37 protein-coding genes and 3 pseudogenes (1 of these 40 running past the window's edge) are annotated in these 49,477 nt (G+C 70.6%); 23 read left to right on the forward strand and 17 right to left on the reverse strand.

Annotated features, from left to right (window positions below; translation table 11 throughout):
* On the forward strand, positions 1–303 hold the 3' portion of the coding sequence (gene groL / locus BMG523DRAFT_RS00860; protein ID WP_011435086.1) for a chaperonin GroEL. Its footprint begins 1,338 nt before the window's first position; 303 of the gene's 1,641 nt are visible here — the last part of the coding sequence; its start codon lies beyond the left edge, outside the window; the stop codon is at positions 301–303.
* A 216-nt stretch (positions 304–519) separates the two neighbouring features.
* Here the strand turns inward: groL and BMG523DRAFT_RS00865 are convergent, their stop codons facing one another.
* Both BMG523DRAFT_RS00865 and BMG523DRAFT_RS00870 read right to left on the reverse strand, forming a co-directional pair.
* Positions 520–852, reverse strand: a complete 333-nt coding sequence (locus BMG523DRAFT_RS00865) for a WhiB family transcriptional regulator (RefSeq protein WP_011435087.1) — start codon at positions 850–852, stop codon at positions 520–522.
* A 442-nt stretch (positions 853–1,294) separates the two neighbouring features.
* Complete coding sequence (locus BMG523DRAFT_RS00870; RefSeq protein WP_023839779.1) at positions 1,295–1,711, reverse strand: DUF5319 domain-containing protein; 417 nt, start codon at positions 1,709–1,711, stop codon at positions 1,295–1,297.
* A gap of 508 nt (positions 1,712–2,219) precedes the next feature.
* Between BMG523DRAFT_RS00870 and guaB the strand changes: the two genes are divergently transcribed.
* From guaB to BMG523DRAFT_RS00900, 5 genes are all read left to right on the forward strand, one after another.
* On the forward strand, positions 2,220–3,707 hold the full coding sequence (gene guaB / locus BMG523DRAFT_RS00875; protein ID WP_200875358.1) for an IMP dehydrogenase: 1,488 nt from the start codon (positions 2,220–2,222) through the stop codon (positions 3,705–3,707).
* A gap of 212 nt (positions 3,708–3,919) precedes the next feature.
* Positions 3,920–5,050, forward strand: a complete 1,131-nt coding sequence (locus BMG523DRAFT_RS00880) for a GuaB3 family IMP dehydrogenase-related protein (protein ID WP_011435090.1) — start codon at positions 3,920–3,922, stop codon at positions 5,048–5,050.
* A gap of 193 nt (positions 5,051–5,243) precedes the next feature.
* Complete coding sequence (locus BMG523DRAFT_RS00885; protein ID WP_043590093.1) at positions 5,244–6,479, forward strand: hypothetical protein; 1,236 nt, start codon at positions 5,244–5,246, stop codon at positions 6,477–6,479.
* Between the two features lie 1,688 nt (positions 6,480–8,167).
* A complete protein-coding gene (locus BMG523DRAFT_RS25100) occupies positions 8,168–9,820 on the forward strand; it encodes a hypothetical protein (protein ID WP_157858555.1) in 1,653 nt (550 codons plus the stop codon).
* A 134-nt stretch (positions 9,821–9,954) separates the two neighbouring features.
* Positions 9,955–11,376 carry an ABC transporter substrate-binding protein gene (locus tag BMG523DRAFT_RS00900; protein WP_043590095.1) on the forward strand — a complete coding sequence of 474 codons (1,422 nt, stop codon included), beginning with the start codon at positions 9,955–9,957 and terminating at the stop codon, positions 11,374–11,376.
* A 59-nt stretch (positions 11,377–11,435) separates the two neighbouring features.
* On the opposite strand, the gene BMG523DRAFT_RS00905 is transcribed toward BMG523DRAFT_RS00900, so the two are convergent.
* From BMG523DRAFT_RS00905 to BMG523DRAFT_RS00920, 4 genes are read right to left on the reverse strand one after another with little or no spacing between them, the layout of a single operon-like run.
* Positions 11,436–12,032 (reverse strand): ATP/GTP-binding protein, encoded by a 597-nt coding sequence (locus BMG523DRAFT_RS00905; RefSeq protein WP_011435094.1) that lies wholly within the window; start codon positions 12,030–12,032, stop codon positions 11,436–11,438.
* Complete coding sequence (locus tag BMG523DRAFT_RS00910) at positions 12,013–12,372, reverse strand: DUF742 domain-containing protein (protein WP_011435095.1); 360 nt, start codon at positions 12,370–12,372, stop codon at positions 12,013–12,015. Before BMG523DRAFT_RS00910 ends, BMG523DRAFT_RS00905 begins: the two co-directional genes overlap by 20 nt.
* Before the next feature lie 25 nt (positions 12,373–12,397).
* Complete coding sequence (locus BMG523DRAFT_RS00915; protein ID WP_011435096.1) at positions 12,398–12,820, reverse strand: roadblock/LC7 domain-containing protein; 423 nt, start codon at positions 12,818–12,820, stop codon at positions 12,398–12,400.
* Positions 12,817–16,728: a sensor histidine kinase gene (locus tag BMG523DRAFT_RS00920; protein ID WP_043590097.1), complete on the reverse strand. Its 3,912-nt coding sequence runs from the start codon at positions 16,726–16,728 to the stop codon at positions 12,817–12,819. Before BMG523DRAFT_RS00920 ends, BMG523DRAFT_RS00915 begins: the two co-directional genes overlap by 4 nt.
* Positions 16,729–17,267: 539 nt before the next feature.
* Between BMG523DRAFT_RS00920 and guaA the strand changes: the two genes are divergently transcribed.
* The 3 genes from guaA to pcrA all read left to right on the forward strand — a co-directional run bounded on the left by guaA (position 17,268) and on the right by pcrA (position 23,099).
* On the forward strand, positions 17,268–18,836 hold the full coding sequence (guaA, locus tag BMG523DRAFT_RS00925; RefSeq protein WP_173645780.1) for a glutamine-hydrolyzing GMP synthase: 1,569 nt from the start codon (positions 17,268–17,270) through the stop codon (positions 18,834–18,836).
* 232 nt (positions 18,837–19,068) lie between these two features.
* Positions 19,069–20,223, forward strand: a complete 1,155-nt coding sequence (locus tag BMG523DRAFT_RS00930) for a threonine/serine dehydratase (RefSeq protein WP_011435099.1) — start codon at positions 19,069–19,071, stop codon at positions 20,221–20,223.
* A gap of 359 nt (positions 20,224–20,582) precedes the next feature.
* The gene (gene pcrA, locus BMG523DRAFT_RS00935; protein ID WP_011435100.1) at positions 20,583–23,099 is read left to right on the forward strand and encodes a DNA helicase PcrA; all 2,517 of its coding nucleotides are present in this window, start codon (positions 20,583–20,585) and stop codon (positions 23,097–23,099) included.
* Between the two features lie 288 nt (positions 23,100–23,387).
* Here the strand turns inward: pcrA and BMG523DRAFT_RS26955 are convergent.
* Positions 23,388–23,954, reverse strand: a pseudogene (locus tag BMG523DRAFT_RS26955) (esterase/lipase family protein); the annotation flags it as partial.
* 162 nt (positions 23,955–24,116) lie between these two features.
* Positions 24,117–25,781, reverse strand: coding sequence for a carboxyl transferase domain-containing protein (locus BMG523DRAFT_RS00945; protein ID WP_023839770.1), 1,665 nt, complete (start codon positions 25,779–25,781; stop codon positions 24,117–24,119).
* 236 nt (positions 25,782–26,017) lie between these two features.
* Here BMG523DRAFT_RS00945 and BMG523DRAFT_RS00950 point away from each other — a divergent pair, with 236 nt between their 5' ends.
* The 8 genes from BMG523DRAFT_RS00950 to purH all read left to right on the forward strand — a co-directional run bounded on the left by BMG523DRAFT_RS00950 (position 26,018) and on the right by purH (position 36,001).
* Complete coding sequence (locus BMG523DRAFT_RS00950; protein WP_043590099.1) at positions 26,018–27,634, forward strand: serine/threonine-protein kinase; 1,617 nt, start codon at positions 26,018–26,020, stop codon at positions 27,632–27,634.
* A gap of 419 nt (positions 27,635–28,053) precedes the next feature.
* A complete protein-coding gene (gene sucC, locus BMG523DRAFT_RS00955; protein ID WP_011435104.1) occupies positions 28,054–29,220 on the forward strand; it encodes an ADP-forming succinate--CoA ligase subunit beta in 1,167 nt (388 codons plus the stop codon).
* A gap of 25 nt (positions 29,221–29,245) precedes the next feature.
* On the forward strand, positions 29,246–30,118 hold the full coding sequence (sucD, locus tag BMG523DRAFT_RS00960) for a succinate--CoA ligase subunit alpha (RefSeq protein WP_011435105.1): 873 nt from the start codon (positions 29,246–29,248) through the stop codon (positions 30,116–30,118).
* Positions 30,119–30,303: 185 nt separating this feature from the next.
* Positions 30,304–31,113, forward strand: coding sequence for a hypothetical protein (locus BMG523DRAFT_RS00965; protein WP_043590101.1), 810 nt, complete (start codon positions 30,304–30,306; stop codon positions 31,111–31,113).
* Positions 31,114–31,285: 172 nt separating this feature from the next.
* On the forward strand, positions 31,286–32,785 hold the full coding sequence (locus BMG523DRAFT_RS00970; protein WP_023839768.1) for a DUF6350 family protein: 1,500 nt from the start codon (positions 31,286–31,288) through the stop codon (positions 32,783–32,785).
* Between the two features lie 180 nt (positions 32,786–32,965).
* Positions 32,966–33,511, forward strand: a complete 546-nt coding sequence (locus BMG523DRAFT_RS00975) for a helix-turn-helix domain-containing protein (protein WP_011435108.1) — start codon at positions 32,966–32,968, stop codon at positions 33,509–33,511.
* A 196-nt stretch (positions 33,512–33,707) separates the two neighbouring features.
* Positions 33,708–34,358: a phosphoribosylglycinamide formyltransferase gene (purN, locus tag BMG523DRAFT_RS00980; protein ID WP_011435109.1), complete on the forward strand. Its 651-nt coding sequence runs from the start codon at positions 33,708–33,710 to the stop codon at positions 34,356–34,358.
* Positions 34,355–36,001: a bifunctional phosphoribosylaminoimidazolecarboxamide formyltransferase/IMP cyclohydrolase gene (purH, locus tag BMG523DRAFT_RS00985; protein WP_011435110.1), complete on the forward strand. Its 1,647-nt coding sequence runs from the start codon at positions 34,355–34,357 to the stop codon at positions 35,999–36,001. Before purN ends, purH begins: the two co-directional genes overlap by 4 nt.
* A 574-nt stretch (positions 36,002–36,575) precedes the next feature.
* Here purH and BMG523DRAFT_RS00990 read toward each other — a convergent pair.
* Entirely contained in the window at positions 36,576–36,899 is a 324-nt protein-coding gene (locus BMG523DRAFT_RS00990; protein ID WP_011435111.1) for a hypothetical protein, read from the reverse strand.
* A gap of 461 nt (positions 36,900–37,360) precedes the next feature.
* On the opposite strand from BMG523DRAFT_RS00990, the gene BMG523DRAFT_RS24045 reads away from it, so the two are divergent.
* A complete protein-coding gene (locus BMG523DRAFT_RS24045) occupies positions 37,361–38,221 on the forward strand; it encodes a DUF3017 domain-containing protein (RefSeq protein ID WP_235462776.1) in 861 nt (286 codons plus the stop codon).
* A 74-nt stretch (positions 38,222–38,295) separates the two neighbouring features.
* On the opposite strand, the gene BMG523DRAFT_RS01000 is transcribed toward BMG523DRAFT_RS24045, so the two are convergent.
* Positions 38,296–39,576, reverse strand: coding sequence for a geranylgeranyl reductase family protein (locus tag BMG523DRAFT_RS01000; RefSeq protein ID WP_235462777.1), 1,281 nt, complete (start codon positions 39,574–39,576; stop codon positions 38,296–38,298).
* A 310-nt stretch (positions 39,577–39,886) separates the two neighbouring features.
* Between BMG523DRAFT_RS01000 and BMG523DRAFT_RS01005 the strand changes: the two genes are divergently transcribed.
* From BMG523DRAFT_RS01005 to BMG523DRAFT_RS01015, 3 genes are all read left to right on the forward strand, one after another.
* Positions 39,887–40,783 carry a serine hydrolase gene (locus BMG523DRAFT_RS01005; RefSeq protein ID WP_035729730.1) on the forward strand — a complete coding sequence of 299 codons (897 nt, stop codon included), beginning with the start codon at positions 39,887–39,889 and terminating at the stop codon, positions 40,781–40,783.
* A 274-nt stretch (positions 40,784–41,057) separates the two neighbouring features.
* Positions 41,058–41,720: a 2'-5' RNA ligase family protein gene (locus BMG523DRAFT_RS01010; protein ID WP_023839762.1), complete on the forward strand. Its 663-nt coding sequence runs from the start codon at positions 41,058–41,060 to the stop codon at positions 41,718–41,720.
* A 29-nt stretch (positions 41,721–41,749) separates the two neighbouring features.
* Positions 41,750–43,000, forward strand: a complete 1,251-nt coding sequence (locus BMG523DRAFT_RS01015; RefSeq protein WP_043590102.1) for a YihY/virulence factor BrkB family protein — start codon at positions 41,750–41,752, stop codon at positions 42,998–43,000.
* A 476-nt stretch (positions 43,001–43,476) separates the two neighbouring features.
* On the opposite strand, the pseudogene BMG523DRAFT_RS26100 reads toward BMG523DRAFT_RS01015, so the two are convergent.
* From BMG523DRAFT_RS26100 to BMG523DRAFT_RS01035, 3 genes and pseudogenes are all read right to left on the reverse strand, one after another.
* Positions 43,477–44,415: pseudogene (locus BMG523DRAFT_RS26100) on the reverse strand (D-alanyl-D-alanine carboxypeptidase family protein); the annotation flags it as partial.
* A gap of 42 nt (positions 44,416–44,457) precedes the next feature.
* Positions 44,458–45,504 (reverse strand): DUF1003 domain-containing protein, encoded by a 1,047-nt coding sequence (locus BMG523DRAFT_RS22425; RefSeq protein WP_011435118.1) that lies wholly within the window; start codon positions 45,502–45,504, stop codon positions 44,458–44,460.
* 587 nt (positions 45,505–46,091) lie between these two features.
* Positions 46,092–46,649, reverse strand: a complete 558-nt coding sequence (locus tag BMG523DRAFT_RS01035; RefSeq protein ID WP_235462778.1) for a GNAT family N-acetyltransferase — start codon at positions 46,647–46,649, stop codon at positions 46,092–46,094.
* 261 nt (positions 46,650–46,910) lie between these two features.
* Between BMG523DRAFT_RS01035 and BMG523DRAFT_RS01040 the strand changes: the two genes are divergently transcribed.
* Positions 46,911–47,486 carry a hypothetical protein gene (locus BMG523DRAFT_RS01040; RefSeq protein WP_023839759.1) on the forward strand — a complete coding sequence of 192 codons (576 nt, stop codon included), beginning with the start codon at positions 46,911–46,913 and terminating at the stop codon, positions 47,484–47,486.
* A gap of 131 nt (positions 47,487–47,617) precedes the next feature.
* On the opposite strand, the pseudogene BMG523DRAFT_RS22430 reads toward BMG523DRAFT_RS01040, so the two are convergent.
* The 3 genes and pseudogenes from BMG523DRAFT_RS22430 to BMG523DRAFT_RS01050 form a co-directional block, all read right to left on the reverse strand.
* Positions 47,618–47,843 (reverse strand): annotated as a pseudogene (locus BMG523DRAFT_RS22430) (transposase domain-containing protein); the annotation flags it as partial.
* 499 nt (positions 47,844–48,342) lie between these two features.
* Complete coding sequence (locus BMG523DRAFT_RS01045) at positions 48,343–48,570, reverse strand: type II toxin-antitoxin system HicA family toxin (RefSeq protein ID WP_011435122.1); 228 nt, start codon at positions 48,568–48,570, stop codon at positions 48,343–48,345.
* Positions 48,567–48,833, reverse strand: coding sequence for a type II toxin-antitoxin system HicB family antitoxin (locus BMG523DRAFT_RS01050; RefSeq protein WP_011435123.1), 267 nt, complete (start codon positions 48,831–48,833; stop codon positions 48,567–48,569). The genes BMG523DRAFT_RS01045 and BMG523DRAFT_RS01050 overlap by 4 nt, the downstream gene beginning before the upstream one ends.
* Positions 48,834–49,046: 213 nt before the next feature.
* Between BMG523DRAFT_RS01050 and BMG523DRAFT_RS22440 the strand changes: the two genes are divergently transcribed.
* A complete protein-coding gene (locus BMG523DRAFT_RS22440) occupies positions 49,047–49,358 on the forward strand; it encodes a recombinase family protein (RefSeq protein WP_235462782.1) in 312 nt (103 codons plus the stop codon).
* Here the strand turns inward: BMG523DRAFT_RS22440 and BMG523DRAFT_RS01055 are convergent.
* Positions 49,289–49,477 (reverse strand): transposase (locus BMG523DRAFT_RS01055; RefSeq protein WP_083494696.1); only part of this gene is annotated, 189 nt, incomplete at its 5' end. The two genes, BMG523DRAFT_RS22440 and BMG523DRAFT_RS01055, sit on opposite strands and share 70 nt — an antisense overlap.

A 49,477-nucleotide genomic window follows, 5' to 3' on the forward strand; every position in this document is an offset into this window, starting at 1 on the left:
GCCCCGCTGTCGTGGATCGCGCGCAACGCTGGTCTGGAGGGCGCGGTCATCGTCTCCAAGGTCAAGGAGCTCGAGCCGGGTCGTGGGTACAACGCGGCCACCGGCGAGTACACCGATCTGATCGCGGCCGGCGTCATCGACCCGGTCAAGGTCACCCGGTCGGCGGTGGCGAACGCCGCCTCGATCGCGGCTCTGCTCATCACCACCGAGGGCCTGGTCGTCGAGAAGCCGGCGGAGCCCGCTCCCCAGGACGGCCACGGCCACGGCCACGGGCACAGCCACCCGCAGGGCCCGGGTTTCTGACCGGATTGGCGTCGTGGGGCCCCGCCGGGTGCGGCCCGGCCCCCGGGCCCCGGTACGTCCGGAGCCCGGTCGGTCCCAGAGGATCGACCGGGCTCCGGCGCGTTGGGCCGTCGGCGCGTTGGGTCGCTGCCGGGTCACTCACCCGTCGTGGGTGATCCAGGAGACCAGGACCGGATATCCCGACCCGTCCGCCTATCGGCACCCGGCGGCCCTCCTTCAGCAGGCCGGTGCGAGTCCGGGGCGGGCCGGGGTGCGTCTCGCGGCCCCCCGCCGGGAGCGGCCGGTGAGGATCGCATCCCGTTCGGACTCGCTCAGCCCGCCCCATACGCCATAGGGCTCCCGGGCGGTCAGCGCGTACTCACCGCAGTCGCGGATGACCGGGCAGCGGGCGCAGACCGCCTTGGCCGCGGCCTCACGGGCGGCTCTGGCCGGCCCCCGTTCGCCCTCCGGGTGGAAGAAGAGCTCCGTGCTCTCACCACGGCACGCCCCGTGCAGCTGCCATTCCCACTTTTCCGCGCCGGGGCCTGGAAGTCGTCGGACGTCGGTCATCGGTCTGAGCCCCCTTTCGACCTGAGCGGCAAGCGCCGCCGCTTCACCGTAGTACTGGGCCACCCTTTGGATGATCTTGAAATTTCACCCGGGTGAGCCTGCGTCACGGGTCGTTCCGCCCGGCCGTTACACGGTCGGGAAGTCCCTGGATGTCCAGGGATCTCAGGCGGATCAGGGTCCGAGTCGGCCGCGGGACTCCCGGCCGGCGCCGTGTTCCGTCATGGCCGACCGACCGCGCCGGATCCGCAGGTCCGGCGGAACTTCTGTTGACGGTCGAACGCCTACCCCGGTGGTCGGCCGGTCACACGGCCTGAGCGGGAATTAGCGTGGCCACCGCCGGCCGCGCTCTGCCGGCGCGCGGCATCCACCCCGGCCGGGGTCATCCCCGGCACGCGGGATCTACCCGGCCGGGTGTCCGGCCAGGCGGCGACGCGGGGCCGCCTCAGCGCGAGTCCGCCTCCGAGGCGGCGGACGCCTCGTAGATCCCGTCGGCGAAGCCGCGAGCGTACTCCCAGCTGACGTAGCACGACGGGTTCGGCGCGAACGCCGGCTCGTGGACTCTCGTCCGCCCCTCGTTGAGAAGGTTGCGCAGGTTGCCGACCAGCAGGTCCCAGTCGAAGAAGTGGGGCTCGGCGCAGCCCTCGCAGTCGACGACAAGGCCGCGGTAGCCGCGCGGCTCGAGCAGCGTGCGGAAGACGTCGAGGTCCCCCAGCTCGGCGAGGACTTCCTCCCGCTCGTGCAAGGACAGCGGTTCGAGCAGGTCGAGGTCGTCAACGGAGTCGAGGCGCGCGAGCTCGGCAGCCGGATCCTCGGGGTCGCCCGCGAAGGGGTCGACAGGCTCGTCGCTCACGACGACCACGCTACGCTTGCCCGGACTGCTTAGTGGTCCCGATCCGGAGTCTCGGCACCGATGTGCGGCCCTCCGGACATGGTCCGTCGTGGTCGGTCCGCTGTTCTGCCGGGCGCGTGGGTCCGGATCAGGCACGTTGGACGGCGCTGTGGTATAGGAAGATGTCATCCATGGCGATGTCGGTCACGCTGGAACCGCCGATAGGTGCCGGTGACCTCTACGATGGAGTCCGTGCCGCCGCTCGGTGCCCGATTCTGGTAGCCCAGTTCTGGTAACCCGGTTCTGGTAGTAGGTAGACTTTTTCGCCGTTGCGCGCGGCCCGTCACTCCAGGACGGCGGGCGGGCTCGTGCCGCGGCGTCGGTCTGGGTCCGCGGCCTCGGTCAACGCGGAATGGAAGGTGCCATGAACGGTCCCCTCGCCACCGATTTCACGTTGCCGGCCGGGGTGGGCACCCACGTCGGCGCGCGTCCCGACCTGCTGGGGGCCGAGGCCGCCGCGGTACCGCCGAAGCTGGCGATGCTCGGGCTGACCTTCGACGACGTGCTGCTGCTTCCGGCCGCCTCCGATCTGGTACCGGCGGAGGCGGACACGACGACTCGCCTGTCGCGGAGCATCGATCTCGCCGTGCCGTTGGTGTCGTCGGCCATGGACACGGTGACCGAGGCCCGCATGGCCATCGCGATGGCGCGCCAGGGCGGGGTCGGGGTGCTGCACCGCAACCTCTCGATCGACGAACAGGCGCAGCAGGTCGACATGGTGAAGCGTTCCGAGTCCGGGATGATCACCGCGCCGGTGACCTGCGGACCCGGCGCCACCCTGGAGGACGCGAACGTCCTCATGGCGCGGTACCGGATCTCGGGTGTCCCGGTGACGGAATCCGACGGCAGGCTGGTCGGCATCGTGACGAACCGGGACATCCGCTTCGAGCGGGACTACTCGCGTCGAGTGCAGGACGTCATGACTCCGATGCCGCTGATCACCGCACCGGTGGGCGTCTCGCCGGAGGACGCGCTCGCCCTGCTCCGCCGCCACAAGGTCGAGAAGCTGCCGATCGTGGACGAGCGTGACCGGTTGCGCGGTCTGATCACCGTCAAGGACTTCACCAAGCGGGAGCAGTACCCGCATGCCACCAAGGACACCGACGGCCGGCTGATGGTCGGCGCCGCCGTCGGCGTGGGGGAGGATGCCTACAAGCGCGCCCAGGTCCTCGTCGCCGCCGGGGTCGACTTCCTCGTCGTGGACACCGCGCACGGGCATCATCGAGCCGTGCCCGACGTGGTGCGCCGGATCAAGACCGACATGCCGACCGGGGTGGACGGTCGGCCGCTCGACGTGATCGGTGGCAACGTGGCGACCGGAGCCGGCGCGGCGGCGCTGATCGCGGCCGGGGCGGACGCCATCAAGGTCGGGGTCGGGCCCGGCTCGATCTGTACCACCCGGGTGGTGAGCGGCGTCGGCGTCCCCCAGGTCACGGCCATCTACGAGGCATCGCGCATCGCCCGGGAGCACGGTGTGCCGGTGATCGGCGACGGCGGCCTGCAGTACTCGGGTGACATCGCGAAGGCCATCGCCGTCGGCGCCGACACGGTCATGCTGGGCAGCCTGCTGGCCGGTGTCGACGAGAGCCCGGGAGAGTTGATCTTCATCAACGGCAAGCAGTACAAGGCTTACCGGGGTATGGGCTCACTCGGCGCCATGCGTAGCCGCGGCGGCGCGCGGTCGTACTCGAAGGATCGGTACTTCCAGGACGATGTGCTCTCCGATGACAAGCTGGTTCCCGAGGGCGTCGAGGGCCAGGTGCCCTACCGGGGTCCGCTGGCGGCCGTGGCCCATCAGCTGGTCGGCGGTCTGCGGGCGGCGATGGGCTACACCGGCTCGCCCACCATCCGGCGGATGCAGGACGAGGCGCAGCTGATCCGTATTACCTCGGCGGGGCTGATCGAGAGCCACCCCCATGACATCCAGATGACCGTCGAGGCGCCAAACTACAACTCCGCGCGCTGACGCCATCGCGTCGCGCGACCGACCAGGCCGTCGCCGGGCCGTCCCCAGGCCGGTGACGGCCGTCGTGTCTCGGGCGCGGTCACCTCGGCAGGGTGGGACGAGCCGGTGGCCACCCGATCGGATGGTCACCGGGATGTTCGGTCAGTCGTGGAGCAGATACGTCAGTTTTCCGGTCGGCACGAGCCCGCCGGCCCAATCAGGAGGCGCCAGCAGTGGCAGAGGTCGAGATCGGCATCGGCAAGAGCGCGCGGATCGCGTATGGTCTCGACGCCGTCGGCATCATTCCGTCCCGTCGGACCCGTGACCCGGCGGACGTCTCGCTCGCCTGGGAGATCGACGCCTACCGGTTCGACCTGCCGCTCGTGGCCGCTCCGGCCGACGCGGTGACCTCACCCGCGTCGGTGATCGCGCTCGGCCGGCTCGGTGGTCTCGGTGTTCTGCACATCGAGGGGCTGTGGACCCGGTACGAGGAGCCGGAGAACCACATCGCCGAGCTCAGCAAGATCGGGGCCGCCCAGGGCCCGGACGCGGCGACCGAGCGGCTGCGCGCGTTGTACTCCGCGCCGGTCCAGCCGGGGCTGATCGCGCAGCGTCTCACCGAGCTTCGGGACGCGGGGGTGGTCGTGGCCGCGGCGCTGCGTCCGCAGAAGGTCAAGGCCCTGTGCCCGCACGTGCTGGCCGCCGGGATCGATCTGCTCGTCATCCACGGTACGGCGGTCTCGGCGGAGCATCAGTCCCGCCGCAGCGAGCCGCTCAACCTCAAACGGTTCATCGGCCAGCTGGACATCCCGGTGCTGGTCGGCGGGTGCGCGTCGTTCTCCACCGCACTGCACCTCATGCGCACCGGGGCGGCCGGTGTCATCGTGGGCGTCGGGTCCGGCTTCGGTGACCGCACCCGGGACGAGCTCGGGGTCGGCGTGCCGCTTGCCACCGCGATCGCGGATGCGGCCGGTGCGCGCATGCGTTATCTCGACGAGTCGGGCGGCCGCTACGTCCACGTCGTCGTGCATGGTGATCTTCGGACTGGCGGCGACGTCGCGAAGGCGGTGGCCTGCGGCGCGGACGCGGTCATGGTGGACGCGGCGCTCGCGGCCGCACGGGAGGCCCCGGGCCAGGGCGGGGCCTGGCCGATGGACGTGCTGCACTCCGACCTGCCGCGGGGACGCTGGTCGCCGGTGACCCCGACCGGGACGCTCGCGCAGATCGTGACCGGTCCGGGCACGGCGACCAGAACCGGTGTCCTCAACCTGGCCGGCGGTCTGCGCACGGCAATGGCGACGACGGGATACGCAACTTTGAAGGAGTTCCAGAAGGCGGAGATCATGGTGACCGCCGGTCCGTGACCGACGACGCACGTCATGCGTGGTCGTCGGGCGTCCCGCGAGGCGGTAGCCGTCGCGTGAGGTGTCGCTCGCTGATGCGCGAGCTCGACGGATGTGCCCATGGTGTGTCACCACCGGCGGTACCCGGTCGATCCGGCCTCTTACCCGACATGGCACCCTGGAAGCGGTCCGTCTCCGGCATGAAGGACGACAGATGCGCCTCGACGAGCACGGCCGTTGGGTCAGCGACGACGGTGCCTACGTCTGGGACGAGGCTGCCCAGACCTGGCAGCCGTCATCGGCAGCGCCGCCGGCTGGTTCGTCGGCCTGGGCGCGATTCGGCAACCATCCCGGTGGGCCCGCCTTCGGTGCCGGTCCGGCCGGGGAGCCCGGGTCCGGTCGGGTCGGGTCCGAGGTAGGAGCGCAGGGCGGTTCGTTTGGTGGGCGGCCCGGTGCTGCCGGCTCGTCGCCCGGTGCCGGACCCGGTGCCGGACCCGGTGCCGTGGAAGCGGCTCCGGCACCGCCGAGTTGGGGCGGGGCGCTCACCGATCCACCCCGCACCATGGGCGGGGTGGTGGCCACGCCGTCAGAGCCGGACGCGCGGGGGCTGGCACCCTACGGCCCCACCGGCCAGCGCGGCCGGTGGGGGGAACCGGCCGCGGACGTCATTGCACCGCACGGGCCGTCGGAGCGGGGCGATCTGACCGGTCCGGCCCGCCGCGCGGGTGCGGCGGATCCCGTCGATCCGGTGGCTGCGTCCGCCGGGCCGGCCGCGGCGCAGACGACCTGGGGCGACGGCGACTCGACCGGCGAGATCCGGCGTGTCGGGGGCTTGGCGGCGACGTACGCCCCGTCCGCCGGCGGTGCGGCGGACGGCACATCGCGGTGGGACGACGATCCGGACGACGAGCCGGGGCCGTACGCCGGGTCGTTCGACGAGCACGACAGTGGATGGGCACCGTCCGGGCCCATCTCCCGGCGTGAATCGACGGCTCGGCGTGAATCGACGGCTCGGCGCGGGGCGACGGCCCGGCGCGGGGCGACGGCCCGGCGCGACGAGGCCGGCGGGCTGCCGGCACGGGTCACCGCGTTCGTCCAGCACGTGCGCGACCGTCCGCCGTTGCTGATCGGCGCCGCCGTCGTTCTCGTCTGCCTCGGGCTCGGCGTCATCGGATTCCTCGCCCTCGGCGGCGGTGGATCGGACTCCGGGACCGCGGCCGGCCCGGCCGCGGCGGAGAAGGGCCGTTACTCCCCGGAGGTCCGTCAGGCATATCTCAGCTCGTGCCTCGACGTCAGCAACGGTAACGAAGGCTATTGCACCTGCACGCTGGAGAAGTTGGAAGCCGGCTACACCCAGGAGGAGTACCAGCGGTTCAGTGACAACGTCCAGTCCGAGTCGTCGCAGCGCATCGTGCGGGAGATCTATGCCGCCTGCCGTGACAAGCGATGACGATTACCAGTGTACAGTGGGCTGATAGAACTATTGTCAGATGCCTGGATGAGCTACGGGACGACGGACGAGAGTGCTATTGCTTTTTCGTCGGTGATGTGATAGGACGTCCTTCGCGCATCGGTGGGCGGTCATGGCGGTGCGATTCTCCGGGACACATCCCGAGACCGCCCCTGCCGGAGCGAGGCTGCTCCACGTGCATTCGTCCGGCTGGGCGGGGGACCCGGCGGCGTGACCAGATCACACATTTACCCGACGCACGTCCACACGATGACTGCCCGCATCGTGCTGACCAGGGGGGGCAGGAGATGCCGCCCTATGATCAAATACAGCGGTTCAGCGGCCATGATGCCTGAAGCTGGGATAACGTCGCCGACGCCCGGCGCCCGCACCCGGAGGCGGGTGATAGTTCTGTGACGACCTATGACACCGACCGCAACGGTGCCACGGGGCGCCCGGCTGCCCCCCGTCGTGACGACGATTTCTTCGCGGTGGAGCGGGTGGGCGAGCAGGCAGCCCGTCCTGTCTCCCGTGAGCCCGCGCCCACATCCTGGGATCCGAACCCCCGGTCCCGGCGTGAGCCGGCGCCGGGACCGCGACCAGCCATGCCGCCGGCAGGCGGCGGTGCGCGTCCCGCCGATCCCTTCGACGTGACCACCACCTGGGACGGTCCGGCGCCGGGACCCGCCGGTGGACGCCCGCCGGGCATCTCGGTGACCCCCCCCGCTCCCGCGGGCCCGTCCACCCCGGCGGTGTCATCCGCCGCTCCGGTGGCTTCTCCTGCTCCTCCTGTTCCCAGGGGTCCTCGGGTTTCCGCCGGTCCGCCGCCGGCTGCGTCCCGGCCGACGTCCTACCTCCCCTCGGCCTCCCCGCCACCGTCCGCGGCGTCCAGGACGGCTACGACGCCGTCCGACCCGCAGGTGGGCGGACCCGGTCAGGAGACCTACCCGGTCCCAACCGGTCCGCCGTCGGGACCGGTGCACATGGGCCGTTCCCCACGGGCCGGCGGGGCGGCGGGAACCACCTCCGGGGCGAGACCGGGGGGTGGGGCTTCCGCGGACCCGTTCACCGGTGGGTTTCCGATCTCCGCCCGACCGGTTCCCGCGCTGCCGTCCCGGGCCGTTCCCACGTCGCCGGCGGACCTCAGGGGAGTTCCGGGCCAGTCGGGCACCCCGAGCCGGGTCACCGGCCCGGCCTTCCCGGTGGTGCCCGAGAGCTTTGGCGTGACCGCCGCCGCGCCGCCGTCTGATGCCGGGCCCCAAACCGCATACTCCTCGACGGATCCCTGGAACGGGCACAGCTCGCCCCGTGTTCAACTGCCCCGTGTTCAACTGCCCCGTGTTCAACTGCCCGGTGTGGGCACGCCCGCAGTGGGCCCGGGCGCCCCGAACCGGGAGGCCGGCGAGGTCCGTCCCGGTGGCGGCGGATCCGCTGGTCCGGGCGCGACCTCATCAACTCCGCCCCGCGGATTCGGGGGCGCGGAAGCCTATCTGCCGGGATCGGCGTCGAGTCGTCCCGGCAGGGACCCGGGTCCGGGAAAAAGGGGCCCGAACGGCGGTTCCGGGGTCAATGGCGGTTCCGGGGTCAATGGCGGTTCCGGGGTCAATGGCGGTTCCGGGGTCAATGGCGGTTCCGGGGTCAATGGCGGTTCCGGGGTCAACGGCGCCGGGGGCCTCAACGGCCTTCCCGTGGGTAAGGCCGCCGGCGGGAACGGCGCGTTCCCCGCCTCCGCCGACCTCACCGTCGGCCGGCAGGGCCCAGCCACCGGGGGCCTGCCCCCACACTTCCGCCAGGACCGTCTGCGCTCCCGCCAGGATCGTCCGCGGGACCCCCGCGACGGCGGAGCGGATCTTGCAGGCTGGCGGACTCCCCTGCCCGGCACCGGAGATGCCGTCCGTTCTCTCCCGCCCAACGGGCCCAACGGGATCGCCGGACTGGTCCCCGGCCGCCAGGACCCGCTCTCCGGACCGCTCCCGGTGGCCCGGCGACGATCGCCGGTGGAGGCTGCGACGGGGAGCGACTGGCGGGTGCCGGCGAATCGGGTGTCTGGACCGAGGGACTCGTTGGCCGGTCCGACCGACCGGCTGTCCGGCCAGAACGGGCCGTCCGCTCCGGCCCGCGGCCGGGCGCTCGCGGCCCCGGAGCGGCGGGCGGCTGCCGAGGTCGACGCCGATGCGTCGCGGGCCAGCGGCCGGCCCGGCGACCTGGCTGTACCTCGGGTCGAGGAGACGATGACGACCGCTCGTCCGCTGTACCGGCCAGACGCCTCCGCGTTGCCGGCCGGGACCGGTGCGCGTGGCCTGGTCGGAACTCCGTTGTCGCCGGTGGGGCGCCGACCCGAGTCTCCCTCGGAGAGGACGTCCCTGGTGCCCCGGCGGGGATCGGGAAAGGCCAGAGGTGCCGGCGCCGCGCCGGATGACGACAGCGGCTGGCAGCCCTCCCGGTCGGTGCGCAAACCGAGTGGTCGCAGTGTGCCTGCCGACCGCCGCCGCACCCCGAATCCGGTGACCGACACCAACAGTCTCCAACCGGTCTCGGCTCCCCAGCCCATCCGGTCATCAGGATCGACGCGATCGGGTGAGGGGGGTGCGGCGAGCGCCGGCGAGCGCCGGCGTGGCACCGCGGACCGGGCCGGTCGCGCGGGCGGAACCGGCGCCAGGAGCCGTGGACATGCTGGCCGGCATGAGGAGGGCGCCGGGGTCGGCGGCCATTCCGGGCCCGGGCGGCGGGCCTACGGACGTGATGCCCGCGCGGTGGGGCTGCGGGAACAGGGGGATGCCCGGGATGAGCCGGAGGGCGAGGACTTCTCCGGCGAGGATCGCCTCGCCTGGCTTCGTCAGGATTGGATCGGTCCTTTGGCCGTTGCGTTGGTCCTCGCGTTGCTCGCGGTCGGCGGCTATGCACTCCTGCGCGGCGATGGCGGCGGCAAGAGCGCGCCGTCGGTTTCGCCGGCTCCCCCCAGTGGCTCGCCGACGCCCACCACGACCAGCCCGGACGCGATCAATGGCAAGGCGATGATTGATGGCAGTTGGGAATGCCGGCTGGTTACCGGGACGAATCCCCTGAAGCTGTCCGACAATGTCGTCGGTGTGCTCGTGGTCGAACGGACCGCCGGTGCCTACAGCTGGGACGGCACCGCCGGTCAGTACACGATCACGCCGGTGGCCGGTAACGACGGCGGGAATGTGATCGGCAACGTGAAGTTCACCAGCGGGCCACTGAAGGATCTTTCGGGGGTGCACATCGCCAAGCCCGGGGCCGGAATCCGCGACAAGGCGCAGGGCACGCTGGAACTCACCGCGAGTGGCAGCGCACCGCACCGATACTGCGGGGTGAACTGAGGAGATCCATCCCCACGCTGACGGTAAGTGAAACACCGATATGTCGGATCTAAGGCGCCTCTGGTAGCCCGGGATCTGCCGAGTTCCGACCCCCGTTGTCGGATTCAGGATGGCATGGGGCAGGATCAGGTGCCATGCTCAGGTCTGACCGTGGTGAGGGTGGCGGACGGTGTGCCGCCGCTGGCAGGACGGATGTGGCTGGCGGTGCGGACGGGGGCGTCCCCGTTCCCCGGGAGAGCGGCCGACGGACCGTTAACCGGCGTGGTCTGCTTCGCTGGGCCGGGACCGCGGCGGTCGCGGCACCGGCCGCCGGGCTGTTGGCCGCGTGTGGGGGCTCATCCTCCTCGGCCAGCGCGGCGCGCAAGGTACGTCTCGGCTATGTGACGTCCCGGACGGGGGCGTTCCGCAGCCACAGCGTGGTCGACTCGTATGTGGTGCAGACGATGCGCACGATCTTGGCCGATGGCGTGAAGGTGGGGAACCGCACCTATCCCGTCGAGATCTTCGTCCGGGACTCCGAGTCGGACCGCCATGGCGCCGGGATTGCGACAACCGACCTGATCTTCAAGGACAAGGTCGACATCGTGCTGGTCGGTGGCACCTCCGACACTGCCGTTCCCGTCGCGGACCAGTGCGAGATCAACCAGGTTCCCTGTATCTCCACAATCGCCCCGTGGCAGGCCTGGTGGAATGGCCGGGGCGGCAACGTCGACATGCCCTTCCGCTGGACCTACCACTTTTTCTGGGGCATGGAGGACCTGGTGGCGACCTACGTCGCGATGTGGAGCCAGCTCGGGATCACCAAGGTGGGGCTCATGTATCCGGACGACGACGACGGCCGCGCGTTCGCCAACCCGGACTTCGGAATTCCCACCATCCGCAATTACAACAATCTCCGGCTGACGTCGCCGATGTCAGCCGGCTACGCAAGCGGGGCGCCCTCATTCAAGACCTATATCGATGAATTCGAGAAGAACGGGGTGCAGGCCGTCGTCGGCGTGTCCCGGGCCGCGGACTTCGCCACCTTCCGGAAGGAGACCAGGACCTTCGGTTACTCGCCGAACGCCCTGACGATCTCCAAGGCGATCTACTTCCAGGAGGATGTGCGTGGCCTCGGTACCGGTGGTGACGGTCTTACCACCGAGGTGGCGTGGTCACCGGCGCATCCCTTCCGCAGCTCGCTGACGAACAAGACGTCCCTGGAGCTGGCCAACGACTTCACCAGCGCCCGCGGCCAAGGGTGGACCCAGATCCTTGGATTCTCGTACGCCCTGTTCGAGATCGCCGTCAAGGCGCTGAGCAACGTCGACTCCCTCGACAACCGAGAAGCCGTCGCCACGGCCATCCGCGACGTCGACGCCCAGACCATCGTCGGACCCGTGGCGTTCGGAGCTCAGCCCAACGTCCCGAAGAACGTGGCTCGTATCGCCCTCGTCGGTGGTCAGTGGAACCAGAACCAGCAGGCGAACGATTTCGACCTCAAGATTGTCAACAATACGGGTAATACCAAGGTCCCGCTGGATGCCGAACTCCGCAAGCTTCCCCCGCCCGTCTGAGCTCGGGTCGGCTCGCTTGCCCGGGGCGACTGGCACCGGCCGCCCCGGGGCGGATCACCTCAGGTCCCTGCGGTCGCCCGCGACATCGTGTGCTCGACCACCGCGATCAGCGCGCTCTTGGTGGAGTCGCGGTTGCGGGCGTCGCAGGTGATGACGGGAACGGCCGGGCTGACCTGCAGTGCTTCCCGGACGTCCTCGATCGAGTGCCGCAGGATCCCGTCGAAGCAGTTGACGCCAATCACGAAGGGCAACTGCCGCTGCTCGAAGTAGTCGACCGCGGCGAAGCAATCGGCCAGTCGGCGGGTGTCGGCGAGCACGATCGCACCGATGGCTCCCCGCACGATATCGTCCCACATGAACCAGAAGCGGTACTGCCCGGGGGTGCCGAACAGATACAGGATCAGATCTTCGTCCAGCGAGACTCGGCCGAAGTCCATGGCGACCGTGGTGGTGGTCTTGTCCATCAGGTGGGTGAGGTCGTCGATGTGGGCTCCCGCCTCGGTCATGACGGCCTCGGTGCGCAGCGGGACGATCTCGGACACCGAACCCACGAATGTGGTTTTCCCGGCGCCGAATCCGCCCGCTACCACGATCTTCACCGAGGTCGTGGCGACGGCGGAGTTGACCCGCCTGTTGTCAGAGCTTTCGAAGGCCACTGAGAACCCTTTCGAGCAACGCGAGATCCGGTGCCTCGTCGCGGTCAGGCTGCTGGTGGACGCGGACGAAGCCTTCGTCCGCCATATCGCCTACCAGCACGCGGGCCACCCCGAGGGGCACCCGGAGGCCGGCTGCGATCTCCGCGATGGATCGCACCTGCCGGCACATGGCGGCGATGGTCTGTTGCTCCAGGTTGAGGCCGATCGCTCGTTCCTCGCCGAGAGGCGTCGTGAAGACGAGTGCCTCGATGGCGAGTTCATAGCGCGACCGAGTGCGCCCACCGGTCATCGCATACGGACGGACGACCGGCCCGGGCGTGCCCTCGGGATCGATACTCACCCTGACTCCCTGTGTTGCCGTCCGGTCACCGCGGAAGGGTTCCCTGCAGTTCGGCGCGCAACGCCGGGGTCAGGACGTCCTTCGCCCGGCTGACCAGCAGTGCCATCTCATAGCCGACCAGACCGATGTCGCAGGACGGTGCCGCGAGCACTGCCATGCTCGCGCCGTCACTGATTGCCATGATGAAGAGAAAGCCGTGCTCCATCTCCACGACCGTCTGGGTGACGCCGCCCGCCTCGAAGACGCGGGCGGCGCCCTGGGTCAGGCTCACCAGTCCCGAGGCCACCGCGGCGAGCTGGTCGGCGCGATCCCGGGGGAAACCGTCGGAGACGGCGAGTAGCAGGCCGTCTGCGGACACCACAACGGTGTGGGCGACACCCGGGACGCGATCGACAAAATTGTTGATCAACCAATTGAGGTTCTGGGCTTCAGAACTCACGGGTGTCACCGTTCCTCCTGCGCGTCACGTCGAGGATTCCTCGCGGTGTCGACTCCGACATCACGTCCCTGCCGTACGCCCTGGTAGAAGCTGGCAAGCCGGCCTCCTACAGCCTCAGGAGATCTGGCCGAGGTGTCGGTGGGACGCCGGCGGGGCGCGGGTTCGGCGCTGCCGGGCACGAGATGGGTCATGGGAACTCGCACCGGTAGGCCCGACCGCGTCACGCCGCCTGTGCTCGGCTGACGCAACAACTCGGCCGCCTGCCAGCCGGCGTCCCCGGGAGATGTCCAGTTCTCCCGGGACGGGGGCTGCTGGGGCGTTGCCTGGTGCTGTGCTGGCTGGTATTGCCCTGCTGGTTGATGGTGTGGGGCCGTCTGATGCTGGGCCGCGAAGGCCGGGACGGGCGGAGCCGCTGACGGCGCGTCCGTCGCGGGCTCCTCCCGTGCCGGTGTCCGGGTAGCCGTGAGCGGATCGACTCCGGAGCGGGCGGGGCCGCGTTGCCCGAAGGCCCCACCGAGCCCCGGACGGACCGGGGAACGGGGCGGTGGCGCCGCCCCACCGGCACCCGGCCCGGTGGGGCGGGCCGCCGCGGCCGCCGTCGAATGCTGGGCGGGCGCCCGATCGGACGGAGAACGTCGCTGGAACCACGCCGACACGGAGTCGAAGATCGGCGACGTCTCGATGTCGTCGGTGTCCCGGTCTGCCGTGGTCTGTTCGCCGGTGTCCTCGCCGGAGACCGCCTCTGTCGTCCCGGTGTCGCGCAACCGCCGGGACGCGAGCGCCGACGCCAGCCGGTCGCGGGGACCGGTGGACTCCGTGGACTCCGTGGACTCCGATCGTTCCTGCGGAACGGGCCGGTTCTCGGAGCGGGCGAACACGCTGCCGGCCCCGGGGGGCGGCTCCTCGGCCGACCGGGGCCGCTCACCGGCATCGGGCCGGCTCTGGCCGGGCGGTGTCGGGCCGGGCGGTGTCGGGCCGGGCGGTGTCGGGCCGGGCGGTGTCGGGCCGGGCGGTGTCGGGCCGGGCGGTGTCGGGGTGGGCGGTGTCGGGGTGGTGTCGGGCTGCCCGGTCCGACCGGGCCCGGTGGCGCCGCCGGAACGTGGTTTGGTCCCCCAGCGGTTGTCCCCGAACGACACCGGTCTCGTCTCGTCCGTGACCGGATCGTCCCGTCGTCCGAATCCGCGCCGGTCGATGGTCTGGGTGTCCGGTACGACGTCGGGGGGCGGTTCGAGCCGGCCACCGGGAGCGGTGCGGCCGCGGCCGCGAAGGGCATCGAGGTCGAGCCCCCGGTCGTCGAGCTGCCGTGGGTCACGGGGATCGTCCTGCCCACTGGAGCCGGGCCGCTCCCGGGCTCCCGGGACCGGGTGGTCCTCGTCGTTTCCTCCCCGCCCGAGTAGATCGTGCGGCAGGGTCGGCGGAGCGGCGCTGATGCCATCCGTCTCGCTGTCGCGCTCGGTGCCGCCGTCGAGGCCGGGAGCGAAGTCGTCCGGCCCGAAGTCGCGATCATCCGCGGTGGGCGGCGAACCCGTCCGGTCGGATCCGAGCTGAGCGGCGGCCAGCGGCCCGGTGAGAGGGAACGGCCCGGTGCTGGGGAACCGCCGGGGCCCGCTGGAGTCGTCGAAGAGGCTTTCTGGTCCGTCGGATTCACTCGCGGTCCGGTGCCCGTTGGCCCCGGTGCCGTTCGTCGACGCGACCCTGCCGTCCACCGGTTCGGGAGTTCCCGAGCCGGTGCGTTCCGGCCGCTGCGGGGCACGCGGTCCGGTCGGGGAACCGGGGATGGCCGGCGAGTCGCCGACGCGGGTTCCCAACGCCGGCGCGGCGGGCCGGGCCGGTCCCGTGCCGGCCCCGCCGTCTCCGGTCACCAGCTTGGCAGGCAGCCGGACGACAGCGGTGATACCTCCGGAGGCGGACTCACGCAGCTGGACGTGAATGCCGTGGCGGCTGGCCAGCCGACCGACCGCGAACAGGCCCATGGTCCGTGACACCGACACGTCGACCACCGGCGGGTTCGCCAGTCGGTCGTTGACCCGTTCGAGTTCCTTGGCCGGCATGCCGATGCCCTGGTCCTCGATCTCGATCATCGCCCCGGCCCCCGGACCGAGCGAGCGGCTGGTGACGAGGACGCTGGTGGCCGGCGGCGAGTACGAGGTGGCGTTCTCGAGGAGCTCGGCGACCAGATGGACGACGTCGCTGACACCGTTGCCGGCGATGGACACCGCGGCGGCCGAGGTCTGCTTGACGCGGGTGTACTGCTCCACCTCGGAGATGGCCGCCAGTACGACCTCGTTCAGTGGGACGGGGTGTGTCCAGCGCCGAGCGGTGTCCGTGCCGGCGAGGACGAGCAGGCTTTCGTTGTTCCGCCGCATACGAGTGGCGAGGTGATCCAGCTTGAACAGGTTGGACAACTGGTCCGGATCCTGCTCGCGGTTCTCCAGCTCGTCGATGAGACGCAGCTGCCGTTCGACCAGTCCCTGACTGCGCCGGGAGAGGTTCACGAACATCGCGTTGACGTTGTTCCGCAGCGACGCCTGTTCGGAGGCCAGCCGGATCGCCTCCCGGTGAACCTCGTCGAAAGCCCGCGCGACTTCGCCGACCTCCTCGTCGGTGTCGATACCGACCGGTTCGATCGAGTCGTCGATGTCCAGCTCGGTGGAATCGCGCAACCGACGGACGGCCTCGGGAAGCCGATGGTCGGCGACGTCCAGCGCGGCAGTCCGCAGCGCCAGCAGGGGGCGGACCAGCGATCGCGCGACGATCAGTGCGGCGAGCAGGGCGAGGGCCAGGATGAGCAGGATCAGCAGACCGGACAGCAGCGCGTGGCGCTGGATGTTGCCCCGCAGGGTGCCCGCGCGGGCGTCGACGAGGCCCAGGAGCTTGTCAACGGCTTCCGTGCCGGTGTCGATGGTTCGCTGGGTCGCCTGGTCCCATTTCTCGGCTTCCAGCGCGGTCAGCGGCTGACCGATGGGCGCGTTCAGAATTTCTTCGACGTAATTCTGGGTGTTGCGGATGTCCCCGTTGGTCTCGGTGTCGATCGTCGGTTCGTAGACCGCGAGCTGGTTCGGTAGAGCGGCGTTCTCGAGATCGTTGCGCTGGCGGCCCCGCTGGGTCTCGGCCGACAGGAACTCGCGATAGTCGTCTGCCGTGAAGACCTGGTTCCCGTTGCGGGTAAACAGGCCGTGGATGAGTGTCTGCTCCTCGGCGAGAAGTTCCGTCCCGGACATCAGGAAGTAGGCCGTGTTGACCCCGGCGTTGAGCTCCTGGTCGTCATTTCCCTGTGGGATCAGCCGGATCAGGTTGACCAGTGAGTCAATGATCGGCTGAAAGGCGGTCTCGACCGCCTTCCTGTCGATCAGCCTTTCGATCGTCTGCCGCTTGGCGGGCAGCGTGTCCATCCGGCTGCTGACGTCGTCGAGAGCGCGGCGTACCTCGCTGCCGAAGGACCCTCGCCGCTCGTTCGCAGCTGACTTGTACGCCCTGTAGGCTTCATCGACCGCCGCCCGGCGGGTTGGAATCGTGCTCCCGTCCCGGGCGCCGACGGGACCGCTGGCGACGAATCCGGTGCTGTAGGTGCGCTCGGCCTGCAGGGCGTGGACCAGCCCGGCCGCGGAGCGGCTGATCTCGGTCAGATCGGACACCCGGTTGACGTCCCGCGTGCTCGTCAGCACCGTACCCGCCTCGATGGACGAGTAGGCGAGGATCGCGATGACAGGCACGGCCAGAATCGCGATCAGCTTGGTGCGTACCCGCCAGTTGGTGGGGTTGGCGGCGGCGCGACGAAGGCGCGCCAGTCCCGACCCGGCTGGGTTCGGTGGCGCGGCGGATCGACCATCGCGCTGCCCGCCGTCTTCGGCGTCCACGGGCGAACCCGGCGCCACTGTCGGCTCCGAGTCTGCGGCGATGCCCGTGCTGCTGGCCATCGGTTGTCTGCGCACGTACCTTCGCAACCTCTCCGCCAGCCTCCCGGAACAGGTCGTACCAGGATGGCTCGGTATCGGGCCCGGATGTCCCTTGTCAGGCACCATAGCGGTACGAAGTCGGCATCCGAAAGGCGCCTACCGTAAGCGCCTTGGTGGCCGCACGTCAGTTGTCGCTACTGCGCGCGGAGTCACCACTACCGTAACCGCCGGGGAAGCCCGACATCGGGCGTCACTGATGATCGAAGCGCTTGTCGGGGTGAGTGAACCGGGCTGAAGGCGCAAACTCGGCATCCTAGACATCTCCTACATGAGCCCTTACCGCCTTCGCGGCGGTGCCCGGTGCGCTTCGTCTGTTCCGGTGAAGGCCGTGGGAGATGGTTGGGCGCCTGGACGGACCGGTGGGGTCGCCGTGTCCGTAGGCTTGCGGGGTGAGCGAGTTGCAGCGTAGCAGTGCTGGCCGTGGTGCGGAGCCGACGGATACCGGCGCGGTTCGGGATGTTCCGCGGTCCCCGGCGGACGGCCCCAGCGGCCCGTCCGCGGTGGGGCCTGCGGGCTATGACACCGTGCTGGTGATCGATTTCGGTGCTCAGTATGCCCAACTGATCGCCCGGCGCATACGCGAATGTCATGTGTATTCGGAGATCGTCCCGTGGGATATGTCGGTGGACGAGATCCTCGCCCGGCGTCCGTCCGCACTGATCCTTTCTGGCGGCCCGAAGTCCGTCTACTCGCCTGGCGCGCCCCGGGTCGATCCTGCGTTGTTCGCTACCGGAGTGCCTATTCTCGGTATCTGCTATGGCCATCAGGTCATGGCTCAGGCGCTTGACGGCGCCGTCGCGCGCACGGGAACCGCCGAGTACGGAGCAACTCGTCTGTCGGTGTCGGATCCCGGGGTTCTCTTCGACGGTCTGCCCGTTGTCCAGCAGGTCTGGATGTCGCACGGCGACTCGGTGACCGCCGCGCCGCCCGGCTTCCGGGTAACGGCTTCCACGCCGTCGGCCCCGGTCGCCGCCTTCGAGGACCCCGCGCGTCGTCTCTATGGCGTGCAGTTCCACCCGGAGGTGGTCCACAGCGAGCGAGGCATGGACGTGCTGCGGCACTTCCTGCTCGTGGGTGCGGGCTGCCGGCCCACCTGGACGATGATCAACATTGTCGACGAGGCTGTCGCGGCCGTCCGGGCCCAGGTCGGGACCGGACGGTTGATCTGCGGTCTGTCCGGCGGGGTGGACTCCGCGGTCGCTGCCGCGCTCGTGCACCGGGCGGTGGGAGACGCGCTCACCTGCGTCTTCGTCGATCATGGTTTGCTGCGGGCCGGCGAGGCGGAACAGGTCGAACGCGATTTCGTCGCGACTACCGGCGTGGATCTGGTCCATGTCAAGGCGGCCGACCGGTTCTCCGCCGCGCTGTCCGGAGTGACCGACCCGGAGCGGAAGAGGAAGATCATCGGTCGTGAGTTCATCCGGGTTTTCGAGGAGTCCGCCCGCGAACTGGAGGTCCGGGCGGAGGCGGAGGGCGCGACGATCGACTTTCTCGTGCAGGGGACATTGTATCCCGACGTGATCGAATCCGGCTCGCCGACGGCCGCGAAGATCAAGTCGCATCACAACGTCGGTGGACTGCCCGAGGACCTGCGGTTCGATCTGGTCGAGCCGCTTCGGACCCTGTTCAAGGACGAGGTCCGTCGGCTCGGCGAGGAGCTGGGGCTGCCCGAGGAGATCGTCTGGCGCCAGCCGTTCCCGGGCCCGGGCCTCGCCGTCCGCATCATCGGCGAGGTCACGCCCGAGCGGCTCGACGTGGTGCGGGCGGCCGACGCGGTGATCCGGGAGGAGATTCGCAAGGCCGGCCTGGACCGCGAGATCTGGCAGGTCTTCGCGGTGCTGCTCGCCGACGTGCGGTCGGTGGGCGTCCAGGGTGACGAGCGTACGTACGGCTTCCCGATCGTCCTGCGCGCGGTCACCAGCGAGGACGCGATGACCGCCGACTGGGCCCGGCTGCCCTACGGCCTGCTGGAACGCATCTCGAACCGGGTGGTCAACGAGGTGCCGCAGGTTAACCGGGTGGTGTACGACATCACCTCCAAGCCTCCCGGCACGATCGAGTGGGAGTGACGATCCCGGATCGGAGCGCGTGCCCGTCGGACGACCCCCGCCGACGGGCACGTTTGACGTCTGGGCGGGACCGGAGCACCCTGGATGATGTGACCCCGCACGAGATGGCCATTACCTAGGCGCGCGACCGATCATCGGGTCCGCGCCTCGCCCTTCCGCCTTGTCCTGGCGGGGGGCTTTTTTATTGCCGCGGTCATGGTGAGGTGGCCGCTCAGCCGCCGGGAGATGCTCCATGACCGCAGCAGCCGCAGACGACCGATCGGTAGCCCCGGACGCCGAACTCTGGGCGTCGGACATCCGCGCCGCGGCCCGCGTCCTTGCCGGGGTGGCACGACGGACCAGGGTCGTGCGGGATCTCGGCCTGTCGGCGGCGGTCGGTGCGCCCGTCTGGCTCAAGTGTGAGCACGAGCAGCACACCGGTTCGTTCAAGCTTCGGGGCGCCTACCACCGGGTGGCCACCGCGGATCCGGCGACGCGGGCCCGGGGGGTGGTGGCGGCCAGTGCCGGTAACCACGCCCAGGGAGTGGCCTTCGCGGCCGCGGCCTTCGGCGTCGAGGCGACCATCTTCGTGCCGGTAGGGGCCAATCCGGTCAAAGTGGCGCGGACGCGCCGGTGGGGCGCCCGGGTCGAGAAGATACCCGGGGGGGTGGAAGCGGCGCTCGCTGCGGCCGCCACCTTCGCCGCCCGGGGAGACCGGCTGCTGGTCCACCCGTTCGATGACCCGACGGTAGTGGCCGGGCAGGGCACGATCGGCTTGGAGTTGCTCGATCAGGTGCCCGATCTCGGCACCGTTCTGGTCGGGGTGGGCGGCGGAGGGCTGATCGGCGGGCTGGCCGCGGCGGTGCGGTCCCGGCGCCCCGATGTGCGAGTGGTCGGAGTGCAGTCCGTGCTGTCGTCGGCGTTTGCCGCGTCGCTGCGGGCTGGCCGGCGGCTCACGGTGCCCCCCGGTGGGGCTGCGACGCCCGGTGCCGGAACGACGCCCGGTGCCGGAACACTGCGGGGAGTCGGGACGATTCCGGGCAGCCGGACGTCCGAACAGCCGACGGCGCCACGTTCGTCACGGGTGGTCCCGGCGTCGACCACGATCGCCGACGGTATGGCGGTGAACGCTCCGGGGGTCCTGACCTTCGCCCTTGCCGCACGCCTGGTGGACGAGATCGTCACGGTCGATGAGGCGGCGTTCTGGGAGGCGATGGTGTTGCTGCACCGGGCCGGCCACCAGGTGGAACCGGCCGGCGCCGCGGGGGTCGCGGCCTTGTTGCGTCGAAGTGATCTCGCGCAGGGCCCGACGGTGGCAATCCTGTCGGGTGGCAACATCGACCCGGGGGTGGCCAGCAGGGTGAAGGCGCTCGCGGCCATCCCGCCGAGCGCGTCGAGTACCGCGTGACTACGCGACTACGCGACTACGCGACTACGTGGCCGCGTGGCCACGTGGCGTGGCCGCTTGGCCGCGGGGCCGCCTGACCGCCGGTGGGCCGGGCGTTGACGCGGACCACGGCCATCGACGACCCGCCCTCGCGCGCGGGGCGGGGCGGGAACGACGGACAATAGGCTGGTCAGCACGCGGGTCGACGACCACTGGGCGTGGACGTGTGATGGTCATGCGGTGGCATGGACGCGCGAGGACCGCGGCCGGGTGGGGCCGTCGGTGCATCTCGCGGACCACACCGCGGACCGGGCCGTTGGGTGCGATCCGGGCATGCCGCGGTCCGACCTGCCCGACGTCGAACGTACGATCGGAGTCCCATGAGCGGCTTTTTCGGCGATTCCCACGGCGGCGGATCCGGCATCGCCGGGTCGGTCGGGACGGATGTCCACGGCGGTGCGCACGTGCCCTACGACCTGTTCGGCCCGGCGGTGCTGGCGCCGCCGGTGGGCGGGGACGAGCCCGGTGGCTTCTCCTCGCCACGCCTGGATGCCGAGGGCCTGCTCGACGGGCTCAACCTGCAGCAGCGGGCGGCGGTGGTGCACATCGGGGCACCCCTGCTCGTCGTCGCGGGCGCGGGGTCCGGCAAGACGCGGGTGCTGACCCACCGTATCGCGTACCTGCTGGCGGCCCGGGGGGTCCGGCCGGGGGAGATGCTGGCGATCACGTTCACCAACAAGGCTGCCAACGAGATGCGCGAACGGGTCTCGGCGCTGGTCGGTCCCCGGGCGCGGGCGATGTGGGTGAGCACCTTCCACTCGGCCTGCGTGCGCATCCTGAGGTCCGAGGCGAAGCGTCTCGGGTTCGGCTCGACCTTCTCCATCTACGACGCCGCCGACGCGCAGCGTTTGATCACTCTGGTCACCCGTGACCTTGATCTTGATCCCAAACGGCATCCCGCCCGAGGTCTGGCGGCGCAGATCAGCAACCTGAAGAACGAACTGATCGACTGGGAGGCCGCACGGGACCGGGCCACGAACCACCTCGAGCGGACCGTCGCCGAGGTCTACGCCGCTTATCAGCAGCGGCTGGCTCAGGCCAACGCCCTTGATTTCGACGATCTGATCATGATGACGGTGAACCTCCTCCAGTCGTTCCCCGACGTCGCCGAGCACTACCGGCGCCGATTCCGACATGTGCTCGTGGACGAGTACCAGGACACGAACCACGCGCAGTACGTCCTGGTGCGTGAACTCGTCGGCCAACCGGCGTACTTCGGTGGCGGGTCCGCGCCGGTGGAGCCGGCCGAGCCGGCAGCCGGGCCGGGTACCTGGGCCTCGGGCGCCGTCCCACCGGCGGAGCTGTGCGTGGTTGGCGACGCGGACCAGTCGATCTACGCCTTCCGTGGGGCGAACATCCGCAACATCGTGGAGTTCGAGGAGGATTTCCCGAACGCCGCAGTGATCCTGCTGGAACAGAACTACCGCTCCACCCAGACCATCCTCTCCGCCGCGAACGCGATGATCGCGCGTAACAACCAGCGCAAGGCCAAGCGACTGTGGTCGGACGCCGGTGACGGTGAGAAGATCGTCGGATTCGCCGCCGACAACGAGCACGACGAGGCGGCCTTTGTCGCCGAGGAGGTCGACCGGCTCTCGGACGCGAAGCTCGCGCGGCCCGCCGACGTCGCGGTGTTCTACCGGACCAACGCCCAGAGCCGGGTGTTCGAGGAGATCTTCGTCCGGGTCGGGCTGCCCTACCGGGTGGTCGGCGGGGTGCGGTTCTACGAGCGCAAGGAGATCCGTGATCTCCTTGCCTACCTGCGGGTCCTCGCCAATCCTAGCGACACGGTGAACCTGCGTCGCATCCTGAACGTGCCCCGGCGCGGGATCGGCGAGCGGGCCGAGGCGGCCCTGGCGGGCTTCGCTGATGTCGAGCGGATCGGGTTCGCGCAGGCACTGGAGCGTGTCGACGAGGTGCCGGGGATCGCCGCGCGCTCGGCGAAGGCGGTGCGCGAGTTCACCGCGCTGCTCGCCGAGCTACGCGCCGTAGCGGCCGACAACCCGGTGGCCGTGGTCGAGGGGGTGCTTGAACGCACCGGCTACCTGTCGGAACTCCTCGCCGAGGACACCGTCGAGTCCCAGGGCCGGGTGGAGAACCTGCAGGAACTGGTCGGAGTGGTCCAGGAGTTCGCCCGGCGGCTGCCCGAGGGTACGCTTGCGGAGTTCCTCGAGCAGGTCTCGCTCGTCGCCGACGCGGACCAGGTTCCGACCGACGACGGTTCCGATGGTGTGGTCACTCTCATGACGCTGCACAGCGCCAAGGGCCTCGAGTTCCCCGTCGTCTTCCTTACCGGTCTCGAGGACGGCGTCTTCCCGCACCTGCGGACCCTGGGAGATCCCACCCAGCTCGAGGAGGAGCGTCGGCTCGCCTATGTGGGTGTCACCCGGGCCCGGATCCGGCTCTACCTGACCCGCGCGGTGATGCGCAGCGCCTGGGGCCAACCGGCCTACAACCCGCCGTCGCGCTTCCTCGGCGAGGTGCCGGACACGCTGGTTGACTGGCGCCGGCTGGCCGATCCCCCGCCAGCGCCCGCGGGGACGTCCTGGGGCTCGTCTGGCGGGTTTGGGTCGGGCGCGACCGGCCGGGGCGCCGCCGGCGCCCCGGCGGCGCGTAAACCGCTACCGAACTCGCCGTTCTCGGGTCGCGCGCGGCCGGCCGCTCGGGCCGTCCTGGAGTTGCGTCAGGGCGACCGGGTGACGCATGACAGTTTCGGTCTCGGAGTTGTCGTCGCCACCGGCGGGGTCGGTGACTCCGCGGAGGCGACCATCGATTTCGGCGAGAACACCGGCACGAAGCGCCTGCTCCTGCGGTACGCCCCCGTCGAGAAGCTCTGACGGTCCCGAGAGTCCCGGCCGGTCCGCCGCCCCGGCGAGGCAGCTCGCGACCAGGTGGGCAACCTTGCCGCTGAACGCCAGGGAATGATGCCCGAGGCCCGGCACGGTGTAATTTTCGATGTCGAGATCGGGATGGTCGAGCGCCGCCTCGGCGGGCCGCACCACGCTGTCCAGCCCGGCGCCGATCGCGACGAACCGGGTCCGGCAGCCGGGGGCGGGTGCGGCGAGCTCGAGTAGGAGCGCCGATCCCGGCCGTAGCTGGGTGACGAGCCGGTACGGCACCGACCGGGGGACGAGCCCGGCGAGACGGGTGCCGGAATGAGGCGTCGCGAGAGTGATCAGCGTGTCCACGTACTGATCGCCCCCGAGTTGCTGCACGTAGTAGCGGGCCACCAGCCCGCCGAGTGAATGGGCGACGATGTGCACGCGCTGCCTGCCGCTGTCCGTCATCGCGGCGTGCACGGACGCGGCGAGTCGGAGCGCCGCTTCCTGCACCGTCGGCACGAGCAGCGGCAGCTCCACCGTGCGCACCCGGCGGAAACCGCGGCGGCGTAGCGACCGGCCCAACCGGGTGAACACGGACCGGTTGTCGATCAGGCCGTGGATCAGCAGGATCGGGGTGCCTGCCGCGTCGGGAGCGTTGACCAGCAGGCTGCGGTGCAGCGGGGAGAGCGCGCTCAGCGAGTAGGGCTCGTGCTCGCGCGGGCGCTGCCGGCGCAGCGCACTCGCCGGGTAGAGGGCGAGGTGGGTGGCGATCCAGGCCGCTTCCACGGCGAGCCCGCGGGCGTTCACCGGGGTCGTGCGCAGGCCGGTGAGGACCGACCGCCCTGGAGCGGCGATGTTGTCCGCGGCCACGGCCCGCCTCAGGCGGGCCGTGGCCGCGGACAACGATGGCAGTATCCACTCGCCGATGGCCCGCTCGCCTTCCCTCGCCGTACCATCCGTGCCGCCAGCCGTGGTGCTCGCCCCCCAGGTCGGCAGATATCCCGGTGGCCAAGTAAAGACCGGAGAAAGATGCTACAGACTGTTAGGTAGCCCTGTCGACCATCGAGCCTGCCGTCGGCGCAGCCGATCGTCCTGGTCCCCCCGGCTCAGGGATGCGAGCAGCGATGCGGCGTCGCGCGCCGTCTCGGCTGCGGTGGTGGCGGACAGGAGCCGATCGGCGAATCCCAGCGCGTTCAGGTCGGTCGGCCGTAGCCCGCAGACGTTTGCGGCCCGCTCGACCGGTATCCGAAGCGTGACGGCGGTGCCCTCCGGGGAGAGCGCGGTGAAGTAACTGTCCGGGGTCATGGCGACGACGTCGGTGACCGCCGCGGCGAGAGCCCCGCCAGAGCCGCCCTCACCCAACACGATCGACAGCGTCGGCGAGGGGCAGGCCAATACCGCGGCCATCGCATCCCCGATCGCCGCCGCGATGCCCGCGGCCTCGGCGTCCGCGTCGTTCGCCGCGCCGGGCGTGTCGACCAGGGTCACGAGACCGATCCCCAGCTTCCCCGCGAGCCGGGCGGCGCGGACCAACAACCGGTACCCGGCCGGCCCCGGGGCGTCGCCGCGACGGGCCCCGACAGCCACGACCACCGCACGCATCGGCCCTCCCCGCCCCGCAGGCCCCGTAGCCCCCGCAGGCCCCGTAGCCCCCGCAGGCCCTGCGATGTCGCCCAGGAGCACCCCCACACCGGCCACGACCCGGGGATCCGGCCCGACCAGGTCGACGCCGTCGGGAAGCAGCGTCCGCAGCACCTCGATGCCGTCCGGGCGGATGCCATCCCTGGCCGCCCGCACCTGCGCCCACCCGGAGCGCGCGGCGGCATGTTCAGCTCCCGGCGCAGGTCCGTCGGACCCGGTTCGGGTGTCCGGATCGTCGGGCGGGACGGGGAGGGTGGTCCCGTCGCCGGCTCGTGACGGGCCGCCGTCCGATCCGTCTGCCTGGTCGCCTCTGTCTGCCTGGTCGCCCGATCTGCCCGGAGTGGTTTGGCCACCCGGGCCGGTCCGGGTACCTGGACCGGCCCGGCTCTCCCGATCGGGTGGATCCGCCAGGCCGGTCAGGGCCCGCCGCAGCCACACCTGGATGGCACCGGGCGCCGGCGCCGCGTCAACCAGCCCTGCGGCGTACGCCGAGTCCGCGGTGTAGCTGCCCGGGGGCGGGGCGGCACCGGTGGCCGCCGCGACCACCCGAGGCCCGGCGAAGCCGACCGTCGCCCCGCGCACCGCGCACCGAAGGTCCGCGCGGGAGCCGATCGTCACCCAGACACCACCGGTGGTGGGCTGGTCCGCGACGGCGATGTGACCGACCCCCGCCGCGTCCAGTGCGGCGAGCGCCAGTGCGGCCCGGGGCAGCCCGACGAGTCCGGCGACCCCTTCCTGCAGGCGGGTGCCGCCGCTGCGCAGGAACGACACCAGGGGACGGCGGCTGGCCGCGGCCGCGGTGGCGGCTTCGGCGAACCCACGTGCGTCCCGCTCGCCAAAGCTTCCCCCGTAAACCGTGAAATCCCAGACCGCGACCACGGCAGGGATGCCGGCCACCGCGCCTTCGCCCCAGCGCAGGGCCGGTCGAGCGTCGTAGTCGGGCCAGCCCAGTCGGTTGACGGCCGCGGCAGTGGCGGGCCGCAGGGTGATGCCTGCGAGCAGGGCGGCACGCCAGTCGGCGGTCGTCTTCTGGCCCGGCCGGGTGTCGTTGTCCACGTCCGCATCTTCGCGCCCGGGGCCGACCGGATGTCCGTCGTCGCGGCCGCGGTGTCGTGGAACACGGACGGGCGCTCCCCGCCAGCGGGTGCTCGCAGGCCCGCACGCCTGGGACGCTTCGTGCCCTCGGCCCGATGGCGGCCGGGACATAGTCTTTCATCCACAGCCCCCCGGCGGGTGGCAACCCGGATCGAACCCGCTACACCGGTGCGGCGAGGGGAGCAGCGAGGGAAGCGATGCTCACACCGCTGATGGAGGAGGATCCTCGCCAGATCGGCCCGTACCGCCTGCAGAACCGGATCGGTGCCGGCGGGATGGGGACCGTGTATCTCGGTTTCGCCCCGGATCGGCGTCCCGTCGCCGTGAAGGTCGCAGCCGAGGATCTCGCCGAGGACGAGGAGTTCCGCAGCCGCTTCGAACGTGAGGTGCGGGCGGCGCTGCGCGTGCGAGGCACGGCGGTGGCCGCCGTGCTCGACGCCGACACCGAGGCCGCGGCGCCGTGGATGGTCACCGAGTACGTCGAGGGGACCAGCCTGGCCGAGGCCGTCCGGGCCCGCGGTCGGCTGGAGGACCACCTCGTCCGGGGTCTTGCCGTCGGCCTCGCCGACGCGCTGGTCGCCATCCACGCCGCCGGCGTCGTCCATCGTGATCTCAAACCGTCCAACATCCTGCTGGCCTGGGACGGACCCAAGGTGATCGACTTTGGGATCGCGCACCTGACCGACAGCGCCACGCTGACCCGCACCGGTCATGTGATCGGCACGTTGGCCTGGATGTCACCGGAACAGATGCGCGGCGAGCCGTCGGACGCCTCAGCGGACGTCTTTGCCTGGGCGAGCTGCGTGACGTACGCGGCGACGGGGCGACATCCCTTCCATGCCGAGACGCCGGACCTGCTTGCCGTCCGGGTGCAGCGGGACTCTCCCGATCTCTACGCGCTCCCCGGGTACCTGCTCAACCAGGTCGCGAGGGCGCTGTCCAAGGCCCCGCGGGAGCGGCCGGACGCCGCCTCGCTGCTGGCCGCGCTGGTAGGCCGGGAGGTGCGTGGGGTCACCGAGGCCGATGCCGCCGCCGGTGACGTCCTGGAGCGGACCTGGACCGGATCGTCTCCGGCGTTCGGCGTGCCCGCCCCGTTCCCCGCGCCGGTCTCCTCCCCGTCGCCGAATCGTTCCGGTCCGCGTGTCCCCGGCGCGGGGCGAGTTCCGGCCCGGCCCGCGCCGGGGGCGGCCGGCTCGGCCGGCGGCTGGGCGCCGGATGTGCAGGGACCAGGCCCGGCACCCGGCCTGTGGCCGGTCGGACCGCCGCCACCCGCATCGGCCTTTCGGCCCGCCGTGCCATTACCCCCCGCGGCTCCGCTGCGACCGGTCGCCCCGCCAGCGGTCGCCCCGCCACCATCGTCGGGAGCGGTTTCCCCGGGGGGGTGGGCGGATCAGGCGCCCGCGGGGCGTCGGGGCACGACCGCCGCGGACGTGGCGTCCGATCCGGGACGGTCGGAGGTGACCTATCGCTCCAGCGACCCGACTCCGCCGGCGCGTCCTCCGGATCCATCCGCCTTCCCGCCAGCGGGTCGACCGGCTGCGCCGCGGGTCGGGCGGTGGACCGACGCCAGGCGGGCCGAGGCGTCGCGGCGCCGGCACTGGAACAGCGCCGCGATGCTGTCGGTTCTCCTGGCGGTACTCTGGATCTTCGGGATTGGGAGTGCCGCGGCTGTCGTGGTCGGCCTGGTCGCGCGGGTTCGGATCCGCCACAGGGATGAGCGTGGCGCCACAGTGGCGGCCTTCGGCATCGGCCTGGGTTGGCTCGGGATCGGACTAACGATGATCTTGATCGTCGTTATCCTGAAATTCGTCTAACTGGTCCGGAGGGGCCGGCCACGATCGGTGTTTCTTCCATGTGATTTCCGGCATAATGAGGGTCTCAACTTTCGTGACGTCAGACACGGGACGGCCTAGGGCAGATCCCGGCGGTCACGCTCAGCGGCTCCCGGCGGACCCGCGCTCTGAGAGCGGCGAGGCGGAAGCCACCCTCGGTGCGACAGGTGTCCACCTCATTTGTCCTGTATCTGTCCTGTATCGACGACCCTGCCGGGTCCCCGGAGCGGGTCGAGGGATGCGCCGGACCGGCCCGTTCGATCCCACCCGCGGGCCGCCAGCGACGGCGGTGGTGCACGGCGCGTGGCGCGCGCCGTAACGCCCTCGTCAGTAGGCTCGCAGGCGTTCTGTGCAGCTCTACGTATCCCAACCCGTAACGACCGCATCCGACTGGACGGACCGTGGATCTTTTCGAATACCAGGCGAAGAAGCTGTTCGCCGAACATGGCGTACCGGTGCCCACCGGGAAGACCGCGACCACCCCCGAGGAGGCCCGCGCGATCGCCACCGAGCTCGGTGGCAGGGTCGTCGTCAAGGCGCAGGTCAAGACCGGAGGCCGGGGCAAGGCCGGTGGCGTCAAGGTAGCCGACGGGCCGGATGACGCCTTCGCGAAGGCGACAGCGATCCTCGGCATGGACATCAAGGGCCACACGGTCCACTCGGTGCTCGTCGAGGAAGCCAGCAACATCGCCGAGGAGTACTACGCATCCTTCCTGCTGGACCGGGCGAACCGCACCTTCCTCGCCATGGCCTCCCGAGAGGGCGGCATGGAGATCGAGGAGGTGGCGGCGACCAAGCCGGAGGCGCTGGCCCGGATTGCGATCGACCCGCTCAAGGGAGTCGACGCGGCCAAGGCTCGCGAGATCGCGGTCGCGGCGAAGCTGCCCGAGGCGGCTCTGGACGGCGCGAGCGAGCTGCTGGCCAAGCTCTGGACCGTGTTCGTCAAGTCGGACGCCACCCTCGTCGAGGTCAACCCGCTGATCCTCACCGGTGACGGCCGGGTCGTCGCCCTCGACGGTAAGGTCAGCCTGGACGACAACGCCGACTTCCGCCACCCGGAGCACGAGGCGTTCGTCGACGTGGCCGCGGTGGACCCGCTGGAGCAGAAGGCCAAGGAGAAGGGCCTCAACTACGTCAAGCTCGAGGGCGAGGTCGGGATCATCGGAAACGGTGCCGGCCTGGTCATGTCCACCCTCGACGTGGTGACCTACGCCGGGGAGGAATTCGGCGGCAAGCGCCCGGCGAACTTCCTCGACATCGGCGGCGGTGCGTCCGCCGAGGTCATGGCGAACGGTCTGTCGATCATCCTTGGTGACCCGGCGGTCAAGAGCGTCTTCGTCAACATCTTCGGTGGCATCACCTCCTGCGACGCGGTGGCCAACGGCATCGTGCAGGCCCTGAAGATCGTCGGCGACGTCAGCACCCCGCTGGTGGTGCGCCTCGACGGCAACAACGCCGAGGAGGGCCGCCGCATCCTGGCCGAGGCGAACCTGCCGGTGGTCAAGCCGGTCGACACGATGGACGGCGCGGCGAAGCTCGCCGCCGAGCTCGCCGCGGCCGCGGCCTGACCTGGGCGAAGGGGATTGCGAACCGATGGCTATCTGGCTTGACGAGAACAGCCGGGTGGTGGTGCAGGGCATCACCGGCTCGGAGGGCAGCAAGCACACCCGCCGCATGCTCGCCGCGGGCACGAACGTCGTCGCCGGCGTGAACGCGCGCAAGGTGGGCCAGCAGGTCGAGGGCGTGCCGGTGTTCGGCTCCGTCGCCGACGCGATGGCGCAGACCGGCGCCAACGTCTCGGTGATCTTCGTTCCGCCTGCGTTCACCAAGGACGCGGCGATCGAGGCGATCGACGCGGCGATCCCACTCGCGGTGGTCATCACCGAGGGCGTGCCGATCCACGACACGACCGAGTTCTTCGCCTACTCCCGGTCCAAGGCGACGACGCGGATCATCGGGCCGAACTGCCCGGGTATCGCGAGCCCCGGTCTGTCCAATGCCGGCATCATCCCGGCCGACATCACCCCCGGCGGGCGCATCGGCCTGGTCAGCAAGAGCGGCACGCTGACCTACCAGATGATGTACGAGCTGCGGGAGTTCGGCTTCTCCACCTGTGTCGGCATCGGTGGCGACCCGGTCATCGGCACCACGCACATCGATGCGCTCGATGCCTTCCAGGCCGATCCGAACACCGACGCGATCGTGATGATCGGTGAGATCGGCGGTGACGCCGAGGAGCGGGCCGCGGCGCACATCGAGGAGAACGTGACCAAGCCGGTCGTCGGCTACGTGGCCGGCTTCACCGCGCCGGAGGGCAAGACGATGGGCCACGCGGGCGCCATCGTGTCCGGTTCGTCCGGTACCGCGCAGGCCAAGAAGGAAGCCTTGGAGAAGGCCGGCGTCCGGGTTGGCAAGACCCCGTCGGAGACCGCCCGGCTGATGGCTGACATCATGCGGTCGTTGTAGGCCTATCCTGATGCCGAGCCCCCGCGGGACGCGGGGGCTCGGCACCGGGACAGGTAGGGGTCTCGGCCGCGGGGCTTCGGGACGGACGTCTTCCCTTCGCTTCCGACGGCTGCAAGACTCCTGCATCGGTGCATCGACGACTCTCGTCCCCGCACCGACCGACCAGACGAAGTGGGGTTGCCGTCGTGGCACAAATCGGCGGTCGTAGCGTCGCCACCAACGACATCGGGGTGATCGCCTCCGGGGCGGTCACGTTCATCGTGAGCTTCCTGCCGTGGTATTCGGTGAGCCTGGGATTTTTCGGCCGCTCGGCGGAGGCTCACAAGAACGCCTGGGGGCTCGGGTTCAACTCCTGGTTCCCGGTATTCCTGGTGGTCGTGGTCGCCGGTCTGGTGACGGCGCGCGTCGCCGCCAACGTCCGCATCCCGGACGTGGGTCCGGTCTCGATCCTGTGGATACTGCCGGCCGTCTCGGCGTTCGCCGTCCTCCTGCTGTTGATCAGATGGATTCGGTTCCCCGACGTGCCGAGCGGAGTGGATGCCGGGCCGAGTTTCGGGTTCTACCTCGCCTTGCTGCTGACGATCGTGCAGACCGTCTTCGGGGTGCTCACGGCGCTGGCGAGCGGAGCGCCCATTCCCGGCCGGCCAGGTGCCCGTCCCACCGGGCCCGGTCAGCCGGGCGCCTGGCCTCCGTATGGTGGTCAGCCGCCTTACGGCCAGCCCTACGGCCAGCAGCCCACGCCCGGTTACGGTCAGCCGCCCACGGGGTACGGGCCGCCGCCGGGCTATGGGCCGCCCGCTGGCGGGTATGGGCAGCCGGCCCAGCCGGGCGGATACGGCGCGCCGCCCGCTGGCGGGTATGGGCAGCCGGCCCAGCCGGGTGGTTACGGCCAGCCGTCGCAGGGTCATGGTCAGTCGCCCACGGGTTATGGCCAGCAGCCGCCTCCGCCGGGGCCGGGTGGTTACGGCCAGCAGGAGTCTCCTCCCGGTCGTTGATCCGATGCCCCGGCGAGTGGTTCATGACGGTCGCTCGGGGGATGTGGCGTGGGGGATGCGGTGGGTCGACCTCTCCGGCCAACCATAACTATTCGTCCTACTTCGGGCATTTCCCGCGCCGACGACGGCGTGTTGTCCGCTGAGCCGCGCATCTGCGTGCGAGCGTCCTAACGTGCCCGCCTCCATGCAGCCGCCCCGACTGCCGCGACGCCTCACCGATCGGATCTGGCAGCGGGGCGGACGGCCTCTGGCGGAGGCGGTCGCCGCGTCGGCCGCGGGCCTGATCTTCATCGAATTCGTCGTTCTGGTTGTGTGGGGAGCCGACACCGGCTCCTCCACCGGACCCGCCGCGGCTCTGCGCGTCGGAGCCGATCTGTGGCTTGCCGCTCACGGAACGACGCTGCGGCTCCCTGACGGGATCATCGCGTTCCGGCCGTTGGGCCTCGCCCTCTTTCCGCTGGCCGCGGCGCTGAGCGCGGCGCATCGGCGGGCGAGCGCGGCACCACTGCAGTCGCATGCCGTGCTCAACCGGATGCCCCTGGGCCGGACGCCCCTGGGCCGGGTGTCGCTGAACCGGGTCTCGCTCGGTCGGATGCCGCTGGGCCGGGTGTCGCGGTTGCGGCCCGCACGGTTCGGCGGAGGGCGCCCCGCCGCTTCGGGGGCGAACCCCGGGGACTCCCGCGGGGGCCGATGCCGGTCGGATGGCGCCCCCGGGGTCCCCTGGCGGGCCGTGGCGGGCGACGTCATCGGCGTCGTGGGCGCCCAGACTCTCTTCGTCGTGGTCGTCGCGGTCATCGTGCGCACGCATTCGGTACGGCCGACCCCCGGTTCCGCGGCGCTGGGGACGGTCGCGTTCGGGATACCGGCCGCCCTGCTCGGCGCGCTGGCCGGTCGCCATCGGCTGCGCACGGCATGGCGGATGCTGCCCGTGATGCTGCGCGTCCCCCTGCTGTCCGGCGCGGCGGCGTTCATGGCGTTGCTGGCGGCCGCCGCGTTCGGGGTCGCGCTGGTGCTCGCGGCGACCGAGCCCGAGGTCGCCGCCGCCGAGCGCTCGCTCGACGTGGGCGCGCTCGGGGGTCTCGGGCTCACGGCGACCCAGCTTGCGCTGCTGCCCAACCTGGTCCTCTGGGGTCTGTCCTACGCCCTTGGACCAGGATTTCGAACGGGTTCGGGTCTGGTCCGGGCGGATGTCGTCCGCCCGGCCGATCTACCGGACCTCCCGGTGCTGGCGGCCCTTCCGCCGAGCGCGTTGCCCAGGCCCGGGTGGCTCGTGCTGGCGCTGGTGCCCGTCGTGGCCGGAGTCGTGCTTGCTGTCATGGTCCATCGGGCGAGCCTGGGACGCCGCTCCCGGGCTCGCCTCCTGACCGTCCTGCTCGGGGCGGTGGTCTGCGGTGCCCTCGTGGGTCTGGCGGTCCAGGTGTCGATGGGACAGGTCGGGACCGTGACGGGTCAGGGCAACCACTATGGTCCCTCGTCCGGATGGCTGTGCGGCCTGATTGCCGGGGGGGAGACCGCGCTTGTCGGACTCCTGTTGATCGGCGGCATCGACCTGGCGGCCCGTCGGGCCGAGCGGCCGTTCGTCGCCGACGACGCGGCGGCGTCCTCCTGGTGGCGCCGGCTGCAGCCATCCGGCTCATGGTCGTCAGCCCGGCTGTCACGACGACACCCCTGACTGGCCTCGCGGCCCCGCTGTCGCGGCCTCGTCGAGGTCTGTGGGTCCGCAGCTTCCCGCCCGGCGTGGATCTTTCCCCGCCCGCTCCCTCCCCGCCCGCCCGGCACCCCGTCGGCATCCGAAAACTGTCCGCGCAGTCGGTTACCGTGACCGCACTGGATCATCTTCACGGAGGTCGTCGTGGCGGTCACGGTCGCCCGTATCCGGGCTGAAGCACTCCGCCTGCGGGAGCTGGGCTGGTCCTATCGCCGCATCGCCCGAAGACTGCAGGCCCGCCATCACCTGAGCGCGCTCGTCGCGTTCCGCCTCGCGCACGGCTGGACGCAGGAGGAGGCCGCACGCCGCTGGAACGAGCGGTGGCCCGGTTCTGGGCCGGCCAAGACCGGTAAGACCTTCTCGTACTGGGAGAGCTGGCCGGCCAAGGGCAGCCGGGCGCCTTCCACGCAGGTCCTGTCACGGCTGGCTGAGCTCTACCTGTGCCGGCCGGGTGATCTGCTGGACGGGCGGGACTACGGCGAACTCGACGAGGGCTTCGAGGGAGGGGCGGGCCCCGCGGCCTCCGTCGGGTGCACCTGCGCAGCAGGCGGCACGGAGGAGGACGGGTGTGCGGGGCTGCGCTCGTTGGCTGACGGGCTGTCGTCTCCGGCGGCCTGCGAGGTCCCGTCCGCCCAGGCCCTCGACGCGTGGCTGGCAAATCTCCTCGCCGGATGGGTTCCGGCGGCATGATCGGCAGTCCCGGGCTCGGGTGGCCGCCTGGCGGGCCGCGCCCGGCGGGCGCCGGTGCGCGCGTTTCCGGTGGGAAGCGGCGGAGCTGGTCGAGTCAGTACAGTCGGACCGGCCATTGTTCCGCCGTCGTCCGCAGGTGGCGGTTGCGCAGCGGGCGGCTCGTCGCGTCGCCTGATTCTGCTTACGGAGTGTGTTTGTGTCTGCTCGTCTCGTCGTACTCGCCTCGGGAGCGGGAACCACCCTGCAGGCGATCCTCGACGCAACCGCGGACCCCGGGTTCGGCGCGGCGGTCGTGGCGGTCGGCACCGACCGCTACGGCACCGGAGCGGAACGGCGGGCCCGGGCCTCGGGGGTCCCGGTGTTCACCGTTCGTCTCGAGGACCACCCGGACCGGGATGCCTTCAACGCCGCGACGGCCGGGCGGATCGCCGAATTCGCGCCCGATCTGTTGGTCCTGGCGGGTTACATGAAGATTCTCAGTGCCCGGGTGATCGGCCGGTTCCGGACGATCAACACCCACCCGTCGCTGCTGCCTGCCTTTCCGGGAGCCACCGCGGTGCGTGACGCGTTGGCCGCCGGGGTGAAGGTCAGCGGGGTGACGGTGCACTGGGTCGACGAAGGCGTCGACACCGGTCCGATCATCGCTCAGCGGGCGGTGCCGGTTGAGCCAGGCGATACCGAGCAGACACTTCATGCACGGATCCAGAGCGTCGAGCGAGGACTGTTCGTCGCGACGATCGGCGGGATCGTGCGGGCCGGGAGCGGCGACTCGACCCCGGCCGGACATCGGCGGGGCGAGCATGGGTCTCCCGCATCGGCAGAAGTTTGGGTACAGGAGGAATCATGACGTCATCGGGCGAAGGTGTGGCCGGCGAGGGCGGGGCTGTCCGCGGATCCGAACCCGGCGAAGTGGTCCCCACCGGGCGGCGGCCGCTGCGACGGGCGCTTGTCAGCGTCTACGACAAGAGCGGGCTCGACGTCCTCGCGGAGGCGTTCCTTGCGGCCGACGTCGAGGTGGTCTCGACCGGTTCGACCGCCGACGTCCTGGCCCGTCACGGGCTGGCGGTCACACCGGTGAGCACCGTGACCGGATTTCCGGAGGTGCTGGGCGGTCGCGTCAAGACGCTGCACCCCCACGTGCACGCCGGTCTGTTGGCCGATCTGCGTAACGCCGAGCACGCCGCGGTGTTGGCCGAACTCGACATCGCTCCGTTCGACCTGGTCGTCGTCAATCTGTACCCGTTCGCCGCGACAGTCGCCGCCGGTGCGAGCGAGGACGAGGCGATCGAGCAGATCGACATCGGCGGTCCGGCCATGATCCGCGCGGCGGCGAAGAACCATGCGTCGGTCGCCGTTGTCGTCGCACCCGGCGACTACGCCGAGCTGGCCGCCGCAGTCCGCGGATCCGGATATGATCTTCCCGCTCGCCGCCGGCTCGCCGCGAAGGCGTTCGCCCACACCGCGGCGTACGACATCGCCGTGTCCTCGTGGTTCGCCGGCGTCGTCGCGCCGGACGAGGTGGCGCGGGAGAGCGGATGGCCCGACGTGCTGTCCGCGCAGTGGCACCGTACGGAGGTCCTGCGTTACGGCGAGAACCCCCATCAGCGCGCCGCGCTCTACGTGGAGAGCGACGCCGAGGGTCGGCCCGGCCTCGCCTCGGCCCGTCAGCTGCACGGCAAGCAGATGTCCTACAACAACTACACCGACACCGACGCCGCCCGCCGAGCGGTGTTCGACTTCACCGAGCCCGCCGTGGCCGTGATCAAGCACGCCAACCCCTGCGGCATCGCGATCGGCGCCACCATCGCCGAGGCCCACCGCAAGGCGCATGCCTGCGACCCGGTCTCCGCCTTCGGCGGGGTGATCGCGACCAACCGTCCGGTCTCGGGCGAGCTCGCCGAACAGATCGCGGAGATCTTCACCGAGGTCGTCGTCGCACCGGCCTACGAACCCGCCGCGGTGGAGATCCTCTCTCGTAAGCCGTCGATCCGGCTGCTGGAGTGCCCACCGCCGCCGCACCAGCGCGGGATCGAACTGCGCCAGATCAGCGGAGGCCTGCTCCTGCAGTCGCGGGACGCCGTCGATGCGCCGGGCGACGAGCCGTCCGGATGGACGCTGGAGGCGGGATCACCTGCGGACGAGGCCCTGCTGGCCGAGTTGCGGTTCGCCTGGCGGGCGGTGCGCTCCGTGAAGTCGAACGCCATCCTCCTCGCGTCCGGCGGTGCCACCGTCGGAGTCGGGATGGGCCAGGTGAACCGGGTGGACGCTGCCCGGCTCGCGGTGACCCGGGCAGGGGACCGGGCGAAGGGGGCTGTCGCCGCGAGCGACGCCTATTTCCCGTTCCCCGACGGTTTCGAGGTGCTCGCCGAGGCGGGGGTGCGGGCCGTGGTCGAACCGGGCGGGTCGGTGCGCGACGAGCTCGTCATCACGGCTGCCCGGGAGGCCGGCGTCACGCTCTACTTCAGCGGTGTCCGCCACTTCGCGCACTGACAGCGGGCCACCCAGGCCGGTGGCACCGGCGTGTGTTCCGCCAGCCATCGGCCGAAGCCTTTGTCGAGGAGGTCGTCGGCGGCCCCGGCACGCATGTCTTCACCGGCGCATGTCTTCACCGGAATCGGCGGCCCCATCGCAGATGCCCGTCCGTACGCCGATACTCCAGTTCGATCGAAGGAGTCGGCTCCACGGCGTCGCCGATGATCCCGGTCCCGGTGCTCGCCACGACGCCGGGTGCCCCCGGCCCGTCGGCGCGCGTGTCCGGTGGGGCACTGGGCAGGCGTCCGGGATGCCGGTCGACCTCCGGTAGATGATCGCTGTCAGATCGATGATCGGCCTGGGACAGCGATAATCTGGCCGCGCCGGGCCGGCCTCCCGTCCACCCGTCCGCTCCGGATGGCCATGGCGGATCGGACGACTGCTGATCGGTGCCCGGTCGTCTGTCCCCGGACGTTCTGTCCCGACCCGCCGGCAGGCTGGCCTCGGTCGATGTTCCGACCGGCTCTGGTGGCTCTGGTGGTTCGTCCGTGGCGCCGCCCAACGGCGCCGTGCGCCGTTCGGTGCCCTCACTTCACGAGGCGGCGTTCGCCTCCGCGGCCGCCGAGCCCCGGCGCCCGCTGGCGCTGCCGTTGGACGTCGTTGCCGTTGGGCTGGCCGCCGCCGCGAGCACACCGCCGGGCTGGTCGCCGTTCGGCACATAGCGCTGGGCTACCCAGTCCAGGGCGTCGCGCCAGCTCGCGCCGTAGAGCACCGAGATCCGATCCGCCGTCTGCCTCGCCAGCGCCTGGACGAACACCCGGTCGTCGCTGTCCAGGTGTCGGGCGTCCCCGAAGGTCTCCCAGGCCCGGAACATCAGTTCCTGCAGCTTCTTGCTGTGTGGTGATTCGTCTGTCACGTCACGCTCCATCCCACTTGGGCACTGCGGCCGGAAGTCTGCCCTAAGCCTGCATGATGCCTATAGGTGGGGGTGCTGCATATTGTGCGCGTGATGTGCTCGGATGGGGTAATCGTATCCTTGGTCGCTGGCATGTGATATAGGGCTGTCATCCCCGCTTCGGCAGGTCGTGGCATCGGGCAGATCACCGTCGTGGAGGATCCGCCGCCCGACGGGCCGGCCGTTCACCCGGGCCACCCCTGCGTGGCCTCGGCGTGGCCCCGCCGTGCTCCCTGCGCCCGTGGGCGCCGATGCCGCAGGCGGCCTACCGTGTGTCCGTAAGGACCGATGCCCTGGTTGGATTGGTGTTCGATGCATCCTGCACTTGGGTGGAAGTCGTCGCCGATGACGGCGGGGACGCCACCATGTCCCGTACGGGACCACTGTCCAGCAGGAGATCTCGACCGCTGCCGGAGGCGAGGGTGACCGACGCGGTGCGCCGCTCCGGCCCGGCTCGACCCGGGGATGATCCAGGCCGCCCCGGGCCGGGGGGGCGGCACCGATCCGGCGGATATTCCGGCGGATATGAGGCGCCCGATCCCCGGGCGGAACGGGCAGAGCTGCCGCCGCGCCGCGCTGGGGCGGAAGCGGACCGGCGGCGTCCGTCGTGGCCGGGCACCGCCCGCGTTGACGTCTTCCGTCCGAGCGAGGATCGTGACGAGCGCCTTCCTGCCGAGTATCGCGGGTTGCGCCGGTTCGACCGTCCCGTTCCGCCGACGCCGGCCCCGCCGGCCGCCCCGGGTCAGCCCGGATCGTCCCCACCGGAGCGGGTCGCGGGCGACGGCATCCCATCGCACGACCCGTGGCGTTCGGTGTCCTCCCCGCTGGTCGGCCTCGGGGAGCACCGGAAGCCGGCGGTCGGTGCGGAGCCTGGGCCACCCGTGGCAGGGACCATCTCCGGATCCCGGAGAACACCGGTCCCAGCTGCCTCCCCGCCGCCACTCGTCACGCCCGGCGCACCCGCCGGGCCCGGGCCTGCCGAGCCCGGCAGGCGTGGCGACGGGGGCGGGATCGGCGGCTGGCTACGGCAGGAGGCCACCTTCGCGTTGGTGCTCGCCGGGGTCACCGTCGGGCTGATGCTGGTCTTCCAGGACAGATGGCGCCGAGGAATGGTGGTCGTCGGCGTGGTCCTGGTGATGGCCGCTTTGGCCCGTCTGGTGCTGCCGGCACGGCGGATCGGCCTGCTGGCGGTGCGAGGACGGGCCTTCGATGTGAGTATTCTCCTCCTGTTTGGAGTATCTGTGATAATCCTCACATTCGCCGTTCCCTACGTCGGCCCGTGACGGCTTGTCCACCGCACTCGGCCCGTGGCCGTCGCGGGTCTTGCCGGGATGGGTCGGGCGCGGCCCGTGACGGGTTAGCGCAGGCCGGTCATGGTGCGCCGCATCGCCAGACGGGTCAGGGAACTCGTCGGGATGGTGCCGCGGCCCAGCCCGATCTCGACGAGCATGTCGTACAGCTCGGTACGGGTGCGGGCGGCCCGGACCGCCGCGTCCATCAGGGTGCGGCGCCGCCCGGCGAGACCGGCGAGCAGAGCCGTGTGCCGCAGATGCCGTCCCAGCTCCGCGTCGAGAGCGCGTCGGTAGACCCGGCCCGCGGCGGCCGGGTGCGCCGCGCGGACGGCGGCATGCCCGGCCAGCGACCCCGACAGCACCGCGTAGTAGATGCCCTCCCCGGTCAGGGGGTTGATCAGGGAGGCCGCATCCCCGGCGAGCAGCACGGGACCGTTCGGCTGCCGGGGGCGATGGGTCGACAGCGGCAGATGATGGGCCCGCAGCGTGGCCGGGTGCGCCGGTGTCTCGGGCAGCATGCGGGCGAGCGTGCGACGCAGGACGGTCTTGGCACTCGTTCCGTCCGTCCCGCCGGCCAGCCGGGACCGCAGCATCCCGTAGCCGATGTTCGCACGGCCGTCGCCGATCGGGAACGACCAGGCGTAGGCCGGCCAACCCTCGTCGGTCATGTGGATGAACTGTTCGGGGGGGCCGTCGCCGAAGGCGACCTCGGTATAGGCCCGCACGGCGATCGCCATTGCCCCGGGGGGGTTACCCGGCAGCCCGAGCCCGCGGCGTACCGCGGAGTTTGCGCCGTCCGCGCCGATGACGACCCGCGCCGTGAGCGAGCCGTTGACCACGACGACCGGCTCCCGTCCCCGACCGTCCAGGCGCGGCCGGTCGGTAAACTCCAGGGACCGCACGCGCCGCCGGATCAGCTGAGCTCCACGTGCCTGGGCGGCGGCCACGAGACGGGCGTCGAAGACCTCCCTGGGTACCACGTAGTTGGCTCGGGCTGAGGGAGTGGCCACCTCGGCGCCCCCTGGGGTGCGCAGGCGCATGCGGTCCACCGGCCGGTACCCGGCGACCGCATCGGTCACGCCGAGATCACGCAGGACGTCCAGGCCGTGTGGGGCGATGCCGTCACCGCAGGTCTTGTCCCGGGGGAACTCGGCGGCGTCGGCGATGACGACGTGTGCGCCCGGGCGTTCCCGCAGGGCGCCCAGAGCCGCCGCGCTGCCGGCCGGGCCGCCCCCGACGACAAGGACGTCAATCGTACGGGAGAGCAGGTCGGCAGCCTCGTCCACGCGCACGATCGGGGTGGCGACGGTGATCGTGTCAGCATCCTTGACCGGCCCTGCCGTCACGTATCGTGGTCCCGCGGTTCCCGCGTTGTCACGTCTCTCCGCCCGTTCCCGCGGACCTGGGCCGTCTCCCGGGGCCACGCCGTCCCCCGGGGCCACGCCGGATCCTCGGGTATCCGTGGGGGGGTTCTCTCCGAGGTGCTCGTCACGCGGGGCGGGCGGGCCGGACGGGGATGTGGGGGTCTGCACGCCCGCCAGTCTCGCAGCCGGCTGCCCCCCGGGGGGACGCATGCCCCGCCTTGCCGGGCCCGCGGGGTGGAACCGGGTGCCTGGGTCGTCGGGACCGGCGGGAAAACCTCGTACAGTGCGGAACGTGGACGCTCTTGGACAGGTGGCGGCGTGGCCGGTCGAGACCGTCGCGGTCGTGGTGATGGGTCGGGAGGACGAGGCGGTCGGACCGGGTGCGGGGTCCGGGTGGCCGGGCGCAGCGGTGACCCCGCGGGTCCGGGAGGTGGCGCGGACCGGACCACTCGATCATCTCTTCCGGCTGGCCTCGGTGTCGAAGCTGCTCAGCGCCTATGCGGTCCTGATCGCCGTGGAGGAGGGCGCGATCGGGCTCGACGATCCCGCCGGACCCCCCAGGTCCACCGTGGCTCATCTGCTCGCCCACACCTCCGGGCTCGCGTTCTCGGGGACCCGCGTATTGGCCCCCCCGGGTACCCGTCGCATCTACTCCAACACCGGGTTCGAGCGACTGGGGGAGGCGCTGGAGAAGGCGACCAGCATCGCCTTCGCCGACTACCTCGCCCAGGCGGTCTTCGAGCCCCTCGGGATGCACGATGCCCGGCTGACGGGATCCCCGGCCTCCGGCGTGACGGCGACGCTTGCCGACATGCGACGCTTCGCTGCCGAGCTCCTCGCCCCGACGCTGATCACCTCCGCGACGTTCGCCACGGCCATCTCGGTCGCCTTTCCCGGACTTGCCGGCGTGCTGCCGGGTTTCGGCCAGCAGACCCCCAACGACTGGGGACTCGGCTTCGAGATCCGCGGCGACAAGCACCCGCACTGGACGGGCAGCTCCAACGCGCCGTCGACCTTCGGCCACTTCGGGCAGAGCGGGACCTTCCTGTGGGTGGATCCCGTCGCCCGCCTCGCATGTGTGACTCTTTGTGATCGTGATTTTGGCGAGTGGGCCCAGCGAGTCTGGCCACCGCTGGCGGACGCGATCCTGGCGCAGGCCCCCTCGTGGTCCGCAAACCGCTTGGCGTGACGTGCGAGAAAGGGCGGGTGCGGCGCAGCCGTCGGTGAGCATTTCCGGTCGGATGCCGGTTTTTCCCGAGGGTATTGTCAGCTTTTGGTCATGATCTGGAATCCGCATCCCCTTCCCATGGTCCGCGCGGGACGGCCGTGGCTCATGGGCCATGATGTCGGCATGCTTCCTCGGCGAGACCGATCCCGACGGCCGGTTCTTCACCCGGCGCAGGCAGGCATGTGGATACGCAGAGTAGCGATCGTCACTGCTTTCGTCGGGGAGCCGGTCCCGCATGACTGAGGGGGTGAACGGTCATACCGTCCAGGTTGTCCCGGCCGTTGATCCCGGTGAATCGGTCGATCCGCTCGGTTCCGCGACTCGGGTGGACATCGGGGTGGCGATCGGCATCCCCGAGCCGTACCGCACAGAGCTTCAGGACTGGCGGGAGCGACTCGGCGACCCGAACGCAGCCCTCATCGTCCCGCACGTCACCCTGCTGGGTCCGACCTCCGTCGGGTTCGTGGAGCTGCCCATGATCGAGCGCCACCTCGCGCAGACGGCGCGGACGAACTCCCCGTTCACCATCCGCCTGCGGGGATCCGGCACGTTCCGGCCGTTGTCCCCGGTCGTGTTCGTCGCCCTCGCCATGGGTATTCTCCGGTGCGAGAAACTGGCGGCGGTGGTACGGTCCGGTCCTCTCGACCGGCCGCTCAGCTTCGCCTACCATCCGCACGTCACCGTCGCGCACGATCTTGCCGAGGACGCGTTAGATCGCGCCTTTGATGCGCTCGCCGAATATCAGGCGCAGTTCGAGGTCAACGGATTCGGGCTGTACGAAAGAGGCGCCGACCTGCGCTGGCGGCAACTACGCTTCTTCCCGTTCGGTCGCCCTGAGCGTGGGCCGGAACCGGTGGGCGGCGGGGGGCGACGCGCCACACTCGGATCTCGGGAGTGAGCGCACGTCGTCGGGGGACAGTAACGAATGTGACGGGACCTCGTCAGGCGGTACGGGCCGGTGTCGGGACGGTTTCCGGTACCGCTGTGGCGGTACGCCGGAAACGTCCGTTTCTCGATCACCTCGTCCGGGCATATTCCCGCTACACAGCCGATGGCGGTGATCGTCTCGCGGCGTCGGCGACCTACTTCGCGTTCCTGTCATTCTTCCCGCTGATCGCGCTGGCCTTCGCGGTCACCGGCTTCGTCGTAGACGCGTACCCCGATGTGCAGGAGAGCCTGACCCGGCAGATCAACGACTATCTTCCGGGCCTGGCGGACAAGCTCGACGTCGCCTCGATTGGCAACGCCAAGGTCGGTGTGGGCATTATCGGTCTTGCCGGCCTCCTGCTCGCCGGACTCGCGTGGATCGACGCGCTGCGGGACGCCATCCGTCTCGTATGGCACCAGGACATCGATGTCGGCAACATCATCACCCGGCGGCTGCGGGATGTCACGGTGCTCGCGGGACTGGGGCTGACTCTGTTGGCCTCACTCGTCGTGACCAGCCTCTCGACCTCGGCCACCGGGTCATTCCTGAGCTGGATCGGATTGTCCGGCAGCACCGCCGCGGCCTGGGTGACCGGCCTACTGGCCCTGCTTGTCGCCCTCGCGATCGACACCGCGGTTTTCCTCTATCTGTTCTGGCGGCTGCCGCAGCAGACCGACCGGGTGCGGACGGTCCGGGGTGCGGTGCTCGGCGCCGTCGGAGTCGAGATCCTCAAGATCGTCGGCACCTGGCTAGTCGGGCAAACCATGAGCAATCCGGTGTACGGTACGTTCGCGGTGATCGTCGGGTTGCTCATCTGGATCAACATTGTCATGCGATGGACGCTGTTCGTCGCGGCCTGGACCGTGACGGCGCCCTACAACTCCGACGTCTTCCCCTCCGGTTCGGCAGCCCGGCATACCGTCTCCGAGGCGGCCGACCGCGCGGCGGCGGGGAGCGCGGGCGCGGCAGGCGTGGGATCCACGGGGCCGGGATCCACGGGGCCGGAGTCCTACCGGTCGAGCGGCTCGCCGAACCCGGAGGCCTCCCGCCGCCTGGTGCCCGGCTCCCAGAACGGCTCGACGCCGCTCGCGCCTGCTTCATCCGACCCGTCGTCGGCGAAGCCATCCTCGGCCGGACCGGTGCGGGTGGCGTCGGAGAGCAACCCGCGTGGCACGGTGCCCCTCCCCGCCCGGGTACGGGCATTTCTGCGCCGCCGCATACCCTCGGGGACATCCAGCAGATCGGACTGATCAGGTCCGGCAGCCGGCCTCAGCGTTACGGACACGTGTCCGTAACGCGGTGCGGGCGGCCGACCCGACGGGCGCTCGACGTCCCGGAGGCCCGCCGCCGCGTGCCGCCGCCGGCGCTGGCGTCGGCGTACCCGGGCGGCCCGATGGGTGAGTGCGGTGAGCAGGCATGCTACGACGGTGCAGCCGATCGCGATCCAGGTTATCGGGCCGATGTCGCTGCCAGGATCGCCCGCGCGGGCGACTCCGTGCCGCGAGGAGGAAGAGGAGGATGTTGCCGTGCCGGCGGTCGGCGCGACCCCTGGACCCGCCGGGCTGATGGAGGGCCGGTCTCCCGCGGGCCCGCTCGACGCCGCCGCCGTCGCCCCGGGGTTCGCGAGATACCCGACCGGGGTGACCGTGTCGGCGTGCGCGAAGCCCCAGTCGAGCAGCGCGCGCGCGTCCTTGCCGTAGGCGGGAGCCGTCCGCAGCAGGGCGACGATGAGGGTGTGGCCGCCGCGGGTGGCCGCGCCGACGAACGTCGCGCCGGCCGCGATGGTGTAGCCGTTCTTCACCCCGATAGTCCCCTCGTAGGAACGCAGCAGGGCGTTGTGGTTCTGGATCTCGAAGCGGGTGCTCCCCCGGCCGGCGAGCGAGGCGCGCGGGATCGTCAGGTAGCCGCGCACCGTCGGGTTGTCCAACGCCGCCCGACCGAGCACGGCTAGGTCGTGCACACTGGTGACCTGGCCGGGACTGTCCAGTCCGGTCGGGTCACCGGCGACGGTGTCCGTTGCGCCGAGTGACCTGGCTAGAGCGTTCATCCGCTGCAGCACGGCGGGAGTTCCCCCGCTCGCCTGGACCAGGGCCATGGTCGCGTCGTTTCCGCTGGAGATCAGCATGGCGGTCGCCAGGTCACGGACGGTGTATCCGACCCCCGGCACGAGACCGACCTTCGTGCCGTCCACCCGAGGGGCGTTCTCGTCGACCGTCACGACCTGGTCCGGCGGCAGGCCGGGCAGCACGGTCAGCGCGGTCAGGATTTTCATCGTGCTGGCCGGGAGATCCTGGGCGTGTGGGCGGTAGGCGGCGAGGATGGCGCCGCTTCCCGCGTCCGCGACAAGCCACTCGGCGGCCGTGAGACCGGCCGGGGGAGCGGAGTCGGAAGCGGCGGTGGGTGCCGGTGCGGCGAGCGGGACGGTGGGCGGGACCGCGGGTGGGGCGCTGGCCGCAGCCGGCGGCCCGAGGCCGGCCGCGGGGGACGCGGCGGTACCCAGGCCGCTCGTGGGACCGGGAGTGGGTGCGGGGACGGCCGCGGTCGCTGGAACGATCTTCAGGAACGGGGTGAGGATTGCTCCGAGGACCGCCACGGCCACCAGCGCCCGCCCGAGGCTTCCGCGGAGGCGACGCGGGTCATGCCGGGGCGGACAGGGGACACGCACCTGCCGAACGCTACTGGGTTGACCCGTTCCGCAGAAGGGTGGTTACGACCCGTGTCGCGAGTGGACGTTTCCTGGGTAGGAATCCACTGGTTGCGGCTTTCCCAATGAATGCCAGGAGGAGCCCGTATGGGCAGAGAGACTATGGTGCCCGTGCGTTGTAACTCCTCTGTTCTTGAGGTGCGTCGTCGCGCCGGCCTCCCGGGTGGGGTCGTCGAGCGTGGTCTTCGGGGTGGGACCGGTGGCGATGGTCGGCGTCGTTTTCCTGTCGGGACCGCCGTTTTCGCGGTTCCCGGTGCGGGTGGCATACCCGGCGTCCGTGGAGTGAGGGGGGATGCCGGTCGTGCTCACACCCGTGGTGTTCCTGCGCTTGTGGTGCTTGGGCCGCCGGGGGCGTTCCGGGTTCCCGATGTTCGGCTTGCCCGTGGCGGGTGGGCCCTCGGTCTCGGGGTCGCTCGTTTCCCGGGGGGCACCACCGGGGGTGGGCGTCGGCCCGCCGTGCCGTGACGGCGATCGTGCGGCGGTCGGCTCCCGTTCATCCGACGCCGTCTGGGGCGGAACGCGAACCGCGTCCCGCACCAGACTCTCGATGTCGCCGCGAAGAGATTCGAGTTGGCCGGCCAGCTCGCCGCGCATGTACTGCCGGGTCGCCGCATCGCTCTGGGCAAGCCGGAGCGCGGCGATCTCACGCGCGAGAAACTCGGTGTCTTCCCGCATACGTACAGCGACCGCCCGATCCTCGGCCAGCGAGGCACGGTCACGGTCGTCCTGTCGGTTCTGGGCGAGCAGGATCAACGGTGCCGCGTAGGCGGCCTGGGTCGAGAAGGCCAGGTTCAGCAGGATGAAAGGGTAGGGATCCCACCGCAGCAGCGGTAGCGCGATGTTCAAGGCTATCCAGACGATCACGATACAGGTCTGAATGGCGAGGTAGCGCCCGGTTCCCAGGAAACGGGCGATGGCCTCCGCGAAGCGACTGACCGATTCCCGGTCCATGCCCCGGGGGATCAGTGTGACCCGGCCGGAGGCGGGCAGGTCGAGACGCTCGGTGCAGGCACGACGACGTCCCGCGGTCCGCGATGTTGAGATGCTCATGGAAGGTCCCCCTCCGCGCGCCCCAGCCACTGCCGGACAGCTGCGAGCGCGCATTCCTCGAGCAGGCCGCGGGCGGCATCGCCACGGCGACCTCTGGTCGATACGACTTCGATCGACCGCACCTGCTTGTGCACTGCTCGCGGCCCACGCGACTGCCGACCCGGACGGATCAGGGAAGCGCGGCCGGGACAGGATGGCTCCGTGCTACCGGCATGAACCGGTCGGGCCGGGAGAGCGGTGACCGTCGTCTCCGAGGCGGAGACGACGTCGCCGACGGCACGGCCGCACCGGACAGGAGGGCCGTGCGTCCGAACAGGCCGGACTTCCGAACAGTGCCCCGGGCGTCGTCTACCCGGGTTCCGTGGACGCGGGCCGGGCGCGACGGTGCGCGCTCATCGGCCCGGGATTCAGTGCTGGCTGACGTCCACGAGCAGGAAGCGGCCTTTACTGGAGCACCCGCCAGGACTCACAGCGGCCACCTCCTCGTGTTGGTCCTCCGTAGAGGATTTTTCGGGGGCTTGTCAAGGATAACCGCCGGAGCTGTTCCCCAACCCACCGGGGCACCCGTGATACCGGTCGCGGTGACGTCACCCGAAGCGGGGACTGTCAGCGGGCGGCGGGGGCCGGGCGGGATACAGCGGCAGCAGCATCGGAACGAAGACCTTGACGGTCGGATCGTCGGTGACGGGTTTCGGCCCGCCCAGGACGAGGAATCCGTGGCGGGCGTAGAGGCGCCGCGCCGGACGGTTCCCGGGGACCACCCAGAGCTTCACCGCCTCCGCGCCCGCCTGGCGGGCCCAGTCGATCGCGGTGGCCAGGAGGGTGTCGGCGGCTCCGGTGCCCCGCGCCTCGGGAGCGACCCACATGGCGCCGAGTTCCCGTAACCAGGGACGGCCCACCGGGGTGAAGCCCTGCACCATCCCGGCGGCCTCGCCAGCCACGGCGACGATGGCCACCAGATCGGCGGACGAGTAGGCCCCGGCGCGGGCGCGGGCGTCCCACTCCTCGGCGGGCAGCGCGCTCGCCTCGGCCAGGGTCTGCCAGAACGCCGAAGGAGCATCGGTGAGCGCGGCAAGACGCAGCCTTCGCAACAGCATTCCTTCGTCTGGTCCGATCCGGCGCCCCCGGATGTCGTCGGCCCCCACCACCGCTCCCTCCCTCCCGCCGTCTGGCCCGCCGACCTGGCCCGCCGACCTGGCCCGCCTTGCGGATCCCTTGCGCATCCTCCGTGTCAGTGCCGCCCGTGACCAGACCGTCGGCCGGGAGAGGTCGGTGTTGTGCGGGACAGGCCGGTGTTGCGCGTAATCGGTCCGGCCTTTACCGCAAAGTGCTCCCGGGCAGCGAGGGAAGCGCGGATACTGATCAAAGCGGCGGGACGGCGGAGGAGTCGCGCGAGATGATCTATCGTGGGTAGGCCCGTCTCGTTGATCGTGCGGCATGACGGGCCTTCGTGGTCGGCCTGGTCCCCGCAGTGCCCGGGGCTGGCGATGGCCCAGCCGTCCGCCGCGGAGCTGCGGGCCGCGTTGCCCGACGTCCTCGCGTGGTACTTCGGTGAGGCCACCGAGATCGACGCGCAGATCCACGTCGAGCGGAGGCTGTGCGGTGGTGTCGCCGTCCGGATCGCCCAGGATGCGCAACTGTGGGAACGTCAGCTGGTCGCCGACCGGCTGGGCGAGGCCTTGGCCGCCGGGGACCAGGCGGCGCGGCTGCGTGCGGCCCCGGGCAACGCGGCCGGCGAGGTGATCTATGTCTGCGCGCTGCAGTCGGACCGCGTCTCCTGGCTGACGGGCCAGCTGGAGGATGAGAACGACGCGGTCGTGGCCACCCTCCCGGTGGCCGAGACGATGCTGTGGACCATGCGGTTCGGAGCGGCCCGCAGCGGGGCCGGGGAATCGGTCCAGCCGCCCGCCTACCGTCCCGACACGACGTTCAGCGAGGTGATGCGGACCTTCGCCGGGCCGCTCCAGCACCTGCGGGCGTGAGCCGCGGGACGTCGAAGGCCATGGTCGTCGGATCGTGGTTCTTCGTCGGCCGGCCCCTCCGGGCCGGGTTGTCCGATCGACCTCGCAGCGCGACTATCCGTGCCGTGGTCGCGATTCCCGCTGGGTGTGCCCTTCTCCATGACCTCCTCGTTCGTCATCGAAGAACAGCCACATCGCCAGCGTGAAGTACACCATCACCCGTGCGGGCAGTTTCCGGGACCGTTTCTCAACCCGGCCCGTCTCCACCAGAACATCGTCCACAAGATCATGGTGAACGAGGCCAGTCAGCACTCCGAGCGAAATATGATCCGTCAACCTTCCTGCCGGCCTGCCGCACCCATTCTTACTCGTCACCACGGAATTCTACCGCGACCGATATGACCGCTCCACGACGACAACCGCACCAACAAGATCAATCCACTGAAGTGGATCTTGTCGGTGCGGTTCTTAATTCACTGGCATTGCGCCTTGGATCGACTCCCACCTGAAAAGCACAGCCTGACTCTTCGGCTTTTGCTGGCGGAAGTGCAGGGTTCGACAAAAACCGTCTAGTCTTGCTGCTGCGTACGTAGGAGCAAACACGGGTCAAATGGCCCATCAATCTCTTCCTGGATTGGATCTTGAATGGGAGGCTACTACGGGGACCGGGGTAGTGAGGCGGGGTGAGCGCCGATCCCGTGCGCAGGCACCGTACGGGATGCGTGGCTCAGGGGCGCTTGGGTGCCAAGCAACCGTGTACACAACCCGACTTGCAACGGCCAGATGGCCCACGTCCAGACGCCGACTGCGATCAAGAACCAGGACGCACGCTTTGAGAGGGTCACCCCTCCAGCTTGCACCCGGGATCCCGTCGGGCTCAGGTGAGCAACATCCTAAGCTCCTCCGCCTCGATGCCCGCCTGGCGCAGAACAGAGGCGAGAGTGCCCGTCGCCAGCTCCCGGTGGAGCGGCACGATCACAACCCGAGCGCTCTCCTTGTGCCGCAGCTTGCAGTGCGAGCCACGAGTAGCGACCTCCTCGAAGCCGGCACGCCCCAGAGCCTTCACCACCTTCGCCCCGGAGATCCGAGGCAGCGCGGGTGTCACGCCGACAGGCGGATGTCCAGCGGAGCGACGATGGGACCGTCCGCGGCGGTCACGGGGAACGGCTGGTCCTCGAAGTACAGCTCCAGCGCCTCGCGAAGATTCGCCAGCGACTCCTCGACGCTGGCTCCCTGGCTGGTCACCTCGACCTCCAAAGCCCGCGCCACATACCAGTCACCCTCGTGCGTGACGACAGCCGTCAGCCGCGCCGCTCGCTCCATGGAGATCAGCCTAGCCGTCCCTGCCACACCTGGCGAAGCGCTCACCGCCACCTCCTCGACATGATCAACAAGCCCCCTGTCGACCATACGAGCAGAAGCCATCTCCAACGGCCCGAGTACACACGAGAGGCACGAGGCCACCCCCGACTCGCTGGAATACCTAGGTCATAAATGAATGCTCTACAAATTCGGCCATAGGTTGCCGGGTAGTGTACACGGCGTAGGTCGTGATCAACGCTGGCAGCGAGGGGTGGCACAGTGGGCACTCTAGGCGCCGGATTTGTCCGGGTTTCTACAGGTAGCCAGGACGAGACGTCACAGGTCAAGATCCTTACCGAGGAAGCCTCTCAACGCGGAATCACGATCGTCAAGTGGTTCACGCTTCACGGGTACTCGGCCAGCCGCGGAGCGCAGGAACCTGCCCTGCGAGAAGCAATCGCCGATATCCAGCGTCGGGATTACAGGCTCTGCGCACTACGTCTGAAACCGTGTTTGGGTGATCACGCTGTGGATGTGGTGGTGGTGACGGGGAGTGGCCAGGCTGGGCGGGTGGCGCGGGAGGCGACGTAGCGGGCGCGGGTCTGTTGGTGGACGATGTTGGTCAGGCCGAACGCCGTGCGGTAGACGAGTTTGATCAGACGGTTGACACCCTCCGCGGTGGCGTTGGACAGGCCGTGGAGCACCGCGTT

Source organism: Frankia sp. BMG5.23 (genome assembly GCF_000685765.2).
GTDB lineage: Bacteria > Actinomycetota > Actinomycetes > Frankiales > Frankiaceae > Frankia > Frankia casuarinae.

Bases quoted from the DNA above. Each gene is read 5' to 3' on its own strand.
- BMG523DRAFT_RS00920 (WP_043590097.1), bottom strand. From the start codon at position 16,728: ATGGCCAGCAGCACGGGCATCGCCGCAGACTCGGAGCCGACAGTGGCG.
- BMG523DRAFT_RS01010 (WP_023839762.1), top strand. From the start codon at position 41,058: ATGACTGAGGGGGTGAACGGTCATACCGTCCAGGTTGTCCCGGCCGTT.
- BMG523DRAFT_RS00930 (WP_011435099.1), top strand. From the start codon at position 19,069: ATGACCGCAGCAGCCGCAGACGACCGATCGGTAGCCCCGGACGCCGAA.
- purH (WP_011435110.1), top strand. From the start codon at position 34,355: ATGACGTCATCGGGCGAAGGTGTGGCCGGCGAGGGCGGGGCTGTCCGC.
- BMG523DRAFT_RS00885 (WP_043590093.1), top strand. From the start codon at position 5,244: ATGCGCCTCGACGAGCACGGCCGTTGGGTCAGCGACGACGGTGCCTAC.
- pcrA (WP_011435100.1), top strand. From the start codon at position 20,583: ATGAGCGGCTTTTTCGGCGATTCCCACGGCGGCGGATCCGGCATCGCC.
- sucD (WP_011435105.1), top strand. From the start codon at position 29,246: ATGGCTATCTGGCTTGACGAGAACAGCCGGGTGGTGGTGCAGGGCATC.
- BMG523DRAFT_RS00900 (WP_043590095.1), top strand. From the start codon at position 9,955: ATGCTCAGGTCTGACCGTGGTGAGGGTGGCGGACGGTGTGCCGCCGCT.
- BMG523DRAFT_RS22425 (WP_011435118.1), bottom strand. From the start codon at position 45,504: ATGAGCATCTCAACATCGCGGACCGCGGGACGTCGTCGTGCCTGCACC.
- BMG523DRAFT_RS00865 (WP_011435087.1), bottom strand. From the start codon at position 852: ATGACCGACGTCCGACGACTTCCAGGCCCCGGCGCGGAAAAGTGGGAA.
- guaB (WP_200875358.1), top strand. From the start codon at position 2,220: ATGCTCGGGCTGACCTTCGACGACGTGCTGCTGCTTCCGGCCGCCTCC.
- BMG523DRAFT_RS00950 (WP_043590099.1), top strand. From the start codon at position 26,018: ATGCTCACACCGCTGATGGAGGAGGATCCTCGCCAGATCGGCCCGTAC.